The sequence below is a fragment of the Dictyobacter aurantiacus genome, assembly GCF_003967515.1.
GTDB lineage: Bacteria > Chloroflexota > Ktedonobacteria > Ktedonobacterales > Ktedonobacteraceae > Dictyobacter > Dictyobacter aurantiacus.
Genome location: NZ_BIFQ01000002.1, coordinates 403,700 through 461,370, shown reverse-complemented (window position 1 = coordinate 461,370; position 57,671 = coordinate 403,700). Strand labels below are relative to the sequence as shown.

The following is a 57,671-nucleotide window of genomic DNA, read 5'->3' as shown; positions in this document are numbered from 1 at the left end:
TACCTTTTTTGCTCGTGGGGTCAGAAAAATTTCACCGATAACGATGCGCTCGCCTCGCCCAATGATCGCTTCAACGGCCTGCCGGACCTGTTCGGCCTCGATGCCCAGGTTTCTGAGCACCTCAGCGGCGATACCACCTTCTTCCCCTATCAGTCCCAGCAGCAGGTGCTCTGTGCCGATATAGTTGTGTCTAAAATGCTGCGCCTCCTTTTGCGCCAGCGTTAAAACGTGGCGTGCCCGTTTGGTGAAGCGCTCAAAGCGACCGGACAGCTCTGAGGGCGTGACGTGTTTTCCCTGAATAATTTTTCGCAGTACCTGAGTAAACTGATTGAGTGGATTGCTCGAACCGGTCCCGGTCTCCTTTTGCGCATGGGCAGTAATACGCTGCCGCTGCAGGTAATGCTGCAGATCGGACGGCGCGAACCGATAATCGGCGCCAATGCGATAGGCTGACAGCTCACCCTTGTTGACCAGACGACGGATCGTTACCGGATCGACGTGCAGAAGCTCCGCTATCTCCTCGGATGTCATAAACTGTTCCATCTGAACCCTTCCTTTTGTTCAATGTGATACCATCAATAACTGTGAAGAACTATGTATTACTATAAAGACTATATATTACTTTCAGCCAAAATGCAAGAGGAGCACTTCATCAGAGCATAACTCATTTTTGGCACAAGGCAAGGCAACAAGAAATACAAAACGCCCATACAGGGGCGTATCACGTTGGGGAGAGGTTTCGTATGATTTTCCCTTTTGCGAGGTTATCCACAGGGAGACCGCGTTTATACACACCTGCCTGCCATTTTTACACAATGCTTCCACATCTCTGCGCTAAAAGTTGTGGATAAACCTCTAGCGATCATACAGGCGATTCGGTTATACTTCTGTTGTAGAAGTTGTTCAAGTATACATCTCCACGTTTTCCAGTTATTTCATTGCTTACATCTATCACTTATATATCAGGAGGGAGAATCGCTATGCAGACCAGCATGAAGACGTCGGAGATCGCGCCGCAGAGCGCTCTGCGCCACCGCCGGATCGCGCCTATGACCGAAGAGGTACGCTTTGTACAGCCACGTGCATCGTTGACGCGCGCCGGGCAGGAGCCGCACACCACGGGTGGTCTTCCCGCCGGCACTGTCAACAAGTTGACTAAAACCAGGCAGCTTCCCCAGCCTCAGCCACGCGGGCTGATGAGCGACATGCACTGGTCGCTGCCCGCCGGGCTGGCTATGCTGGTGATGGTGCTCGTCTTCTGGCTGGGCCAGATGGCGATCAATTGGGGGATGACCACGTATGACGATATACGCTATGGTCGTCCGCGTACCGTGCAGGCCGACGCCTTCGTGGGACACGAGAGCGGCCAGGCGCCCAGCCATTTTATCGCCCTCAACGACCACGGACGCATCGAGATCATCGAATTTCCAGGTGGCGATCCCGCCCACTCGCGCATCTTCATGGGTCCCCAGATCTGGGGCAACAACGCCGACCTGGTCCCGATCAACATCAGCTTCGTACCATCGACCACCGATCCCAAACTGAAGGACATGCAGATCTCTTTCCAGAATACCCACATCCTTTTCCGCAACGAAAAGGGCACCTTCGTCATGCAGAACAATTAAAGAATGAGGCGAGCGCGGTGAACGCGGCTTTGGGTTCCCAGGGCATGTCGGGATAGGTGTCGCCGGGACGGCCCTCCAGGATCTTGACGATGCCCCAGCTGGCCATGTCGAGGTCCAGGCGGGGATCGCTGCGGTGCGGCCAGCCGTAACAGACGAAGGTGCACACGAAGGCGGCATCAACACCCTCGTCAGTGAAGATGCCCAGCAGCTCGCGCAGGTAGGTGGCCTGCACCTGCTCGTCGCGGATGTAGTCGCCGTTGAGCCGCACGGGTATGCCTCCCTCAAACACCATCATCTCGCCGCCGCCGCGAGCGCCGTTGTCGGCCGCGTCCCGATGAGTGGCGCAGCCGACTTCGGTGATGGCGATCGGCTTGCCCTGTGCGACCAGCGCACGGACGCTCTGCTGGAAGATGGCGGCGATCTCCTTCGAGCGGTGCAGGTCGACCGAGACGATGTCGAACAGCGTCCAGTCGACGCCCTCGAACGGGATGGAGGCGTAGGTAATCTTGCCGCCGAAGCGCTCGCGCACCACGCTGACGGCCTTGCTGAGAAAGTCGTTGATGCGTGTGGGCACCCCGGCCAGCAGCTCAGCTATCCCCGGCTCACGCCGCAGCAGAGGACCGGTTCGCTCCTCGAAGCTCTTGCCCGGCAGGAATCCGATGTTGAACAGGCTCAGCTCGGCTCCGGTGACGAACACAACCTCGGCTCCCTGGCAACGAATGCGCTCGGCGCGCTCCGCCCCATCGGCGAACAGTTTGAGCAGCTCCCCGGCGTCGAGCTGATAGAGGAATGGCGAGAACCAGACCTCCAGTCCCAGTTCAGCAGCGTAGCGCGCGGCGTATTCGAGCCGGTCCAGATCGTCTCCGAACAGGCGCACCGCGTTACAGTGCAGGTCATCACGGATAATCCGCAGCTCGCGCCGCACAAGTTCATGATCGAATGGCCGGCGCGTGACGCCGTCGGTACTGAATCCAGTATCGTAACCGATGCCCCTGACTCTCAGAGACCGTTTTTGTGACACGACTGATCCATCATTATTGTGCTTCATGCACGTTCCCTTTCATATATCTCTACCATAAAGGACAAAAGGACGTCAGGACATAAGGATCTATAAAGTAATACTCCTTTATGCCTTCAGATAAGCTGTTCTATAGCTATTTGGAGACTTTGTTCTCACCTGTTACGGGTAGAAGCAAGCGCAGAATGATCCGGGCGTCAGGAACATAGGCGCGGAACTGCTCTGGATCTCGCAAGGCCCAGCGGGTGAGCCCATCAAGACAGGCGCCCATTACCGCGACCAGTTGATCCGGGTCGCCCGGCGCAACCTCGCCGCTGGCCTGGCCCTCGACAATCAACTGCCTCATTGCCATCAACAGTGCTTGATAGCGCTTGCCGAGCAACTGGCGTACCTCCCTGGGCATCGCTCCCGTCTCAAGGGCGTGCTGAAGCAGTTGATGGGCCTCAAGCGGTTCGCGCTGCCCGCGTGCTCCCACGATACCTGAAATCAGCGCCGCAAGCCGCTCTCCTGGCGTCCCCGGCATCTCCACCAGTTTCTGGAACTCGGTGGGATCGTCTGGTATCGTTTGCTTGATCAGCTCAGAGAAGATAGCCTCCTTATCGGCGAAATAGCGATAGGCCAGTCCCAGGCTGATCTGAGCTTCCGCGGCGATATCCGTGATCGTCGCATCCATCCCCTTGCGAGCAAAGACGTTCCTGGCACTTTCCAGGATCTTTGCGCGCTGCGCTTCGCGGATACGACGATTGGCTTCTGGTGTTCGAGGCATGTCACCGTCCTTTTGGATGAATAAAACTTTCTTTCATTAAAAAATATAACTGTTCATCCCCCCTTTGTCAAGTAGGTTCGGCCCTTGCGGCCGATTTTCACGCGACGACACCCATAGGTTCGGCCCTTGCGGCCGATTGTTCCTTTCCAGATGAAAATGCACATCGCATATGCGATATGCATTTTCGTGGCCCTCGCATTTGGTGAACGTTGATATGCGTGGAGGAGAAATCGGCCGCGAGGGCCGAACCTGCGGACGTTACCGCGAGAGGGGACCTCGCCTCAGAGGGCGATCATTGCTCTTGCTGCGACCGAAGGCATCTACACGGCCCCAGCGTCCGGGAATGTTGAAGATCATCAGTTCCTGCAGATCCTCGGGCAGGTATGGGTTGACGAGCAGATGATCGTCAATCGGCTCAAGACCAAGGATGGTGCGCAGCAGCAGCAGCGGTGCCGCCGTGGCCCAGGCCTGTGGGCTACATGCCGTCGGATACTCGACCGGGTAGTCGGTCATGGAGCGTTCATAGCCGGCGAAGGCCTCGGGCAATCTATAGTTGAAGTAGGTGGCCGCTTGCAGGATGCCCATGGCGATCTGATTGGCCTCCTTCTTGTAGCCATTGCGTGCCAGCCCATAGGCGATGAGCGAGTTGTCGTGGGGCCAGATGGTGCCGTTGTGGTAGCCGATGGGATTGTAGCCGCCGTCGCCCTCAGCCATGGTGCGTACGCCCCAGCCGGAGAAGAGACGGTGCCCCATCAAGTGACGGACACAGGACTCGATTTTGTCGTCTTCGACGATGCCGCTCCACAGCAGGTGGCCGATGTTTGAGGTCAGGGAGTCCACCTTGCGTCCCTGGCCGTCGATGGCCAGCGCGAAGTAGCCTTTGTCTTCGAGCCAGAAGTCGCGGTTGAAGCGCTCCTTCAGCTCGTTCGCCTCGCGTTCCAGCTTCGCGGCGAAGGTGGGATCGCCCCAGAAGTCGCGTGCCAGGCGGGCGCAGCGCTTCTTGGCGTCATAGACGTAGCCCTGGATCTCGCACAGTGTGCGCGGGAGACGTGAGTTGGTGCCGTCGGCGAAAAGGATAGAGTTCCACGAGTCCTTCCAGCACTGATTGACCATGCCTGTTTTTTTGTTGCGGCGGTTGTACTCGACGTAGCCATCGCCATTGAGGTCTCCATAGGTATCGATCCAATCCAGGGCAGCGCGGGCATTGTGCTCCAGCTGCATGACCAGTTCTGTATTGCCGGTCCAGCGCTCGACTTCGTCCAACAGGATCAGGAAGAGGGGAGTGGCATCGGCAGAGCCATAGTAGGGTGAGTGGGGCCGCTCCTCAAAGGCGGTCATCTCTCCGAAGCGGGACTCGTGGATGATCTTGCCCGGCTCCTCGTCGCGGAAGTCATCGACGTAGCAGCCCTGGCGATAGGCCAGGTTGCGCAGCGTCGTTATGGCCAACTCGGGAGCGAATGGCAGCGCCTGAAAACTGGTGATCAGGCTATCGCGGCCGAAGACGGCCATGAACCAGGGCAGACCGGCCGCTGGCAGGGCCTGCCCCGGCAGCGATTTGAGGTAGAAGCGCAGCGAGGCCAGGTCGACCATGCTCTGCCGGTAGATGCGATCCAGCTCGGGCCATTCGCAGCGCAGATCGGGGGCCACCGCCAGCCAGTCGTCGAGATCGCGTCTCATTTCCGCCCGTGCGTCACCCTCCATCGGGACCGTATGTTCCTCGATGCCCGCCTTCGCCACCACAACATCTATCTCCGCCGTCCAGCTCTCATGCGGCTCGATATGCACCTCGAAGCTAATGGCATCGGAGGTGATCCTGCAGGGTTGGTTGCAGGTAATCCAGGCCTCGCGCACAAACGACTCGCGCTGATAGCGCAGGATCAGGCGGTGCTCCTCAATCTGATGGGAATAGCTCCCTTTTTTCTGCAGCGCATCTTTGATCTCAAAGATATCAGCGAAGTCGGCGCCCACCTCGATACGCACATTCAGGTCCACCGGCCTGTTGGAGTGGCTGAGGATGCGCAACTGCTCGTGGAAGCCATGGCCGATCGTACGCGTGCGAATGACCGAGAGCGCCGCGTCGACATAGACGGTCCCCGTCGTTGGCGCCAGGAAGAAGCTCATCGAGTGATACTGCATATCATCGGTCGCCAGTCCGCGCGGAAAGACACCGTTGATCGTCAGACGCCAGCGCGATAGGAAGCGTGTATCGGTACTAAACAGGCCCTGCGTATTGGTTGGCGATGCGTCGATGTCGCCGCGTGCATCGCTAACAACGAACGTAGAACCGCTGATCATGCTGACCGTTTGCGTGGTCGTAGGGGGAGATTTTTCATCATACGCGGGAATGGGTGGCGTAACGGGATCCGACTCCTCCTCGAACTGTTCCTCGTCCGGGTTCAGGTCCTGCTCGATTGAAGCCGGGGGAGGAAAGAGCCGCTGCACCGCAAATAACAGCGCCACGCTGCCTTTGCAGGTGAAAAGCTGGCGCATATATGCGGTCAGAAGGTTATATTTGCCTGTCGCCACCAGGTCGAAGTTCGTCACGTCTCCCATGATCACGGCGTCCACCTTATCCGTGCTCTCGCTGAGCGTCAGTTGTCCATCATCTATCGTCAGGTAGCGGCTACCGAAGCCATCAATATCGAAGTGGCATGTGCCTTTGATACCACGTAGCCATTCATTACTACCCATGTTCGCTATCTGCTCGAAGAAATCGGCTGTATTCGAAGCCATCTCTATCATCTGTCTCGTATCTCTTCTTTCTAAGGATCTTCTGGTATGTAATTGCAGGCAGCGGTAGTCTGCTTTGAATACTACACGTTATAACCCGCTGTTTCGTTCTTCCCCTTACCCTTTTTTCTCTCAGAAGCCAGTTGTATGTAGGTGCATGGGAGGCGCGAATGTGCCTCCCATGCACCTACATACAAAACCAGTACGGCCGCGCAGGCGGACGCCCGTGCGGGGGTGCTCACGTACCCCAGTATGACCCATTGGGATATGCCAGTCTGCCAGATGGGGATAGCCGATGTATGTTGCGGGCAGCTATTTTAAACACCTGTAAGATTATCGGTTGCTCATGCGGTGTGGTAGATAAGAAATAATTATGCTGAGGTAATTATGTATCTCTACGATAAGGATGCGAGTGCTGGAATGGATGCGCTGTATGAGCAACACGCAGGCGCCATCTTTGACTATCTGCGTCAGCGTACGCCAACGCGGCAGGATGCCGAGGATATCCTGCTGGACGTGTTTACGGCGGCCAAAAACACGAACCGCCCACCCCATAAGGAACGTAAACGAACCGCCCAACCCCCATAAGAAACGTAATCGTAGGGACCTTCAACGGTTGTCCGGGCCGCGAGCGACAGCGACCGCGGCCCCCCGTACTCCCACGATATCGCTTCCCATGGCATTCACGCCCGCCCACGTGGCTCCTGTACGTGAATGCACCACATAAAGAACCCAAAATTGCGCGTTCCTTATCAGATGAGCGCCCATTTATTGGTTGATCTGGCGCAGGAATTTCTTGCGCCCCACCCCCATGCGACCTTTGATGCTCTCCGGCATGCGTCCACCAAGGAACGAGATCGCCTTCCCCTCATCATCAATCACAAAATAGCCTTCGCCGTTTGTTATCCAGCCCCGTTTGATCATCCGTGTAGTAAGCGTGACGGGGATCATCCTTATCAGTGTACGTAGAAGTAGCGGAAACGTCACAGTGGTGCGCGGCTCAACCAGCAGGTTGAACAGACGCGGCCCTCGTGATATTACCAACGTATAGAATATATGCGCTCGACTTATCCCAAAGCCGATATTGTCGCCGCCCTCCTGCGTGCGCGGCCAATAAGCGGTGATCAAGAGCGGTCGCGGCACTGCGCTGGATCTGAGTTCCTCGTCCATCAGAAAACCTTCCTTCTGTCACTATCTTCTTCTCAATCTCTTTCTCTGCATGTGTTACACCGGTTAGCTGGCCTCTGCCAGAAATTGCTTTCGGTTGACGCCCAGGCGCCACTTGAGAAAAGGAGGGAACCACTTTCGCAGAAATACCCTGGCTTTCCCCTGCTCATCCAGAATGTAGAAGCCGGTACGCCTGCCCGCTGGAATGAAGAGTAGAGTGATGATAAGTGGAAGCGACAGCACAAACCTCATCCCCTGGTAGAAGGTGGGTTGCGTCTGTGAGAAAATGAGCGGTTGCAGCCGTGGACGAATAAACCATTCCATCAGAATTGATTGCGGGATCATCAATAGTTCATAGAACAGATAGTTGCGTGAAATGCCGAAGCCGATATGCTCCTCGCCCGCCCCTCGGCGCGGCCAGTAGCTCAGGATAAGGATCTCCGCGGCATTCACCGCCTTTTGCTTGCGCATGATATTACCCCTTCCATTCGCTTATTAATATATTGCATTACTTAATAAGGACGCCGAAAACCGCTCTATCCCCAATTATTACGACATTCGTATCCCTTTCCGCTTTCCTTTACTTGTGACAGAATAAATGTCTATGAGCGCCCAATACCTCTACCTGCGGAATCGAATGAGGTTCAGCCAAGCAGGAGGTGATGGTGTAGAAACAATAGCGCTCGATACGAGAGAGGCTAATAGGCCATGTTTATTTTCTATTCCATTCATTATCCCTTACCCGAAAAGGAGGCTCTGCTGGTTCAGAGCATGCACGAGTTCGGAGAGTTTATGAAGCAACAGCCGGGGATTATTTTTCAGGCCCCTTATCCCTTCAAGGACCCTGAAAAGGGAACGCTCATGGGCGTTTCCATCTGGGAATCGCGGGAGGCTTTCCTGGCTGCTCTTCCCGCTTTGCAGAGCGCTCGGAGCGATAGTCCCTCGAAGGAGTGGGAAGCTAAACCAACCGAGACCTATATGCTTGATTCCGCCGCTTCATATGAAGGGATGACGCGGCATGGATGAAGCATTGATTGCGCGTCTGCGCACGATCTGCCTGGCTCTGCCGGAGGCGACAGAGGGAGGTGGCGTGGGGAACCCGACCTTTCGGGTGCGCGACAAGATTTTCGCCATGCAGCATCCTGTGGATGGTCGCATGACGGTCTGGTGCAAGGCGCCGGCGGGGGCGCAGCAGGCGCTGGTCGGCTCCGATCCCGAACACTTCTTTGTGCCGCCCTATGTCGGCCACCATGGCTGGATCGGCCTCTGGTTCGACGTTGAACTCGACTGGGAGCTGATCAGCGGCCTTGTCACCGATAGCTACCGCATGACCGCTCCCAAGCGCCTGCTGGCCCGGCTCACCCCACCGTAGGTGCCGGGCTTGCCCCGGCTTCGTCGCAAAGCGACTGCAGCTCAAAGAAGTATTTGGGATCATTGGTTTTGTAGAGCCCGTACCAGGCTTCCAGCACCTGGTCGCTATAGATCTCTAGCTTTCTGGCGATCTGGTAGGCAAAGTCCAGTGGCGCGGTCCCGCTGGCGGTAATCAGGTTGCCATCGGTGACGGCCGGTTGATGTTGAAAGTGGGCGGCACCTTTATAGCCGATGGCCTCCAGTTCGCCGGGCCAGTTGCCGGTGTGTGGTCTGTCGTCCAGCATGCCAGCCAGAGCCAGCCCGGCGGTCGCCCCGCAGATGGCCGCGACCGGTACACCATGGGCCAGGAGCTCTCTGGCCTTATCGCTCGCCTGCTTATGGCGACCCTCGCCCCAGCCCGAACCGCCAGGCAGGATCAGCATGGCGCTGTACGCTGCATCAAGCTCAGCCATGGTCATATCTGGCAGGATCGTCAGACCACCGGTCGTCTTTACCGGTTCCTGATCGAGGCCAACGGTCTTCACCTCGTAGCGTCCCGGCTGTTGTTGAAAGGCGGGATTGTTGATGGCGGCAACGGCGTACATCGGTTCCCAATCCGAGAGCGTATCAAACACAAAAAGATGAACGGTCTGCTTGTCCATGCTGCCTGCTCCTTTTATGCGTTATTTTCTGCTGTTTTCAAATTCTAAGAGCAGTGTAGCACGTAAAGCGGTCGTTATCATTCCGGATAACGGCCGCTTTGTTCGTGTGGCCGATTAATGGTTTTATGGCTTGTTCGGAGCCGGACGGAGCTGGTTCGTGAAGAGGAGCCAGCCGATAAAGATGAGCCAGGGGATGAGCCCGACGACGCCCAGCGGAGCTCCTATGTAGGGGTTGCCCGCCGTCATGGCGTAGCCGGCGATGGCGCCCGCGAAGGCGTTGATGGCGGCGTGCGCCAATACGCAGGGCCAGATGCTGCCGGTGCGTACGCGCAGCCAGGTGAGCAGAAAGCTGTAGGGGATGGTCGAGAGCAGGAAGAAGAAGACGCCCAGCGCGGGATAGAGCCCCCCGAACTCGTAGCCGTCCAGCACGATCAGTGGCGCGTGCCAGAAGCCCCAGATGACTCCGATCAGCAGGGCCGCCCGTATGTTGCCCAGTGGCATCAAGCGGGGCAGCAGGTAGCCGCGCCAGCCGAACTCCTCACCAAATGTCGCCACCATGGTAATGGGCAGTTTGACCGTCAGGGACGACAGGATGATTAACCAGCCCAGTGTAGCGGGCGCTATCGGTGCCCGGCTGTTCTTTGGCGCCAGCTTCAGCAACTGACCCGCCTTCTCGGCTAGCGCCCATTGTTGCAGGTGCAGCAGGTAGGCCAGGGCGAAGCCGATCGCCAGCAGAACCATCGGCAGCAGGTAGGCGGCGACATAGAACAGCCATGTGCGCCGATCCCCTTTATACTCGCGACCACGCAGACGCAGCCCCGCATTGCCGAAGCCCTCGTGGCGCAGCAGACGCACCAGCAGGGCCGCCAGCGCCGGACCAAACATGCCCAGGTCGGCGCGCGCAATAAACGGTACGCCCACCAGCCTCAACAGGATAAACATGCTCCATGAAATCAAAAACGCCAGCAGCAGGTACCAGCCGGTCCCCCTCCAATCAACGGTTGCCTTCTTCCCCGGCGCGGCAGCCGGTAGCGCATCTATATGGCTACCCGTTTCCATAATACATACCTCTAGAGGGTGAATAGAGATGACCCGCCCTTGATTGATCCAATGCATCAAGGCGGAACTCTCACTATGATAGGCACAGGTATTGTTATACACTTACTATAACAATACCTGTGCCTATCATAATGGTTAACCTTTATTTATGTCAAGATGTTAATGGATTGGGATCGTGTCTTTAGTGGGGGAGTTGAGATGGGAAGCCGAAGGAAGCAGCCAGATCCGGATCAAGGAACGCTGTCACAGAGGCGATCTGCCATCCATCGCCAGGCGTTCCAGCCAGGGCGATGACTTGCAGCGCGAACGCTTGATAGGACCCTGTCGCTTCGTTAGCTCGATATACGACAAAGGCAGGCTGCCCATTGGCGTGTGTTGGCGATAAACGCCAGCGGTTCCGTACCCCGGCGGGGAATAAGACGGCAAGGAGCACGCGGCGAATCGCGTCTCGTCCCTGATACCACGAAGGGACCGGGGGCATGGAGAGGGTCGCATCTTCTTTGAGCAAAGCCACCAGACCATCCACATCATCGCTCTCCCACATCTTGAGGTAGCGCGCAAGCAAAGTGTTGATGGCGGCATTCGTGCCGTCAAACTGCATCCTCTCAGGTTGCTCAAGCTGATAGTTTTTCTCAAGCGCTACCCTGGCGCGGTGCAGGGCGCTATTGACCGCTCCTACCGAGATCTCTAGCAGGTGTGCGATCTCGGCGGCACGCCAGTCCAGCACATCCGAGAGCAGCAAGATAGCCCGCTGACGAGGTGGGAGTATCTGAAGAGCAGTGAGAAAAGCCAGGGAAATGCTCTCGTGCCTGCTATAGCGCGCCTCCGGGTCTTCGCTCGCCTCAACGAGCCAGCTGTCAGGGAAAGGCTCAAGCCAGAGTACTTCAGAGTTTTTTGGCGCCACCGGTTTCATTGCATCCGACGCGGGAGCGGTCACGGTTGGAAGCGTACGCGGTGAGCGTTTCTTGAGCATATCCAGGCTGGTATTGGTGGCAATCGTATACAGCCAGCGACGCAGCGACCCTGGATCGCTCTCTGTGAAGGTGTCAAAATGCCGCCACGCTCGCAACATAGCATCTTGCACCGCATCCTCGGCATCATACAATGAACCCAGGAGACGATAACAGTGCAGCAGCAATTCGCGGCGATACGGCTCGATCACGAGGCTGCTCGCGGATCGATCAGCGCTGGGAGTGTTGTTGATGCGATCTGTTTTGCCCTGTTTCGCTTTTTCCCTGGACTCCATGCCTCTTGCTGCCGCCCCTTTCTTCTCACAAGTCGCGCCCACGTCATTGGTGCTGCTCGATTAGCTCAACCGTATTCTACCATGCGAGCAGGCTCTTGGCCACTGCCAACAACTGCTGGGACCAGCTATCAGGTGGTCCTCAAAAATTGTTCCACGAGATGCGAACAGTTTTGCTCTTTGCGACAGTTTAGTAAGTGTCTATGTACCGAAAGGTGATTCGACACGATGGATGAAAGGTCTCCTCAACAGGAGGATACACATCAGGAGGATTGTGATGCTACTTGAAAAGAAGAATGCCATTATCTATGGAGCAGGTGGAGCTGTCGGCGGCGCCATTGCCCGCGCCTTCGCCCGTGAAGGGGCCAGAGTCTTTCTTACCGGTCGGACGCGGGCGTCTCTCGACGCAGTCGCCGAGGAGATTGCCGCCGAGGGCGGCGAGGTCGAGACTGCTCAGGTGGATGCGCTCGATGAGCAAGCGATCGAAACGCATGCCGACGCAGTGGTCCGAGCAGCGGGGGGCATTGATATCTCCGTCAACGCCATCAGGGTGGCCGAGCCAGGCATTTACGGCATCCCGGTCGTCGAACTGTCACCCGAGCGTTTCACCCTCCCGGTGACAGCCTATCTGAGCTCTCACTTCTTGACCACGCGGGCAGCGGCACGGCGCATGATCGAAACAAGGTCAGGCGTGATCGTCACCATCACCGGTATGCCTGCCCGAGCCGCTACTCCCGGCGCGGGAGGCGTGGCAGTCGCCTGGGCAGGTATCGAAGCGCTTACCCGAGGGCTGGCGGCCGAATTGGGACCTCTGGGTATCCGAGCCGTCTGCTTACGCTCGAATTCTATCCCTGAGACGACCGTGATTCGCGAGGGGTACAACGCTCGCGCCAGGGCCACAGGTCAGACCCCTGAGCAAATACAGGCCGTCGCGGAAGCAACGGTCCCGCTTAAACGCCTGCCGACCCTGGCGGATCTGGCGAACGTGGCGACCTTCATGGCTTCCGATCAGGCCAGGGCAATGACGGCAACCGTCGCCAACCTGTCCGGTGGCCTGCTCGCCGACTCGTAGGTTCGGCCCATGCGGCCGATTTTCCCTCGCCAGGCGAGCCCGTTACCCGGAGATTCGGCCCTTGCGGCCGATCTCCCCTCGCCAGGCGAGCCCGTTACCCGGAGATTCGGCCCTTGCGGCCGATCTCCCCTCGCGCGCCGCTCATTAAGGTCATGGTTCAAGCCATGCGAACCACCGAACGCGGACCACGGATAAAACGGGTTCCATTCCAGGTAAATGTATCGGTCACTTGCTGATCTCCACAAGCAAAACACTCTCCAGGCAGCCAGCCCTTCGATACAACAGTGACGAGCTTTCCAGACACCTTGATCGATTGCACCCGAAGCCCAAATCCATGGGAGCCGTCGGTGCCATCCTGATCATTGAGCAGGGTGGTGATACGCCGGGGATGAGCAGGATCTGAGGCTCCATCAAACACTTCAAGATGGTCAGGCCAACTCTCAGTGGACCCAACACAAGCGACGGCCACAAATGCCTCTGGTTTCCCATCACCAGTTACATCGGCCAACTGTTTTGCGTCAACCTGTATCCCATGTGGATCGCCTGAAGAAACTGGAGCCGGGCAGCCAAGCTCTTTTCCAGGAATAATGTTTGCCCAGTCTGTCTTTTGGAGTGATGGAACCGATAAAGGAGGGGTTGTCTTGACAGACGTACTGCCAGGCTGCGTAGCCGCAGTTGCATTCCCGCACGCGACCAGCATAGTCATCAGCGCAAGCGCAACGAACGAGCTCATAAGTGATAATTGGCGATATTGTTTCATAGCGCTTTCCTACCTTTTAATTTATTATTTATATATATTTACTTATATGTGTGCAATTATATTGATCAAAGTAACTTATGAATATGAGCTATTTCACAATTTAAAATATAAAATGTATCTTTACATGCGACAAAAGTGGCACAATGATCTGATGGGGGGCTCACTACCCCCACTTTCTCTGTGGTGGCGTGGAATTATATTTTGGTGCGTAGCCATGTGACGGCCTGCTCGAATTTGTCGCAGCCGCTGAAGCGTTGGATGTCGCCCTCGTGGTTGTTGATTAGCAGGGTATCGTTCGTATGTTCATCCGAGGCGGTGATCAGCTTTATCTTATAGCCGAGTTCGGACGCCAGCATATTCATCAGGAGTACGGCCAGACCTCTTCGCATTGTGCCCTCTTTTCCGCGTTGTCTCATTGCTTATGGTTAAGATTATACATAGTTTTGCTTGTAGTATTTCAATTTGTGGATGGGCAGGGTGAAAAGAGGACTTTTGGTTAGTCCGCGCCAGGCGGCGCGGCCGCTGTCCGCTGGTATAGCTAGATAGCGGCTTCAGCGCCTGCTTCTGAGGCGTGTGCCCGGTCGATGGGGAGTGTAAAGCAGAAAGTCGCGCCCTGGCCCATTTCACTTTCCACCCAGATGTGTCCTTCCTGGCGCTGAATAATTTCGGAGGAAATATACAGGCCGAGTCCCAGTCCGGAAATCGATGTTTTCCGGGACTCTTCCAGGCGATAGAAAGGATCAAAGATCTTCTGTTGCAGATGCCTGGGGATGCCGGGGCCGAAGTCCTGTACGCGCAAGGTGACCGATTCATTATCGGAGGATGTCTTCACCACGATGCGGTTGCTGTTGGGCGCGTACTTGATGGCATTGGTGAGCAGATTGGTAATCACTTGCCCGATGCGCCCACGATCGCCCCAGACGGTTTTATTGGATTCGCCTTCGCGCAGGATCGTGTGCTTCTCGGTGACTGGCTGGATCTCCTCGATCAGATCAGATACCAGCTCGTCGAAGTTGAAGTAGCTCTCGCGAAATTGCAGCTTGCCACCTTCGATGCGCGTGACATCCTGGAAGTCGCTGATCAGTTCGGCGAGCTTATCGATCTGGGTATTCATGCGCGTGGTGGTGCGCAGCACCTGTTCGTCGCCACTGAGCAGGAAGCGCTTGCGCAGGATCTGCGCGTGCGCCTTCAGGCTGGTGAGTGGCGTGCGCAGCTCATGCACGACCATGCTGATGAACTCGTTGCGCTTCTTTTCCAGTTCCCGGCTGGCCAGCTGTTCGCTGATCAGCTTTTCGCGCTCATGCTCGGCCTTTTTACGTTCGATGGCATAGCGAATGATGCGCCGCAGGATGTCCTCCTGCAGACCCTCCTTGGAGATATAGTCGTCCGCGCCAGCCTGCAGGGCCAGGATATCGATTTCGGATTCGTTGGCGCCAGTAAGAAGCACGATCGGCTTCCCATAGCCCTGACCACGCGCTTTGCGGATCAACTCAATGCCGTTGATCGCGCCCAGCCGATAATCGAGCAGGCAGAGGTCATGCTGGTCCTCCATCATGTGCTGCAGGCCCAACAGAGGATCGCTCTTCCAGACCAGATTATAGCGAGCGTTGCGCATCCTGGTCAGTAGTTTTCTGAGGAGGAAATAATCCTCCTCGTCGTCCTCAATGAGTAGAATCGTTGTTGGCTGTAGTTCCATACATATCCTTCTTTGATTTGGCGGGCAATGTTACCACTTCAAACCAGTATTTTCCCAGCGCCTGCATGACCTCGATCAGCTTCTCAAACGTGACGGGCTTGGTAATAAACGAGTTGACGCCCAGTTTGTAGGAGCGATAGATGTCCTCTTCCGCTTTCGAGGTGGTGAAGACCACGATCGGGATGTCGCGCAGCTCGGGATGATTCTTGATCTCTCTGAGGGCTTCGCGTCCGTCTTTCTTGGGCATGTTCAGGTCGAGCAAGATTAGCCCGGGCAGCGGCGCGCTTGCGGCGTCGGCATCGGCATACTTGTTGCGATGCAGCAGATAATCGAGCAGTTCCTCTCCATTGCTGACGCTATAGAGGGTATTGAGCAGCTTGCCCTTTTTCAAGGCTTTCTGGGTCAGAAGGATATCGTCTTCGTCATCGTCGGCCATCAAAATGACGATAGAGTTCATATTATTCATAAAGGTTTTCCGTCTCTTTCGTTTGATGATTGACTGGTAAAGTCACAATGAAGGTTGAACCCTCGCCAATCGTGCTGGTGGCGGTAATGGTACCGCCGTGACGTTCGACGATCTTGCGCACAACGGCCAGACCGATCCCGGTGCCTTCATACTCGGTCCTGCCGTGCAGGCGCTGGAAGACGGTAAAGATGCGATCCAGATACTTTTCATCGAAGCCGATGCCGTTATCCTGTACAGTTAGCACACAGGTAGGTCCAGTGTTGAACTCGTTATCGGTGTCGGCCTCCTGGATGGTAGCCGCGACCTTGATGACCGGCGGCACATCGGGGCGATGGAATTTCAGGGCGTTGCCCAGCAGATTCTGCAGAACCTGGTAGATCTGCCGCGAGTCGGCATCGATCGTGGGCAGTTCTTCTACCTCGATGGTGCCGTGCGTCTCCTGGATGCGCGCCTCTAGATCGTCGATGACGTCGCGTGCGATCATGTTCAGGTCGGTGGGGGTAAATGGCATGGTTTTGGTGGCGACCCGCGAGAAGGTGAGCAGGTCGTCGATCAGGACACGCATGCGGCCGGCGGCGTTGCGCATGCGATCGAGGTATTCCTTGCCATCGTCGAGCTGCTCGCCGTATTCATCTTCAAGCAGGTTGCCGAAGGCCTGGATCTTGCGCAGTGGCTCCTGCAGGTCGTGCGAGGCCACATAGGCGAACTCCTGCAGCTCCTGGTTGCTGCGCTCCAGGTCGGCGTTGAGCTGGCGTAGCTCCTCGGTGCGCTGGGCGACGCGTGCCTCCAGATTGGCGTTGAGCTCCTGCATATTCTGATAGATGCGCGCGCGCTCGACCGCCATCGAGACGCGGCTGGCCAGCTCTTCGGCGATGTTGAGGTCGGCTCTGCTGTAGGGGCCGCGCTCGGCTGAGGCGACCAGGATAACCGTGCCCTCGATGGCGTCCTCTATCATCAGCGGAACCACCATGGCTGAGACGGCACGCAGGCTGCGCAGCATCTTTTGCTCGCTCGCGTCGGAGGTCAGGGTCGCATAGCTATCGCGGCCGAGCCGGGGGATGAGATCAGACTTTTTCTGCTGCCGCACGGTGTTCAGTATCGATGGGGTGGCATCGGCATCGACGACGCGGCTGAGCTCTTCAAAGCTGAGCTCGCTCGTCCCCCGTACGGGGTCCGGATAGGAGATGCTCTGCGGCTGCATGTCTGCCCTGTCGTTGTGCAGATCGATACGACACCAATCGGCGATGGCGGGGATGGCGTTTTTGATTACGTGGGCCAGTACATCGCGGTAATCGATCGAGGCGACCAGCAGCTTACTGGTGGCGGCGATAAAGCCGACCTGCTCCAGCGTGCGGGCCAGTTGCAGTTCCGTCTCTTTGCGCTCGGTGATATCGATGTTGACGCCGACGACGCGCAGCGCCTGTCCATGCTCATCATACTGGGTTTCGCCCTTGCCCAGCATCCAGCGGATGCTGCCATCGGGACGGATAATGCGGAATTCGGCATTGTAGGATGGACCGCCCTCGATGGAGCGCTGCAGATTGCTTGTGGCCCGTTCGATATCGTCTGGATGGACACGCTGGACCCAGTTTTCGTATTTTCCTTCAAAGCCGCCGGCCGGTAGACCGTATAGCGCCTCTAGCTCGGGAGTCCAGATGATATCGTTGGTCGGGACCAGCCACTCGAAGGTGCCGATCTGGGCGGCCTGTTGCGCCATCTCCAGTCTCCACTGGCTTGACCTGGTGAACTTGCGATTGCGAATCATCTCGGTGACCTCAACGGCATGCACCATGATGCCGTCGATGTCACCATCAACGTTGCGTGTAGGCTGGTAGATAAAGTTGAAGTAGGCCTCTTCCTTGTGCCCATTGAGGTTCCGGTCAATTAGCACTGGAATCTCATTGCCGATGAACGGCTCGCCGGTCTGATAGACGTTGTCGAGCAACTCGTAGAAGCCCTGGTCTGCCAGATCTGGTAGCGCCTCTCGGACCGTCTTGCCGATCAGGTCGCGGTTTCCAATGATCTGCATGTAGAGTCCGTTGGCGAACTCGTAGCGGTGCTCGGGTCCGTTCAGAAGACAGACCATGGCGGGCACCTGCATTAAGAAGTTGTGGAGGCGCACGCGTTCGGCTTCGGCTTCGGCCCTGGCTCGCTGCTCCTGCTTCAGCAGGCGTGCGCGCTCTTCCTCTATACGCTTCTGTTCCGTGATGTCGCGGGCAATGCTCAGCACCGATACCGTGTTGCCGGCGGCGTCAAACTCGGGTGAGAGACTGGCCTGGTAGTAGAGCGGGCCTGTGTCACTATCGTATTTAATCTCGATCTCTGCCGGTTGCCGCGTCTCAAAGACCTTGCGCAGCCCGTTCTGCCAGATTTCAGCATACCGGGGGGAAAGGCCGATCTCCGCGTGGGTTTTGCCGATAAAATCAGCTCGTGGAATACCCGTGATCCGGGTGGCCACTGGATTGACGTAAATATAGCGGAAGTCGCGATCGAAGCGTCCAATGACGTCGCGGGCGTTCTCGGCCAGGGTCTGGAAGGCCTGCTGCTGGCGATAGAGCGCCTCTTCTATCTTTTTGCGCTCGTCGATCTGCTGGATGACCACGATCAGGTAGAGTGGCTCGCCGTCCTCGTCGCGTGCCAGGGAAGCTGTGATATGCATCCAGGTGAGCTGGCCGTCCTTACGGATGTAGCGTTTCTCGCCGCGATAGGTGTCCATCTCGCCTGTCAGCAACTGCTGGAACGCCTGCGTGCTATCCGCCAGGTCTTCCCGGTAGGTGACTTGCTGAATGGTAAAGTTCTGTAATTCCTCGCGGCTATAACCCAGAGCATCGCACAACTGCTGGTTGACCTGTAGCCAGCGACCATCCAGGCTCACATGCGCCATACCGACCGCCGCCTGCTCAAATGTTGCCTGGAAACGTCGCGCGTTTTTTCTGACTTCCGAACGCAGTTGCGAGATCGTATTGACCTCTTCCTGCGGCGCGGGATCAGGTCGTTTCACCATGCACTGTCTCTTTCTGATACTTCCAGCCATCCCGAGACGTAATCTCCCGCTTAAGGCAGGCATACAGTAACTTTGGCCGAAATAAACATAGATTTGTTTTTCTGATATGGTAATAGTTACATATTATACATTACAGCTGCAGTGTCTGGCTTGCTTACTCTGGGACCGTGATGAGTCAGGTAGAGGAATACATTGTACAGATCATATCCGGCATATTGGCTGATGCATAGATACGTATTAGTATAGCGTTTTTGCCGCACCGCACATTCACTGCAGATCAGATGGGGCGGCCCCTTGTTTCCTCTACGGCCTATCTCCATCCAGTCATATACTTTTGACGCCAGGCCAGCATCACAGTATGATGCGTTGTTCATATTAACATAAATTGTTTTATCCCTGCAAGGCAAAGCCAGCAGGCCTCCGTGTGTACTACTGATGAGTACGTTTGTGTTGCGCCCTGAGACGGGTGTTAGTACTTTTTGCTTACGTTTCTGTGCTTCTATCTGTTTTGATGATCGAGCGGATCATTCCTTTTAACTCTCACGTATCTAGCGCATAATATAGAACAGACGGCCGGTGTTGATTCCCCTGATCGTGCGGATTGGTCGCATCGCCTCACACGATCATGTCCCCGTAGGTGCCGGGCTTGCCCCCAATACGTTCAACTTTAGAGCAAGCGACAAGAAACGAAGAGGTCCAGCGGAGCATCGAAATGTTCCTCGACACGAACATGTTTCCCCGTAGGCGGCATAGGATTGCGGCCTCTTCGATGCGGTATTTTTTCTGAAAAGCAGCAATCCGGCCTTGTGCATGCCGCTCTGTTGGCGTACGATATGGTGGCTTCTGCATGGTGATATGGCTGCTTTTCTCGCTTTTTAGGAGCAATATCGTACGTGAACGGGCGCGGCATGCACAAGGCCGGATTGCTGCCTGACCGGCACATTCGCATCTCTAGAAGGCCGCAATCCTATGCCGCCTACAGGGGACATCATCGTGCTATGGGAACCGTTTGCACGCGTTCCTCTGACGTTTCCGGTTCCCAAGGGCTTCCCTTAGATCGAAACCGATCTGCAACCATCCTTTGGTTCTTTGTCTTCTTCTCTTTATAGTAGTAAACAGATCGACATGCAGCATAGCCAAACTATTGAGCATTTGTTTGCAGAGACGACGACTGACTACGAACATGCAAGAATCAGGACTGCCATCATCAACTGGGCAGAAGAATCAAATGGTCTCTATGAGGCGCGAACCTTTGAGATGGACCAATCTACTTTACAGGGAGGTGCGCAGATTCCTCAGGCAATTGTTTCGCTCCCGCTGCTTTGTTTTAAGCACGAGGAGGTTAAGGTGAACATGTATGAAGTGTCTCTCTCCTGGGCCTTTCGCAGCCTGTTTCAAACTGCTTCTCATGGCGGAGCATATAATAATGGACATAAGGCCGCGCTGGGCCGCCTGGAGGCATGGATCTCTCTCGCCGGCCTCGCTAACGCCGAAGATGGTGCGTCGATACAACAGGTTTTGCAAGCGGCTCAGAAATGTCAATGGTTCCAATTTACTACCGATACCTGGTTTTACAACTTCGTCTGGGATTTAGGGATGATTGCCATCAGGCCTGATCAGACATCGCTGGCCGTTTTGACTGCTACTGATACTGACTGATCTGTTCCACGATCACAGCTAAAATAGGTTGATAACCAGGGTAAGATTTATCTTTGCCATCCTGTTTAGGATTACGATATGAAAGGTTATTCAAATGGCAACAGATGCGCATCAGTTTGGTCGCTGGCAGCCATGGGGACCACATGAGGTGGCGCGCTTTTTTGAGACGGTGACGGTTCCCTGGTGGATCGCCGGGGGCTGGGCGTTGGATCTTTTCCTGGGGGAGCAGACGCGTGAACATGAGGATATCGATGTGCAGTTTTTGCGCCGTGATCAACAGGCTATACGCTCTGTGTTTGGCGATTGGGACGTGCAGGCGGTGCATGAGGGTTCTTCACCTACCTGGCCGTTTCGGACCTGGGAGCAGGGAGTGCCCTTGTCTGAAGGGGTACACGACATCTGGTGCCGTCCCACTCCCGCTTCCCCCTGGGCTCTACAGTTGATGGTGGCCGATAGCAGCGATGGAGACTGGCTCTTCCGGCGCGATGCGCGCATCCAGCGTCCTCTCACCTCCATCGGTGGCCGTAGCGCCGACGGCATCCCGTATATCGCGCCCGAAATCCAGTTATTATATAAGGCTAAAGGGCGCCGCCCAAAAGATGAGATGGACTTCGAACGGGTAGCACCATCCCTGGATAGAGCTCGTCGGCTCTGGTTGCGGCAGGCCCTGGAGATGACGCTGCCCGGCCATCCCTGGCTGGCCCGTTTAGCATTTGATAGCTAATGAAGGTCTGGCCGTCCTTTCTAAGGAGAAGAAAAAAGGACTGTTGCATATAGCCTATGCTATACCAGTAGGTAAACGCGTCGCGGTGCGCGACTTTGTCACAGATGGTGGTATCGCGACGACGGAAGAAGCGTGTAGCAGCGATATGGCCGCGTTCCCAGATCAGTGAGAACGGTTCGTGTGGCCCCAGTCTTTTCGTATAGCGCAGATAATCATCCTGCCCTTGCTGGCGGGCAGCGGCGTAGATGGTCTGGAGCGGGGCCTCCAGGTCTCGCTCTGGCTTGAATAGTTTCTGGACTGTCTGTCGCCACTGGTCATTCTCAAGTTGAAGATGCGATAAAGAGCAATGCAAGATATAGGTATAGATTTCTAACAGAGCGGTATAGCGTTTCTTGCGATTTCTGCGGTGACGCTGTTCGATCACCTGGGAAAAGTGTTGCGCACAAATTGTCGAGCTCCAGTGCTCGGGATAGGAGATGTCGGGATGGATGTAGGGCCAGCACCAGGCGCATTGCTCCTGGGGAGCCGCTACAGGGCTATACATATAGAAGCTAGTTTGAAGATATTGTGGATTACATTCCGACATGTATTCCTCCTTTCCATGGATGCGCAATTCGTTTTCTATCGTAGAAAGCGAACTACCACGTGGTAGTTATCCTTTTATAGTGTCAATCTAATTGATTATTGCTTTGTTCTGGTCGTGGAGCATAAGATAAATATATTACATTAAAATGTAAGAGTGTGTCGTAAAGTGAGCCATGAGAGCTAGAAAGGAGCCAAACGCGTCAAAAAGAGACGGATCGAAGCAATCTGGATGAAGGCCTCACTGCTAGAAGGCAACCCTTCATAGTCGCGAGCCAAGCGACGGTATCGCGTCAACCACGCGAAGGTACGTTCAACGACCCAGCGTTTGCGTTGCACCTGAAAGCCTCCTTTTGGTTTGACGACTTTGACGGGAACGTCTTTTTCAAGCACCCAGGTGATATGCGAGGTGTTGTGCTCATGAGGCACAATTTCGGTGCTCCACCCCAGGTGTTCTTTGACCCAGTCCTTCAATGGTCCCGTGTAGCCATGGTCGGCAAACAGGTGACGGACTCGTGGAAGCCGGCCAGTCACCCGTTGCAGCAACAACGGTGCAGCTGTGCGATCAACCAGGCCAGCAGAATGAACGATGACGGCGATCAGAAAACCTTGGGTATCAACGAGCAGATGACGTTTGCGACCCCATATTTTTTTTTCCGCCATCGTAGCCACGCTCGATGCCTCGGACTGCACTGGTTTTGATGGATTGGCTGTCAATGATGACGGCACTGGGTTCCGGGTCACGGTCAATGGACGTTCGTACCTGCCGGCGTAAAGTCGTCATGGCTTGTTCCCAGACCCCATTGAGCTTCCATTGACGGAAATAATGGTACAGGGTTTTTCCGTTGGGCAAATCGTGGGGCACCAATCGCCAGGAACATCCGGTGCGCACGACGTAGAGAATCCCATTGACGATTTCGCGCCGGGGAATGACCTCGAACGTCGCCTTTGGCGACACTGCTGGGATCAAGGGGGCTAACAATTCCCATTGATCATCTGTCAGATCGGTTGCATAGCGTTTACGGTGCAATGAGCGAGACATCGGCTTCGATCCTTTCTTGCTGCGTGTTGAGCTCCTTTCTTTTATTCTATCGACGAACCAATCAGTTTAAGACACACTCTAATAAAGCTTGAAACTACGAGCGTACAAAGCAATATATCCAGCGTAAGGTGCGCTATAACCCACCCATTTATGTATCGCAAAGCTGTGTATTTTGCGCACAGAATCCCTTTAGTTATGGTACGAAATGGGAGGCAGAAAGAGATGCACCGCTTCGTGAACATATCGGTTGATTGAGTAATAGTATAGTTAACCTCGTGACCAAAAGTCAACCTTTTGCATGGAAGAATAGTTGATATTTGATAAATAAGCTCTGCAATATGCTAGCAAGCTACCACGATACAATGGATGGCATTGCCGGGCAGGGGCCAGACAGCAGTATCTATAAGATGTAGCGCGACGCTTTGGTTTTGGGATTGTCGCCTGGCTATACCCAGGGGAGCGTAGTCTTGCCGGACATTAGCCCTGGAGGGGGACGCTATCGAGGACGATGGGCCATGCTTCATACACGCTGGTGCGCTGATACTGCACCAGTTCAAGCCTGTCGATAGTGGCGGTACCAAAGTCGCTCTGGCGCTGGCTTTCGACGAAGGAGACGCAGCCTGTTGGATCGAGCAGGGGACCTGCGAACACGATCAGGCTGGCATGAGCCAGGTCGCGAATGCCGGGTCCCGGCAGATGCTTCTCCGCGCGAACGCGGGTATGAAAGGTCTCGCGCAACTGCCGCAGGGTCTCATCGACCGGCCAGCCCTGCGCCATCACGCTCATCTGGTTGGCGGTCAGCCCCTGGTAGCGAATCTGAAGTGGGGGAAACTGCGCGGCCACCTGTCGCAGCACCCGCCGATACTGCTGGATGTATTCATCCTCAGCGTCGATTGATGGGCGATAGAGCTCGATTGTCTGCAGGGTAGTGTGCAGATTTGATGCCTGGTAGCGCAGGTGCCGCCTCCCCGTCCAGCGCGAAAGCTCGTCGATCACGCCCACCAGGCGTTCGGCCACCTCACCCCGCAGGCGCATGATCACACTGACGCCCCAGCGCAGGCTCTCCATACCCGGAATGGGATCGGGCTGCACCTCGCCCCGCGCCAGAGGCGCACGCGCCTCGCGCCAGAAACGATCATAGATCTGCTGTATGTGAACCTGCTGCGCCTCGAATGAAGTCATGAACAAATCTCTCCCTTAATATGGGTGGATGGGGACGCGTCCGCGCCCCCATCCACCCATATTAAAAACCAGCGTGGCGGACACGCGTGTGGGAGCATCCACGTGCCACCATGGTGAGGGTAGCCAACACACGCTTACTGCTTAGAGTGGAGAGCATCGTTATAGCCCCAGGCATCGAGGGCAGGCAGCTCGATGCCCTGCTGAGCCAGCAACGTGGCGATCTGCGAACGATGATCGACCCCGTGACTAATAGCCTGGAGCGCCACGATGTAGGCCTGGCACTCGTAGACGCCCCCATCCAGCCAGAAGGTCTCGCCCAGATCACGTTCCTTAGCGATGTCGATCAATGCCTTCCCTGACAGCTGCGCTCGCCTGCGCAGCTCCTCGAAGCCCACAAAACTGTCCTCTTCCTTCAAGGGAGATGAGGGCCTGGTCTTGGTGAACGAATACGCGTAGCCTTCTTCAGATGCGAACAGGTGCATGAGGACCTCGCGTATGCTGCCAAAGACCCCAGTCATAGTCGCGTCCAACTGCTCATCGCTCAGCTGCTCACAGAAATCGAGCAGGCGCAGGTTTGCCCAGAGGTTATATTCAAAAAAATTGGGAAGTCCAGTGGTCATTACCTAAACTCCTTCGTATCTTATCTTCTAATAACGCGCAAGGAAACGCTGGATGCGAAATGTTTCCACACCCCCATTGTTTGTTTACTTTTGATATCTGTTTCCCGTTTCAACGGGAGACAGTATGGAGTTAGCGACACACTGGCGTAGCCATCAAAACCTCCCAAAAAATCTCAACCTTGTCTTTCAGGAGTATACAGAACGCCATCAGGCCCTGTCAAGGAGCGCCTTGAGCATAATTCGCCCACGCCCATGGCCGGTCTCGCTGAGGGCGTGGGCCTCGCTCGCCTCAGATAAAGGGAAGGTCCGGGCGATCGTGGTCCTGATCTGCCCCGTTGCCATCAAACGGGCGATGTTTTGCAGCAGGCTGGTGGAGGGGAAGGGGAAGGTTGGCGCGTTCCGCATGGCGCGAATGCCCAGACGATTGGTCTCCTGCTGTGACGGCTCCTGTCCGAGGAGCGTAATAAGGATGCCGCCGCGTTTGACGACTCGCATAGAACGCTCTAGCACCTCGCCGCCCATCGTGTCCAGCACTACGTCTACGTTCCGTGCCAGTCCCTCAAATGGAGTTCTGGTATAATCGATGACGATATCAGCGCCCAGGGAACTCACGAACCGCGCATTGGCCGCTGATGCCGTTCCGATGACCTGCGCGCCCCGCCAATGGGCGAACTGGACCGCGAACAGGCCGACCCCTCCGGCGGCCGCATGAACGAGGACGCGCTGGCCCGGCTGCAGGTCCGCGTTTTCAAACAGCGCCGACCAGGCTACGGTGGCCCCGCCCGAGATCGTCGCCGCCTCCTCAAAGCTGATCTGCTCAGGCTTGAGGGCCAGCGTCTCTACCTCGGCGATTGTATACTCAGCGTAGGCGCCGTTATTGGAGCGGCCAAAGACCTCCTGCCCAATGTTGAACGCGGTCACGCCCGGACCAACCTCGGCAATGATACCGGAAAACGCGCTGCCCGGAATATAGGGGAACGTGGACGGGCGCACACTCTTGAACAAGCCCTGGCGCACCTTCCACTCTATCGGCAGCACGCCGGCGGCATGTACGCGCACCAGCACCTCACCCTCCCCTGGTTGTGGACGAGGGATCGACTCCAGCACCAGCTCCTCTGGACCACCGTAGCGCCGCACCTGTATGGCTTGCATCATCTTTTCTGACATGATATGCATCCTTCCCAATATAATTGCGCACAACTTAATTGGGCACAATTGTATTGCTGCAAAAAAATTGTTTCGTATCACGGAACAGTATAGGCGGGAGCATATCGGTTGGTCGCTGTCCAAAAGGAGGGATGCGACCTGAACAATAGGGCAGCTTTCGGGCCGCCCTATTGTATCGAAGTATGGTCGTTGCTCAGGCGTTGCGCCAGGAGTATTCTGGCTGATAGCCGAGCAGCTTGCGAGCTTTGGTAATGGAGAGGAGCGTCTCGAACTCTTCGATCTCGCCCTTCAGGGGGACACCGGGGAAGACCTCGGCCAGCAGGTCGCGGCTAGGACGGTTCATGACGGTATCGGCGGCGGCGATGATAAAGGCTTCGGCCCCCTGGATGTCGGCTTCGAGTCCCAGGCGGCAACTCTGGGCGACATCGCGCGCATCGACATAGCCCCACAGATTCCACTTGCGCGACCTGGCGTCCTCCGCGAACGAAGGGAAGCGCGCGTAATCATGGGGCTCCATGATATTGGAGAAGCGCAGCCCCACAAAGGGGATGCCGCTCCAGCGGCTGAACTGGCGCGCCATCTCCTCCGAAATAACCTTGGAGAGCGCGTAGCTGGACTCTGGATACAGCGGATGCTCCTCGTCAATCGGCGCGTAGACAGGCTTCTCGCGCTCAAACGGCAGTCCCAGCGTGGTCTCGCTCGATGCCCACACCACCCGCTGCAGCTTCAAGGTCGTGGCCGCGCTGAAGATATTATAGGTGCTGAGCGTATTATTGCGAAACGTCGCCTCCTCCGGCTGCAGGCCCGACGACGGGATCGCGCCCAGATGAACGACCGCGTCGCTGCCACTTAACACCTCGAAGACCTGTCCCAGATCGGTCAGGTCCGTCTTAAGAAATGGACACAGCCGCTCCTGCGGCGGCAGCAGATCCACGCTCAGCACCTCGTAGTCGTGCGCCAGCAGATCCTTGATGACCGCCCGGCCCGCCTTGCCACTGCCCCCGGTAACAACAACTTTTTTCATGACACCCTCCAGAAATACGAACTATTAATACTACTATTCTATCATTTTTTATACGTAATAGTTCGCATTTATCGTTTCCTGATAAGGTGAGCGCCCGGGAACAAGCATTAATAGCAAGCTCGCTATTCCCAACCAGAGTTATTAATATAAGGAATGGAGAAGGGATGCGGCACACCACATCCCTTCTCCACTCCTCATATTAATAACCTTGAGCGCCCACTAGGGGCGCACTTATTAGCTATTTTGCTTCTCTTCCGCTTTGACCTGTTCTTCGTGGTAATTGTTGATCTGGTCGAAGATGTCGGGCGGGAAGTTCAATTCCTGGTAGACGTTGCAGGCATCGGGATTCTCGGGATCGGGGCAGATCGGGAAATCCTGCTGCGCCTGCCATTCCAGGATGCGCTCGCGCTTGGGTGGATTATAGTTGCGCTGCTTGACCTGCTGCAGCAGGGCGCGTGAATCGGTGGCATTGTGGTCGGGCTGATGGCTCAGCAGATCGACGATCTCGTCATCGGAGAGGAAGTGGCGCGCGATCATCGCGAAGGTCAGGCGGCCATAGTGACCGATATCCTCTTGCTTCTCCAGCGCATCCAGCAGGTGCGCCATCATCGGCGACTTGCGCAGCTCGGCGGTATTGTCAGACTGTGAACGATTGGCCTGTTTATTGGTAGCATGGTCGGCTTGACTCATGGAATCTATCCTTTCCCATCTCTTCTGAACACAACACAACTTCAACAACTGTCTTTATAGAGTAGAACAAGAGTTCTAAAAATGCAAGCTGAACCATACCTTTGGATTTATATGGTATGGTTCAGCGTCAGAAAAGTATATATATCCATCCCCGCAAACACCCCCTCCTGCATAGGATACGGATCTGTTGATCCAAACGATGCATGGATGCCATTCATTTTTTGCAAAAAGAAAGGTACCGAAAAAAAAGGAAATGCCCTCGTAGGTGTCGGGCTTGCCCCGACTTTGCCGTGAAGCGGCCGCAAGGGTCAATACATTCAATTTTAGCGCAGGCAACAGGAAACGCGAGAGGTCCAGCGTAGCATCGAAATGTTCCTCGACACGAACATGTTTCCCCGTAGGCGGCATAGGATTGCGGCCTGATTGACACGCAGAATGCACAAAAAGCAGCAATCCGGCCTTGTGCATGCCGCCTCCGTTCACGTACGATATCGTTCCTAAAAAGCGAGAAAAGCGGTCCTATGGCCATGCAGAAGCCAGCATATCGTACGTCAACAGAGCGGCATGCACAAGGCCGGATTGCTGCTTTTCGGAAGAAATGCCGTATTGAAAAGGCCGCAATCCTATGCCGCCTACGGGGACATGATCGTGTGAGGGGATGCGTCCATCCTTCGCGGGAAGCTTCTCGTGTTTCCTGTTGCCTGCGCTAAAGTTGAACGTATTGGCCGCAAGGGTCGAACTTACGTGTACGTTTCTTTGTTTTGTCACGGTTTCTTTTTGCAAGAAATGAAAGACATTTCGATGCATCTCCGACCTTGTAATATCCACTTCCTCATGATAGAGTAGCAATAGGATGAAGAGCCTGTGTGCAATGAAGAAAGAGATATTTCGACCATGCAATGAGTCCTGATCTTGTTTTCCATTCAAGGTAGCCCCTCTCAGAAACGCTAGCTGTGCGTGAAACACTTGGGCTACCTGGCTACATGCGCGCTGATAAAGCGGTCGCGGCCGAACGCTTCTCTGGCGTCCTGGCTGCTATGTAGTGAATGGAGAACCTCGTTCATGTCTTCACATAAACATCCACACCAATCCTCTTCGACTGAAGCGGATCTATCCGATTCTGTCTCTGAGGTAGATGCCAGCGAGTATGCTGGCGTACGGAACACCTCTTTTGCATGGCCATCGCGCCATCGCCTCCATTTTTTCTTGCTCTGGATCGTCTCGGGCGCCAATTATCTGGCGTATGCGGCGACGGGACTGGCGCTGACCCTGTTTGCCACCCATTTGACGCGTGTGCCCCTGCTGGTTTCAGGGATCGCTTTCGTCCAGATCCTGCCTGCGTTTGTGCTGGGTCTGCCGCTGGGTGTGCTGGTCGATCGCTATGATCGGCGCCTGATCCTGATTGTGACCACCGCCCTGCGCGTGTCGGCGTTTGCCCTGGATGCCTGCCTGGCCTCCGTGGATTTCGTTCCCTTGCCATTGCTGTATGCGCTGGCGCTGCTGCTGGGCGTGACCGAGACCATAGAGGAGCCCGCGCTGGCGGCGGCGCTGGTGATGGTCGTCCCTCGGGAGAAGCTAGAGCGCGCCAATGCACTGCTGGTGGGTGCGCAGAACATTTTCGGCCTGCTGGCCGATCCCCTTGGCGCCTTTCTGGTCAGCATCAGCATCGTGCTCTCGCTGGGCGCCAGCAGCCTCTGCGCGGGCCTGGCATTGCTGGCCCTGCTCTGCCTGCGCCAGACGCTACGCCTTCCCTCGCGGAACGGGCGTGAGCGTGCTACCAGGAGAGGAACGCTTCTCCGTCATATCGGGATGGATATCCGAGAAGGTTTGCGCTATCTCTGGCACGAGCGTCTGCTGCTGGCGATCGCTGTGATGGCGGGCATCATCAATGCCTGCTGGAGCGGCTATCTCGTCGTCATGGCGCTCTACGCCGTCGCGCCCGGTCCCCTGGGACTGAGCGCGGCCACCTATGGCGTTCTGTTGATGGTTATCAGCATCGGGAGTATCCTGGGGACCCTGCTGACCGCGCCTGTGCAACGCTGGCTGGGGCGGCGCTGGGCCATCGGCTTCAACGTCTTTGGCAACGGTCTGATGTTTGTGACGCCCGCCCTGACGCATAACCTCTGGCTGATCGGCGCGGCGCTATTGCTGGGCAGCATGGGGGGACCGATGTGGACCATCGCGGTGGCGGCCCTGCAGGGTCGTCTTATCCCCGCAGGGCTACAGGGACGCGTCAACGCCACCTGCCGCCTCCTCTCCATCGGCATGGCGGCCCTCGGTCCGCTGGCCGCTGGACTGCTCGCCCAGTTCTGCGGGCTGCGCACCGTGCTTATCCTGTTCGCCCTCGTGACCGGGCTGCAATTCATCCCCTTTTTCAGGTTCGTCACAGAGGATGCAATGATGCGTGGACAATAAGCAAAAAGCGCTGTATGTCCACACCAAAAGAATGGGACCATCCTGATGACAGGATGGTCCCCGATGCTCTGTGGCAAGGATCTATTTGTAGGCGATTGAGAAAATGTGAAGCTGAGGGAGGTTCGGCAACACGATTTTCGTCACGGGGCCAGCCGGATTTGTATTATTCAGCGTATAGCTGGTGTAGTAGAGATAGTTTGCTAGTGACTGCTGACCACCAGGGGTATTGCGATACTTCATGGTAGCAACAACATACCCCCTATACTGAGCGGCCGTTGCACCATTACACCAGTCTGCTGCCCCTAACGGGATGTCCTGGCTGGTGCCATCAGCATAGTAGATCGTGGCAGTACCCGAAACTCCCCCGCCTGTGGAAGAGAGGATGAAACCGATGCTGGTACGTCCAGCAGTAGGAACCGTATCGATGTTTTGACCAACGGCCACGTAGTTGTCAGGCGAACCAGCCAGAGTAGTCCCTCCATCATTGGTGCCGAACTTGAAATTGAAGCCGTCATGCGCAAAGGTCGTGCCTGCAGTGATCCCGGCGGACTGCAAAGCCTGCGCGGAATAGCTATATCCGGCGCCATCCAGGTTGGCCTGTTTGGTGGCATGATCATCGCTAATGCCGATATTGTTATAATTGCCAAGGCCTTCAGCCACAGCGAAGATATGCATTACACCACCGGTCGTTGTGGGCAACTGGACACTGTCAAGGATCTTGTTCATCTGGAGCGGAACCTCAGCATAGTACAGGTTGTTTTTGATCGCTTGCTGCCCATAAGCGCCATTGCGGTACCCCATGCTGGCAATCACACTATTGTGATACTGAGGCGTCGTGGCACACCAGTCGCTAAAGCCCAGCGTATATTGCTGTGTCGTGCCATCGGTATAGGTGATCAGTCCTGTACCGGTCGAGCCACCATTCACCGCTGACCCGATGAAGCCCAGCGTGGTTGCTGAAGTCACAATGTTGACCCTGGCCATCTGTCCATTGGCAACCCAGTTATCAGGAACGACATCATTGGAAGCGCGCATATAGAAATTGATGCCATTGACGCGATATGGATGCATATCACTGGGGGCGGGGGTACTGAAGATGACGCCAGCGTTTTGCATGGCCTGGGCGGAATAGCTGTGGTAACCGCCATCAAAATTGCCAAATAAGGAGCTCTGATCCCCTGAGACGCCCACGTTATCAAAGAAGCCTGCCACACCAGTCGAGATCGAGTACACGTGGATCTGGCCTTGATTTGTTGAAGCTGGCAGCGTGACGCTGGTCACGTTTTTGCCCGATGGTAAGTCGACCTCCGCGTAAAAGAGGAACGTGTTGATCTTCTGCTGACCACCGCGAGTATTGCGATACTGCATGCCCTCAAAGTAGCGATTCCCGTAGGACGGAGCCCGCGTATAGCCATTGAGGGTCCAGTCGCTAAAGCCTAGCGAGAACTGCTGTTGCGAACCATCATCAAAATGGAGGGTCGCGGTACCATAGGACGGACCACCGGTGGCCGCACCCACAAAGCCTAATTTCGCGGCCAGGGGAACCGGTGTGATCGCGATCGTCTGGCCATTGGCCTGATAGTTATCAGGTGTTCCCGGCAATACGTCTGGCCATTGAAATTGCATGCTATATTCGCCAGAAAAACCCTGGTTGTACGAAATGGTATAACCAGCACCCCAGCTAAGCGCTTTACTGGAATAGCTGTTCCCGGCACCATCCAGATTCCCTGCGGTGGTGTAGGCATCTCCGCTCATACCGGTGTTGTTATAGTCATGCGCAGGAGCAACATCATTGGTATAGGTGAACACGTGAAGCTGGGCTTTACTGGTCAGCGTTGGCAACTTCACACTGACCGGCGTTTTATTCGCATCGAGATTGATCGATGCGTAGAACAGATAGGTTTTGACGCTCTGTTCGCCGCTTCTGCTATCGCGCCGGGCCTGGCCCACGACAATTTTATTGCCAAAGGCGGGCGACTGTGTGCTACCACCCAGCGTCCAATCGCTGAAACCCAGGGAGAAGGTCTGGGTTGAATTATCGCTATACGTAACAAGCGCATTGCCAGAAACCGCACCATTAGATGCGGAGCCAATAAAACCTACTTTGTGCGCTCCCGATGCTGACAGAGGCAGGACCTGTCCACTGGCCTGCCAGTTATCAGTCAGGGTGGGTGAGCTTACATGGTTAATATTTGGCCATTGGAATTGCAAACCGTCATAGGCGAAGGGAAGGTTCGGCTCAATGTCTGTTTCGAGCAGCGCGTTAAAAGAGTAGCTATAACCGGCGCTATCAAAGTTAGCGGCAGTCGTATTGGTAGCTGTGCTGATACCAATATTGTTAAAGGCGGGCGCGCTGGTCGTAGCTGCCTGCGCATTTGTCTTCAGGCGGCTCGTGCTCGGCACAGTAAGCCGCAGAGATTGGTTGCCCGCGCTCTGCATGGTTGCAATATCGCCATTCAGTTGCGGAGCCGAGGCGGCCCTGGAAGGCGTGTGTTGTGCGAGCAGCAGGCTGGCAGAAAAGGCGGCACCAGCCAGCACTACAAGAATAAGAAAGGAAGAGAACAAGATCTTATCACGTCGATGAGGAGTCTTATCGCGTGGCTTTGCGGGAACGTGTGCTTGCTCATGATGCGAATTCATATTCATTTTTCACCTGGTTGAATGACCATGATCTCCAACAAGAGAGATCATAAGAAAAAACAAAAAAATAAAAATATGTATAAATTTATAGAGGCGCATTCATCAAGAAAAATACCTCTATAAAAGATAATATGTAATATGATATATGCTGGCATATATTGGATCTGGCTTAGTTAAAAAAGTACATAAAGATAGGGAGATCTTCGGCATATCAGGCTTAGCTAAATATAAGTCTAGACATAAGACATGTCAATAAATATGTGCAAATCAATGACTTTTGGTTTTTTACCAGACTTGCTTGTCAGGAAGCTCGTTCCTCTTGATCTCCTCCTTGAGCTGTTGAATGATGTCATCCAGGAAAAGAACTCATTATTGCAGAGCAATGTTGTACTCTTCTATTGGATGTATCTTTCTATCTGTACAAGAAAGGCTACACATATGTTTTTGCAAGGAAGAAAAAGGTTTCACCCTATCTGGAAAGCTGGCTATTATGTGGAGATCCACATCAATCACAGGATTAGCGGGGAAGCTTCCACATGATATACTATATCATGCTATTGGTGCGCGCAGTTTAATTAATGTATAAGGGCTTTCTAGTTGGTGTAAATATTTTAATGATTTGAAATTGATTAGTGAAAGCATGGTGGATAAAAGAAATATGAAGAGGCGTCAGCGGATCATCTCACAAATACGTACTTCTTGGATTAAAGGAGTGCTCGAAACTTCATTAGCAGATGTGCCATATATTAGGCTGAATTTACGTCAAATAAAGGATTTTGAGCTAGATCAGTCCAACCAGGAAGGCGCAATGACTTTTTCATCTAATGAGCATATCATTGATATGTATAATGATAGTAGTGGTAAATTGTTGATTTTAGGAGAATCTGGTTCGGGTAAAACGACATTACTGCTTGAATTGTTACGTGATTTACTTGTGTATGCCGAACAAGATGTGTATTTCCCTATTCCACTTCCCTTGAATCTTTCATCATGGTCCAGGAAAAGGTTACCGCTTGAGCAATGGTTAGCTGAAGAGTTAGCCAGTCAGTATAAAGCGAAGTCATGTGAGTTAAGCCAATTTCTGTTTCTGCTTGATGGATTAGATGAAGTGGAAGAAGATGCACGTGAAGCTTGCGTTCAAGCCCTTAACTCCTACCAGGATACACATAACCAGGTACAGATGATTGTTTGTTGCCGTACTATAGAATATAGGCGCTTGAAAGTATCTTTGCCATTTCTCTCTATTTTAGAAATTCAACCATTGACAGAAGAGCAGATCAATACGTATTTATCCGCTCTTCCTGTTCGACAAGATGAGATAAAGGCTACACTTTCTACAGATGCGGTTTTACACGATTTAGCGAGATGGCCACTCTGGCTATATATATTGGCGCATATATATCAGGACTCATCGCCTGTAGATGTTTCAACGAATAACCTGGCTGAGAAAAAACATAATCTCCTGGGTGTTTATATATGGACGAGATTACAGCCGCTTGAAAGAAATACTCAGTATACTCTTTCAGATCAGTTGCACTGGTTGGCGGTTTTAGCTCGTCAATTATATGAGCACCAACAAACAGCGTTTCAGTTCAAGCAGATTCAGCAATCCTGGTTACCAGCAGGCAGATGGGTCCATATATATCGTATTTTTATGGGATTTTTTGTGCTATGCGCTGCAGGACTTACGTATAGCCTGGCTATTTTTGACTGGAGTGATATCTATGCCATCATTGGTTTGCTAGGATGGTTAGTCCTTGCCTTTATTTTGTTGGTTGTACGACGTCTAACAATTGCTGAGGATAACAGGCAAAATATTAGCTCTTTTTGGTTTCTTGTTGGATTAGGGTGGGGTGGGCAATTTCAGAAGTTATTGAGCGATCTCTTCATTGGATGGATCCCCTGGGTCTTTATTGCGATAAGTCTTCCATCCATTTTTGAAGTAGTGATTAGCCTTCCAAATAGTCGCCTCTCTTATCGTTCTGGCGATGAGTTCCGTCAGGCCATTCAGCAATCAATGGTATTCTGTTTGTGCAGTGTTTTATTTTTATGTCTATGGGGATGGCTATTACATGGGTCCGTAGGTCTATGGAGTGGGCTGCGTTTAGGATGGCTTTATGGAATATCTGTTGGATTGGCATGGGGTGGAGATAGTTATATTGAGCACTTCATTCTTCGATTCTGTCTCTGGCATGCAAAGTGTATTCCCTGGCGTTATATGGCCTTCCTTGATGATACAGTGAAGCAAAAACTTTTGTACAGAGTTGGTAATAGCTACATTTTTTGTAATACGGCGGTTTTTAAGTACTTTTTATCATCAGAGGTTGCCCAGAATAAGATCAGCTCAATGTGACAATTTTGAACAATCTGCACTGTGACAACAAATTCCAGAGCAGCTTCAGAATTTATTTTGGGCTGCTTCCCATTGTTTACAACTGCCACATCCGTTTGAAATTTGCCCTGGGATGAAACAATAATTTAGATTGTGTGTCTATGATGTGATTGGCTTGCCTGATTGATGGCTCAATAGGTGTAGAAATCAATGATGCCATATTCGCACATGAATGAAATAGTTGATATCATTCCAACATAGGGCTGGTAATGCTTGCGCCACACCACGATAGTATTACCAGCCTGAAAATCATCTACAAAAACACTTGTAGCCAGGGCCCAACGGTTCTATGTCAGATCAGCTACACCCACGTAAGACAACTCACTGGCATGGTTTTTTGTGGGATGGCTCTTATGAGCAATGTGCTAACATCAACGTTTTTGGTGAGTCTGCCCTACGACGACATCCAGCGCCCAGTGACCAGTACGGCTTCTCGTTCTGGTACCACCTTCTGGAGCCAGACGCGCACGTATGACAACGTCGGCAATGTCATCAATCTGAATACGACGGTTCCGACTACGATCAATGGCACTAAAACCGATAGCCAGTCGTTCTGTTACGATGACCTCAACCGCCTGGTGTGGTCTGGCAATACGGGCACACCGACGGGTGGCAATCATTGTGGCCTGGCCCCCAATGGCACAACGGTAGGTGCTTATCAACAATCCTACAGCTACGATGCCCTGGATCGCGTAACCAACGGACCGTCTGGCAGCGAAACCTATGGCACCTTCTCGTATCTCATGCCAGATTTTCTGGGCAGCACCAGCATTGCCCTGCGATCGGCTGGCTCGGTGCAAGCCGTGCAACTCTTCTCGCCTTTTGTCTCAACGCGCTATAGTGATGGCACCATGGTCACGCCGTTCAACTTCACCGGTCAGCGCCTGGATACCCAGACCGGCTTGTTCTACTATAACGCGCGGTATTATGATGCCACGAGCGGACGTTTTATCAGTGCCGATACCGTCGAAACGAATGGCTCTGGTCTAGATCCTTTCGCGTATGTCAAACTTTCTTCGATGGAGGAGAATTGTGGGATATAAACATAACAAGTCTATACCAATTATCCAAGTGTTACTATCGCCAATGCCGTTAAAAGAAACGCCCTCGAATGATACACTTCTTGATACATCTCAGGTTATGGAAAGATCTCAAATAGAAGAAGTGAACGATGCTTCCGCTACTTCGCCAATATTGGTGTTTGAGATAACTTTGATGATGGTTTCTTTGGGGTTAACGTTAATAAGTAATATATTTGATCGTATTGGATGGCGAATAGCCAATGTGCTGCTGGCTTTACTTGTGCTGTTAATGACACTCTTGTATTGTTATTTATTTATTGTTGCTAGATTGTTTAAGTATAAAGGAATCCATTATACGCTCCTGCTTTTGCAGCTATTGTTATTGGGTATGACTTTGCTGTTTTCATTATACCGATTATTATTTTGATTGTGTTCGATGTTTTAGTCAGGAATATAGCTACTGCTTTAATAAACAAGTGTTATTGTGAGCTGAGGCTTGCCTGCGTATGCCCTAACTGTTCGAGTGCTGACATTTTCTTCTGGCTATTGTTCGCAATCCCTGAAGTTGGTATGTGAATTGGTTGACATTGAGCTTCATGCCTGGAAAACAAGCACCAGCAACCAGAAATATAACAAGTGCGTCACAGGATACAAAGGCTGTTTCTGTTCAGGAAGCAGCCCTCACTTTATCAAAGCGTGAAAGGTACTACTGGTTCTTGTTATGTTTATTTATAAACGTGCTATTGTCAAAGATCAACCTATGCCTCTTGTTCTCCCGTGGAAGGTGGCCTCAGGAGAAAAGATGGGCGGAAGAATGGAGATACAGAAAGAAGATGAAGCTATTTTAGTCCAATTTGTAGCCTCCTGGTTCGTCAATGAACTCTCTAAACGTATTATTGCATGGATGACCACGTATTTGAATACGAACGAAATCTACACGATCTCGACCACTGTAGCTGTAGATTTTACTGCAGTTGTGGATATGATGCTTGCTTTCGTAGATGATGAAGGGGGACTGATTGATGTCAAGATTGCTACTGAGCGTGAGAACTCCCTTCATTCCCTTTTTCCCAGGAATGGTACTCCTGAGATTTTAGTGCAGACTGATGAAATAAGGAGACTGGTAGCGCAATCGAACGCCTGTGAAATAAAAGTACTCATTTTTACTGGATTAATGAATGTAAATCCAGTTCTCGCGACCATTCAGCTACGGAGATATTCAGAGGACCAAACATCTATAGAGATTACAGGATTTTCAAAAGAAGGCTGGATGATACGACGGCATGCAGGGAAAAAAGTTGTGCGTTCGCTTGCCCAAAAGATAGAGGTGCAGTTGAGGGTGTAGAAGTTGGTGAGCACTTGTTTTGCGGGATGATGTGTTATTTCAAGAGTGGATGAGATGCAGCGTTTTGTCTATCTCCTCTTTTCTTTGACGCGCGACATATGAGATAGAGAGAGAAGATCATGGTTACTGATGAAGATTTCGAACAGACAAATGCCAACAAACGTCAGTATAGGATGTATAAAAGTTCACGCGTAAAGGCGTTCATCCCCATTTATGGGGGGTATATGGGTTCTGGTTTCTGCGCTATTCTTGCCGTATTTGATTTTGGCGGTCCAGATTCTGGGCCTTACATATTAACAGCATTAATGATGTATTGGGTCATTTTTTTGTTTTCGCTCCTATTAAAAACTGAAGAAACGTTTCTTCTTATACGTCTCCATAATCGTGGAAATGCCAAATCACCTGGAACGGCGTGGCGCAAATGGTTCATCTTCTTTCGGAGAGGGTTGATCATCGGTGTGCTTTATACGTTCCTCATGTTCATTGTATGGGAATTGAAACTATAGCCTGAGCATGTGCTCCAGGCAATGCAGTTACGAGCTAAGTTCCATGGTTCATTTCATGGATGAGGCCCATAGAGGATGATGTTATATATAGTAAAAATAGAAAGAGAAGCAGTACGTGCGGGGCTTGCCCCAGCCTGACCGCAAAGCGGCCCCGGCGCGCACGTTCCACTCGTGACAATATGTCTGGTTTTTCAAGGATGTGGTGGAATTGAACACGTGCCTGGAAGATATGCGATCGCGTGAGCCGCAATAATTCTGGAGCAAGTACTTCCCGACAGCACTTGAACCTGCACTCAAGCGCTGTCGGGGGAGAAGTTCGGGTTCGTTTGAACCATGGCAATCATACGAGCATATTTTTAGAGAGCATCTTCGCGTGTGATGGTCACAAAGTTGCCGTAGACTTCTCCGGACTGCACGCGATATTTTTGCGCCTCGATATATTCCGCATCCAGGCGCAGGTCGGTAAAGACAGCGAAGCTGGGCCAGCGCACGAAGACCACCAGGTCCCAGGCGATAGCGCCAAGCAGATTGTGCTGTACGCTGGCGCGGAAGTAAGGCCGGGCGCCATGGCCGCGTACAATCTTGAGCGCGTTGCGGTTATAGGCCGAGTGCGCCTGTTCTCCATGGGGTTGGTCATCGCTTGTACTGGCGGAATTGAATTTATAGAGGTTGATATAGTGGACGGGAGTTGTAGCGAAGCCCTCATAGTGGGCCATCGTTTCGAGTTGCCCGCGTGTGGGATCGGCTCCCCCATCGGGATAGATGGAGAGTAGCTCTTCTACGAGCTGCTCTGGTGTCTTGCCGCTGACGTTGGGCGTGGCGAAGTCGCTGGCGGGTCTCTCGCGGGTGAGCATGGGTGGTAGCGGCGGCAGCGTATCTTTGACGATCAGTAGAATAACTTCATCGAGGGCTGAGATACGCAGCGCCCGGGCCTCTAGAGCGGCTGGCGTCAGCAGCGCCCGCAGGTAGGCCTCGCGTGAAGGATACTGAACCAGGAACGTTGCGCCACCGCTGTAGTCGTAGCTTGCCAGATCGCCGGTCCCGGTCATCAGGATATCGCCCAGCTGAATGATCTTCCCGCCCGCCTCCTTGATGGCTGGCAGCATCGTGTGCAGGGCCTGATCATACTGAGCCTTCGCTTGCGCCCCTTTTTGGAGCCGGGCGATCTCGATCACAATAATCTTGCCGTGCGCGAAATCCTTGTCATTGAGCACCTCTTGCCAGGCGTTCTTGCTGGGATCGAGCGTGGGGTGGTTATAGAACTCAATAATTCGGGTATAATCCTCTTTATTTGTATGAAAGAGATGTTTCAATTGCATATAGCCTTTCTCTGTTTCGGTCTCTGTTCCGGTTGCTTATCTCTGATGAAGGATCATGGGCAAGCCATGCCTGGGACGAAGTGTGATCAGCGGCTCCATCTCGACTTTGTGTCCGGGAGCCAGGCGCAGGCTCCATTTTTGGGCCAGGGTGGCAAGCACCAGTTCGCCCTCCATCCAGGCAAACGGCTCACCGATGCAGAGGCGCGGCCCTCCTCCGAAAGGGAAGTAAGCGAATTTCGGTCGCTGCGCTCGCGCCTCGGTTGTCCAGCGCTCAGGATCGAAACGTTGCGGATCCGGGTACCAGCGGGCATCGTGATGGACGACATACTGGCTGGTGATAAGCAGGGAGTTCGCTGGCAGGGTAAAGGTGCCAACCTGGTAGGCGTCGAGTGCGCGGCGAGCTATCACCCAGGCCGGTGGATAGAGACGCATGGCCTCGGTGAATACTTTTTCGAGGTAGGGGAGATTGGGGATATCGTCAGACGTTGGTATGCGCCCCGCCAGAACGGTATCCAGTTCGCGCTGCAACTTCTCCTCAACCTCAGGGTGCTGTGATAGGAGATACCAGGTCCAGGCCAGCGCGTTGGCGGTTGTCTCATGGCCGGCCAGGAAGAGCGTCATGACCTCATCGCGCAACTGTTGATCGGTCATGCCATCACCGCCGCCCTCCTCATCACGAGCGAGCAGGAGCATCGAGAGCAGATCGCCGTTGTCTTTCCCGCTGGTTCGTCGCTCGTTGATCATGCGGTAGACAATAGCGTCCAGCCGGGCGCGGGCTTCGGCCTGCTGCTTTTTGCGTGGCAGAGGGAGACTATTGAAGACATGATCGAATGGGCTGAAGCGATGGGTGGAGTTCAGACGCATCCAGGTCGTGAAACTATGGTAGACGGTCTGCGTGTCCTGCTCGACCTCTGCGCCAAACATGGTTTTGCTAATGATCGAGAGCGTCAGCCCCATCATCTCCTGCGCGATATCTATCCGCTGCTTATCGTGCCAGCGCCCACTCATTTGTTGGGTATACCCGGTCATGACCTCGGCGTAAGCCGTGATACGCTTGCGATGAAAGGCCGGCTGCATCATCCGGCGCTGACGTTTGTGGAACTCTCCCTCGCTACGCAAGAGGCCGTTACCGCCAAGAGGCTGTTGTTGCAAGTTGGGCTTATGCATCTGTTGATGGTGCACGACCAGCACGTCACGAATGACATCGGGATGGCTCAGGAGGTAGGTGTGTTGCCCTCCAAGCTTCATGTGAACGATGTCGCCATAGGTCTGTGCTAACTCCTGGAGCGCGCCGATGGGATCACGCCTGAAACGGAGAAGGAAGCGCATGTTCTCTATTGACTTTGGCCCTGGCACCATTGCTTGTACCATATGACTCATTGTGACACCTCGCTCATCGCTGGCGCCTTCTTTGCGAAAAGACGTGTTAATGGCCGTGGTGAAGAGAGGAGCAAGAGGAACCAGGCTTTATCTGCAACGAATACTCCAACGCGTTTTCTGGAAGAGGATAACTGTCTCATGGAGACCTCATTTCTGCAATGAATTGTGCTTCTCTGGAGGCCGGCGTGTCATGATACCCTCCTGAAAGAGTCCAACTATGCACAATACTGGTGAATGTAGCACTATATTTAGGGTAATAACCCTAATATGAAATTAATTATAGGGTCATTCCCCTAAATTGTCAAGCCTATTGAAGCGAGAGGACGAATTCAAATATATCGTCAATAACGAGGTAGGTGCGTCCCTTGCGGGCAATACATTCAATTTTAGCGCAGACAACAGGAAACGCGAGAGGTCCAGCGGAGCATCGAAATGTTCCTCGACACGATTATGCCCCCGTAGGCGGCATAGGATTGCGGCCTTTTCAATACGGCATTTCTTCCGAAAAGCAGCAATCCGGCCTTGTGCATGCCGCTCTGTTGACGTACGACATGCTGGCTTCTGCATGGTCATATAACCGCAACCATCGTTTTTTAGGGACGAAATCGTACGTGAATGGGCGCGGCATGCACAAGGCCGGATTGCTGCTTTTCCTGTATTTTGCGTGTCAATCAGGCCGCAAAGCCGGGGCAAGCCCGGCACCTACGGCCGCCTACGGGGACATGATCGTGTGAGGGGACGCGCCCATCCTTCGTGGGAAGCTTCTCGTGTTTCCTGTTGCTTGCGCTAAAGTTGAACGTATTGCCCCTTGCGGGTGTTTTGCCTGATATAAAAGTGATATAAAGTAAACGGATCGTAACAAGCACAAATTAACAGAATAAGTGCAAAGTGTACCAGGTTTTGTGATTGCAGAGCAATGTTGTACTCTTCTATTGGATGTATATTTATATCTGCACAAGAAAGGCTATACATATGTTTTTGCAAGGAAGAAAAAGGCTTCATCCTATCTGGAAAGCTGGCTATTTATTTGGATTCTCCCTTAGGTGAGCCATAAATTGAGATATGATGTTTGTGGTTTCTACTGCATTTGTGGTGGGAACCACAAACATCACAGATACAGCGTTTCATTAGAGGAGCAGGTCTATTGAGTATCTTAGAAGAGATTGTCAGTGCCTTATCCGACACCGACCGAAATCGTAAAATGAGAAAACTAGGCGATCTAGAACTATTTATGGATTACGGGTTTGGTCATCGTCAAGACGTTTCAAATAAGGAGTTTGTTCAAGGCATCTCCTTGCTCGTCAAAGCTGCCTTAGAAGAAAAAGATGAAGACATCAGAGATGAAATCCTCCCAGTGATAAGCCAGGCACTTACCTTCCATTCTATTGGAGGAGCGATAGATTTTGATCCTCTTATAAGAGTGTGTCGTAAAGTGAGCCATGAGAGCTAGAAAGGAGCCAAACGCGTCAAAAAGAGACGGATCGAAGCAATCTGGATGAAGGCCTCACTGCTAGAAGGCAACCCTTCATAGTCGCGAGCCAAGCGACGGTATCGCGTCAACCACGCGAAGGTACGTTCAACGACCCAGCGTTTGCGTTGCACCTGAAAGCCTCCTTTTGGTTTGACGACTTTGACGGGAACGTCTTTTTCAAGCACCCAGGTGATATGCGAGGTGTTGTGCTCATGAGGCACAATTTCGGTGCTCCACCCCAGGTGTTCTTTGACCCAGTCCTTCAATGGTCCCGTGTAGCCATGGTCGGCAAACAGGTGACGGACTCGTGGAAGCCGGCCAGTCACCCGTTGCAGCAACAACGGTGCAGCTGTGCGATCAACCAGGCCAGCAGAATGAACGATGACGGCGATCAGAAAACCTTGGGTATCAACGAGCAGATGACGTTTGCGACCCCATATTTTTTTTTCCGCCATCGTAGCCACGCTCGATGCCTCGGACTGCACTGGTTTTGATGGATTGGCTGTCAATGATGACGGCACTGGGTTCCGGGTCACGGTCAATGGACGTTCGTACCTGCCGGCGTAAAGTCGTCATGGCTTGTTCCCAGACCCCATTGAGCTTCCATTGACGGAAATAATGGTACAGGGTTTTTCCGTTGGGCAAATCGTGGGGCACCAATCGCCAGGAACATCCGGTGCGCACGACGTAGAGAATCCCATTGACGATTTCGCGCCGGGGAATGACCTCGAACGTCGCCTTTGGCGACACTGCTGGGATCAAGGGGGCTAACAATTCCCATTGATCATCTGTCAGATCGGTTGCATAGCGTTTACGGTGCAATGAGCGAGACATCGGCTTCGATCCTTTCTTGCTGCGTGTTGAGCTCCTTTCTTTTATTCTATCGACGAACCAATCAGTTTAAGACACACTCTAACAAATGTTTCTTTTTTCACGGAAAATGAGCTTGAATATATTCTGTATTTTTTAGGTTACTCAGAAAATAAAAAATATATTTCTTTTCTTGAGCAGTATAAAGACTCATCAGATCATTCTATTAGGACATCCGCAAGGGAGTCTCTTCAAAACTTAGCGCAGCTGCCTTGATGACAGCAGTTCCCTCCGCCATTGTGAGTGATGGCTGTGCTGAAGTTGGAGCCGCATGGTGGTCTTCTCGCGCACCGCGGTGACCAAAGCAGTCTGCTCCAGCAGACGGACCGCATGGTCATCAGCTATGATGTGCTCAATCGCCCGCTCTGTAAGGGCACCACATCGGTCTCGGTCACGCCTTCATGTAGTAGTAACGCCTATGCGACGTCCTTCTATGATAGCTATGACAATAGCTGCAACCCTAACCAACTGATCAAGCGAAGCGAAGACGCGATTATGAAAGTATTTTTCGCGCAATTCGTCCCAGACGTGTTCCACCGGATTCAATTCAGGATTGTAAGCAGATTGAGGAATGAGGCGAATATTCTCCGGGATGATCAAATTTTTGGCGTGGTGCCAGCCCGCTTGATCGACTTGCATCACGATAAAGTACTTCGAGAAGGTCTGGCTGACCTGCTCCAGGAAGAGATTCATCATCGATGTAGAAACCTCCGGCAAAATCAACGAGACCATCTGGCCAAGGACCGGAGCCACAGCGACGTATGCATAGGTATACTCTCGCACCACCTGAGCGGGAACATGCGGACGTACTCCTGGAGGGGCCCAACAGCGCTTTGCACGGCTAATGCGGCCAAAGCAGCCTTCATCTTGTGCCATGATCAAAACGGGACGCTCATCTTTTGGGGAAGATGTGGCAACTGCCGCTTGAACTTGCTCGGCAAAGTTTTTTTAAAGCGATCCTGCGCTTCCTTGCTCGCTTGAGGATGTTTGGAGCGTGGCATCAATTTGCGCCAACCATGACGGTCGAGGAGCCGATAGACAGTACTATCATCTACTCCATGTCCGACCCGCTGTTCAAAAGCTCTCCAGATATCACCTACCGTCGCGATCGAACCTGCCTGAGCCTGCGTAAAGAACGGTGCGAGGAATTCCTTTTCTTCTTCCAGCGTGAGATACTGATGCCGACGACCTCCCTTACCTGCCGTTTCCACAGCGGCGACGCCCAGGCGGTTGTAGGTCGAGATCACCTGATGGACCGTGGCTTTGGAAACTCCGCAGTGCCGAGCAATTTCTTCCGCCTTGCGTGGCTCTACCAGCGCATTATAGATGATCAGCCAGCGTTGTCGACACCAGGGTCGTGGATCTGTTTTCAACCGGCTCTTCACTTCCTCAATCGACAGATGTGCTGCTGCACGCGTTTTTCTTGCCATCGTCTCCTTCCTTGACGGACTGCAAAGAGAGAAACAAGAGGAGGTTTCTCTCGCAAGGACTTATTTCCAAAATAAGATCATTCCCGGTCCATAGTCTGGAGTTGGGCGTTCCAGAAAGCCATACTTCAGGTAAAAACCAGCAGCTCCCTTGGCCGCCATGAGACCGACAAAACCACCTTGATGAGCGTTTACTCGTACATAGTGCATGATCTTCTCCATAATGCGTCGACCAAGTCCTTGCCCCTGATACCTGGGTAAAACAATGATATCTTGCACATAAAAACAAAGACCCCCATCTCCAATGACTCGACCACATCCAATCACGCTCTGCTGCTTGAGGACGCAGACCCAATACAAGCTGTTCTGCACACTTTTCTGGGTTGCATCTGCATCCGCCTCTCCCCAACCCACAGCAGTGCGCAATGCCTGATACTCCTCTACTGTGGGCATGCGTTCGATAAGATAATAATCGTCCACGAAACTGTTTTCTCCTGCTCAAACGTTATTACTTCCCACCATCCCACATACAGCTTTTTCTATTCTATCACAGAACGCGAATTGGTATCATGTATACGGTAGTACCACTGGTGTAGACAGAAATGGGCCAATTTCATAAAGTTGTCCAGGTCCACAGAAAAGTTGAGTGGGGTCTATTCCTTCTCCAGGAGAGATTGCCTGTATCCTGACTCCATACCGTCTCTGGCGGCTTGATTTTTTCGCTGGAAACTGGTGAGCGCTATGGCTGCTATCAGCAGGCAGGGGAAGAAAGCAAGCAACGCTAAGCCCGTCCACATAGTGGTGACAAGAGCAAGAGCTACTGCCCATCCGTTGCCCGGGTAAGGGATGATGAGAATCACGGCAGAGATCACAGCAGTCGCCGACAGCGCAAGCACTGTTGCCTTCAACACCACTACGAGTGCGTGAGTGACCGTCGCACGCTGGTTCATCTGGTTGCTCCAGCACCACATCATGCTGGCAGTCAGAGCACAGGGAGGAAAGAAGTATACAAAGAGATCAAAGAGCTTCAATCCTGACAGAATTGACAGCCATAAAGAAGCTGAGGGGGCCGAATGCCAGAAAGGATATGAATAGAAGAATTGCCAGAAAAAGCCTGAGACGCGCCAGGGCCCCCACAGATGAGGCAAGAAGAGCGCAACCACCAGGGTTATTGCTCCCATGATCCATTGCCAACGTTTCTGCATGTACTGTTGTTTCCTCATGAAGATAATCATCCTCTATTTCTCTCTTAAAAACAGTCCGAAGCCTGGCCGGGCAACACGCGGGGACCGATGTGGACCATCGCGGCGACGGCCCTGCTAGCAATATCGAGAATGAAGATCGTAGGTGCGCCCCTTGCGGGCAATACATTCAATTTTAGCGAAAAAAGGGAAGCATTTGTGAACCCGAAACGTCATAGGAACGCATGTGAGCGGTCCCCAATCACGATCATGTCCCCGTAGGCGGCATAGGATTGCGGCTTTCTCAAGACGTTGGTGTGCAGTTCAGGCAGCAATCCGGCCTTGTGCATGCCGCACCCGTTCACGTACGATATCGTTCCTAAAAAGCGAGAAAGCGGCCCTGCTCCGTGCAGAAGCCGACATATCGTACGTCAACAGAGCGGCATGCACAAGGCCGGATTGCTGCTTTTCCTGTATTCTGCGTGTCAATCAGGCCGCAATCCTATGCCGCCTACGGGGACATGATCGTGTGAGGGGACGCGTCCATCCTTCGCGCGAAGCATGCTGGCGGCCAATGGTCCTATACGTTGTAATGATCGTTTAAGGAAGCGCTGATGCCCATGTATAAATGGGAGTTTGCTTTGGAATTTATGCATCTGCTTGCCAATCATCGGGAGGCGGTGTGAAGTCATCGGCGATCGTAAAACGTGATGAGATGCCTCCATCGGGAATAAGGTCTACATCTATTTTAACACCTCTGTAGCTGGTCAGCCGGAGGACCTGGACGCTTATCCCTTTGCTTTGCAGCTCGTTTTGCCGCTCAATGGCTTTTTGCTTACCCTGGCCGGAGAGCGTGATGGTATAGCATTCATTGGGCTTGCCAATATTCCTGCGCAGAATTTTGAAATCCTGCTTGAGGACCAGGCCCGCTTCTTGCAAAGTGATGCGAGTGGTTTCAGATGTTCCTTTGATATATGGCATGCTTCATTCTTTCTTCGATAATGGATCCAGGTTCAGAGTCTTTGTGTAATGATGATGTGCCGGGTTCCACACCGTTTCTCTGTATTGCGCGGATCTGAAGATTATTGTCAGCCAGGGGCAAGTTCAAAATCTTCCTACTGTGTTTGTTTGAGGCTGCTCCGGTCGCGCCTCTGCAGATAGAGGGCGATGCGTTCCATGATCTCCTGGGGAATGGCCTCGACTTCCTGGGGGAGCAGGTTGCCTTTGGCGATCTGGCACTGCAGGCAGGCGGGGACGACGTTGCCGACCCAGGTGGCGCCACCCTTGCTCACGGGGACAAAATGGTCCAGGCTCTCAAAGGGACCCTTGCAGAAGGCGCAGCGCCATTTGTAGTGGCGCAGGGTTTCGGCCCACTCGCCGAGTTGCAGGCGGCAGGGGCGGTTCCTGATATAGGACGCCTCTTTATGGCGCTCGATGCGATAGCTTTCGGCATAGAGCCGGTCGCGACACTGCAGCTTGCAGGCGGTGTCGCTCTGTCCCCAGGTGATGACCTTGTTGCAGACCCAGCAGCGCTTCTCGATGTAGACCATGGTGCCCTTCTCCCTCACGCCATGAGCAACATGCAAGCAACGAGATCACGTTCGTCTCGTTGCCTGGGAGTGACCTGTGCCCGCGTATCAATACCCACACAGCGAGCGGTAGATCTCCAGTGCATGCTTCCTATCTCCTGGTGCCTGATTCTTAGCCTGCTTCCATAGGGGGTAGCGTTCTTTCATACACCTGGCACAGGGCTGATAGCCTGCCAGGATAGCTGTGAGCTCATCAGCAAAAAAGACGCGATTCTTGACATACTGTCCCCTGGCAATGTAATAATTGGCGCTCGGACAATCGAAGCCGCCGTATATTTTGCCTTGTTTATTCCCTCCAAACGTCCCCTTCTGCTCGCTCTGATATGGCTTCCCATCAGTGCCGATCAATGTATACATCTTCATATGTCTTTAGAAACTCTCATTTTTCAAGCGTGATTATATATAGCGATTGAGCAAGGACATATGCCAACATCCCCTGCTATGCCAGCTCCTCAATGGTCCCCTCTGCCGTGCGCGCAGGATGAGCCACAGATGGATCAGCCGGTCCCGGCACCAGCAGCGTCTCGTATGGCTCGCCGCTCTCCATTGCTCGTTGCATCCTGTCATAGATATCCAGAATCACACGCTTCGTTCTGTATTCACCATATTCTTTCTCTTCCTTTTGTTTCCATACCCGGAACGAATCCATAATGTAGCTTACATCCTCGCGTTGAATGCCATAGAGATGGAAGTAAGCAGCATCAATTTCACAGCGCAACAAAAAGCGTCGATCTTCGTCCCAGCGAAAGGGAGGACCATCGCAACCACAATCTCTAGCGAAGGTTTTGAGGTCCCAGGCTGTGTAGGTGAGTTCTAGTGCACGAGGAGATATCCACGCGCCTAGTGTGTCTGAGGTGTTCCATTGGCATGTTGCTGTATATTGCTCTGGTGGAAGAATTGGAAGCTGTTTTACTATAAAAAGGTTTAAATTATTCCCCCCCATTTTTTGCCTGGTAACATAATCTTCAACGAATGATGCAAGATTTGCTTGTATACACAAAAGTTCGATGCTTGAGATAGTTGAAGATAGTATAAATTGCAAAGAGTCACCAGCGGCAACACAAGGTATAATAGCCCCAACTAAGGTTCTAAACACTCCAGAATTTGTAATTTTACGGAAACATAACAACCCTTTTGAATTATAGAGATTAATGCTTCTTAGTTCGGTATAGGATACCCAATTATTCGGTAATGGGTATATGTTTGATAATTCAAGCTTATCAACACTCAACTCAGGAAGTTTACCGCGTGCTAAATCTTCTTTAGTAGCTCCTTCATACGTTCCAAATCGATGATTAAATATATTTATCATTTTAGCTTCGTACAATGGTAAATACTTTTCATCATCTTTAAAAAAAATGTTACCTTCTAATTGAAAGCCATCTTTTTCTAGCTTTTCACGTGTACAAAATAGATGAGAATCGCTTGTCATATTAAATATTCCCTGGCGAAAGGTAATATTCCAAGGATTCTCTTCAGATGTACTTTCTTTAATAAGAACTGGAATATGCTCATAGATGGTTTTTGTTATAAGCATATCCTTTTTTGAGCTGAAAATAGGGCAGGTAAGTGTGTTTGGGTTAAAAAGATAAACTTCATGTGAGGAAAGAGAGAAATGTCGATTTGTATCGTTCAAGTCATCAGTATGATAAACGCCAAATGCGAAATCTGCTTCGGCATTATAAGCGGTAGCCCCTCCCATTGTTAATAAAGCAAACTTCACTCTATGGTCGATACCTGGGAATAGCTTTGCTTCATTAACAAAAGCAAAGAAACTCACTAAAGACTTTGATTCCATAAGGTTTTTGAAGAAAAATTTATTAGTATCGTCCGTAGCGATACCCGGTGGTACAATACAGCCTACTCTGCCTCGTTTACTAAGGATCACACGCATGTTTTCTGCAAAAATAGCGTAAGTGTTTATGCGCCCGCGTCCACATAGTGGATAATACCCAGAATTGCGAATGAGATGACTCCATCCATCTTGTTGTCTTTTCGCATCTAGAAAAGCTGTATGGAGTGCTGGATCAGACTTTGCTAATGCTTCTATTTTACGCTTGCGTTCAGCTCCTGGGGCATTAGCTATCTCTGTGTTTCGGGTTGCGAACCATTCCTGTTCCTTCAGCTCAGCGTGTTCCCATGGTGGATTGCCCATCACTACATCGAAGCCTCCGGACCAGCCGGTGTGCTCATTTTCAGGGCTTTCATCCTGGCTGACGCGGAAGACGTTGGGGAAGGCCAGATGCCAGTGGAAGAACTGATATTGTTCGGCGAGGCGCTGGATCTCGTCGCGCATCCAACCGGCCAGATCGTAGGGGTTGTGCTCAATTTTGCGGAAGATTTCCTCGGTGATGGGATAGGCGAATGCTTTGGATTTTTTCCAGACAAACGCGGCACACCAGGCGTCGGCCCATAGTTTGCCGTAGAGATAGCCATCGGTGGTACGTAGCTTGTTATAGGCAGCTTCTTTCTGGTGCACAGCGGCGACGCTCGTATCCACCATATCTTCGAACTGACGCATACCAGTGTCTAAGTCGCCCAGTCGCTCCCAGGGCTGGAAAACTTTTGAGCTGAATCGCTTGACCATTTTCCGCTGTTCTTTGTTTTTCTTCTTATATTCGCTAGCGAACTTCTTATCGTCGCCTTCAATAGTCTCAAACGCTTCGTCGGGAATGCCGTTTTTAAGCAGGGCGGGGGTGGTGCCGAGCAGGCTGTTGCCGCACTGGATGTGGGCGTCGAGGAAGGAGAGCGGCTTGCCCGGCTCGATGGCCTCCATCCACAGGCTGACTTTGCAGAGTTCGACCGACATGGGGTTGATGTCGACGCCGTAGATGCATTTGCTGACCACGTCGCGCAGGGCCTTGCGGCGCGCTTCGGGTGCCGGTTCCTCTTCTTCGCTGCGGATGGCGGCCAGACGCTTGGCGATGCGATGAGCGGCGGCCACCAGGAAGTGTCCGCTGCCACAGGCGGGATCACAGACCTTGAGGTTGAGGATGGCCGCTACGGCCTCCTCTTTCGTGGCTTTGTTGGCGGCCTCGTCCAGCACCGGATCGAGGGCGGAGTCGAGCAGGCAGGTGATCAGGCTGGTCGGCGTGTAGTAGCTGCCGGTGGTCTTGCGCTCGTTGCCACTGGCGCTGGCCAGCTCAAACTTCGCGCTCTCGATGTGCAGGATGGGGTGCAGTTCGAGCAGGGATTCGTAGACGCTGCCCAGCTCTTCGGAGCCGAGATTCTTATAGTCTACCACGCGGCGCGTGCGGCCGCTGGAGGTATAGGCCAGCGAGCGGATGGCCGCCAGCAGGGCGTAGTTGGCCAGCTCGCAGTCGTTGAGGTCGCCGATGGCATCGCGTGAGAAGAGGAAGCCGTTCAGCGCGGGCAGGCCGAGGTCGGGACAGCCGTCGGGATTACCCAGCTTGTCCATCACCAGGCGCAGCCCGTGGAAGAGGTCGGTGTGGCGCGTGCCGATGTGCTGCTCGGCCAGGTAGCGCAGGCGCGTGGTCGAGTAGTAGCGCGTATAGAGCTCGCGCCTCGGCGTGGGGGCCTCGGGATGGAAGAGGATCTCGCGGTCCTCGGCTACGAAGAGCACGATCAGGCGGTAGACGAGGCGCAGGATCTGGCGATAGTAGTCCTGGGCTTCGAGCTGGCCGCTGCGCAGCTTGTCCAGCAGCTGGCGGTTGGCTCCATGCGCCAGGAAGCCGCTGCCCAGGTCGCGGATGGCGCTCTCGACGCCGACGCGCAGCTGCTCCAGGGCGCGCGTCCCCTGCTCCTGCGCCGTGCGCGACCACTTCTCCAGCCAGCACTCCTCGGGCCGCTCGGCCTCGACCCGCGACTCGTGGCAGAGCAGCCACAGCAGCACAAAATCGGAGTAGATCTCGCCATTCATCATCGATTCCAGGTCAAACTCCACGTAGGCCTGGCGCGTCAGGCTGACGTTGTCGCGCAGGATGCGCAGCTTCAAGCCATTGGAGACGATGCCCCACAGGTGCTCATCGGAACGATTGAGGAACTCCTGCAGCAGGCTATGGGGGCTGCTGCGCTGTGTGCCCGAACTGGTCCGGGTCATATGGTCGAGATCGACTTTGTAGCTGACCAGGTGAATCGGTGTATGCTGCCAGCTATGGGAGATGGCGTAGCTCTTGTCGTTGATCTCCACAGCTTTCGCCGTGAGCAGGCGACCGTAGCCTAGCTCATGGAAGAGATGATACAGCCAGCGTTCGCGTGTCACTGTCGTACCAGCATCGTTTGCTGATAATGTGGCGAGCTTGTTTTGAAATGTATGCCACGCATTCAGAACGTTGATCCATGAGCGGTTGATGGCCTCGTTGAGTTTGATCGCGTTCAGATGATAGGCTTCCGGTGTCAGGCCTCCGACCTGGGTATCATTCTGCGCGATGCGCTGCAGCAGGTCCATGGGCAGGTTTGCCCCTTCGGTATGCACGGTGGCGAAGACGGCGTGTTGGCGTGTGCGGGTGGCGACCATCCCTGGTGTTCCTCTCTTTATATACAGATCAGCTATGATCACAGTTTGGGTAGATAGACATAGATGCCCAGGATATCGGGGGCGAACTCAGACTTCACCTCGTAGCGTATCCCACGCATCTGCGCGGCGCTGCGCACGCGCCGGTGCGCCTCGCGCAGCTCATTGCCTCGCTGCGCGGCGGCCTCCTGCAGGTGCGGCTGCAGCGTCGGGATGGCGTCGATCACCTGGCGCAGCAGGTTGCGGGCCTGTTCCGGTAGCGTATTGGCTTCCGGCCGCGCCTCGACCAGCGCGTTGATCGTGGCTGGATCATCGATCCAGCTGGCGTTGTGTGGCGCGCCGCTAAAGGCCAGGATCTGGCAGTCCTCGGCCAGCAGGATGCGCTCCTCGCCGGCCTGCCGCGTCACGATGTGGAAGCGCATGCGCGTCAGCAGCAGCGTCGTGCGCTTCGCCACGCGGCTGGTGCGGATCACCCCGCAGCGGCGCGCCACGCCCTCCCCTTCGGGATCGAGGGCGGCATCCATCACATAGGTGGCCAGGCCCTCGATCACGGGATGCGTACGATTGAGGTAGACCTCGTCATCGCTCACCGGCAGCTCGAAGCGCGCCTTCAGGCTGGTGGTGTGGAGCGAGAGCGTATCGCGCAGCGCCCGTGGCGTCTCCCTGAGATCGAGCAGCGTGACCCCCTGGCTGTTCTGGCTGACGGCCGCGCCATATGCCTGCAGGGTATCGCGCGTAAAGGTCTCCACATCGACCGTCGAGCCGATCGCCGAGCGCATCGCCTCCAGCTCGCGCGCCACCTCGTCCACCTTGATCGTCTCCTGCGAGAACATGCTGCGCGAGCGCTTCTCGCGCTCCGAGGCATCGGTCCACTGCTGCGACAGCTCCTTCTCGCGCGGATCCTCCATCCCCGGCAGCGCCATCTGATCGCCCTCCAGCACGTTCTCGCGCCCGCGCAGGATGCGATCCTCAAAGATCGACTCGATCACCTGCTCGCTATTGGCCGGGACCGGCACGGAGATGCCGAGCGAGGTGCGGATCAATTGATGCTTGCGAATCAGCACGTTGAGCACGATGCGATCCAGCGAGTCGGTCGAGCCATCGTAGTAGGTCACCACGCGCACCTGTTTGGAGGGCTGCCCAAAGCGATCCACGCGGCCCTCGCGCTGCTCATGGCGCGTCGGGTTCCACGACAGATCGTAGTGGATGACCGCGTTAAAGTGCTCCTGCAGGTTGACGCCCTCGCTCAGGCAGTCCGTACATACCAGCACGCGCTGGGCATGCTGGGAGAGATCGGCGATGCGGTTCTCGCGCTCCACCGGCGGCAGCAGCCCGGTCACGGCCTCCACCTGTACGCCTTTGGGCAGGCGCTCGCGCAGCGCCTGGGCCACATACTCGGCGGTCGGGATAAAGCGGCAGAAGACGATCGGCTGAAAGCCATCCTTGAGCATGCCGCCGACCATCTTGATGGCCTGCTGCAGCTTCTCGTCCTTCGCCCCCTTGAGCGCCTCGGCCTCGCGGGCCATTTCCTGCAGGCGGCGGCGCACGCGCGTCTCACCACCCTGCTCCTGCTCAAAATCGCTGCCCGGCACCAGGTCCACGCCCTCCGTGGCCTCATTCTCCATCAGGTCCAGCAGGGTATGGCGGCCGATGCTGTTGGCCTCCTCTTCCGTCTCGGTGTCGGCGGTGGCGGCCCGGCTGCGCAGTGTGGCGGCGGCGGCGGCGGGACTGGAGGCGATGGAGCGCAGCAGCGCCAGCACCGACCACCAGCGCACGCGCTGGCGATGCTTGCTGCTGTCGTTGGGATCGATCACCGTCTCGCGCGCGAAGCGCATCACCCGCTCCACCAGGTGCCGGTACTCCGGCGTGAGCTTGTAGCTCTGCTCCTGTTCCATCCTGATAGGGAACGGCGTATCGGCGTGCAGGTAGGCGCGGATATCGGCGCGGCGCCGCTGCACGAAATAGGCCGCCAGCTGACGGCGCGCCTGCTCGTGCTCGCGTCCGCTCAGATCCTCCGGCAACTGCGCGAAGTCCTTGTTGAGCAGGACCAGCAGCGAGCGGAAGGCGCTCTCGTTGCCGCTGTGCGGCGTGGCCGTGACCAGGATCAGGTGGCGCTGCGGATCGGCGGCGACGCTGGCGACCAGCTGGTGGCGCTGGTGGCGTCCGCCGCGACCCTCGCCCGCCTCGGTACAGGTATGCGCCTCATCCACGATCACGAACTCGGGGCAGGTGCGCAGAAACTCATCGCGCCGCCGGTCGGATTTAATAAAATCGATGGAGACGATCACAAAGGGGTAGCGCTCAAACAGCGATTGGCCCAGGCGGCAGTCACGTTCCAGCTGCGAGACCGTACTGGAAAGCACCAGTTTGGCGTCGATGTGGAACTTCTCGCTCAGTTCGGCCTGCCACTGCTCCGCCAGGTGCGGCGGACAGAGCACCGCCAGCCGCGAGATCTCCCCACGGTCCAGCAGCTCGCGCGCGATCAGGCACGACTCCACGGTCTTGCCGATACCGACGTCATCGGCGATCAGCAGGCGCACCGGCTCCTGGCGCAGCGCCATCAGCAGCGGCACCAGCTGGTAGGGGCGTGGCTCGACCGCCAGGTGGGCGAAGGAGCGGAAGGGACCGGCGCTCGACCGGAAGCCCAGGCGTACCGCGTCGCGTAGCAGGCGGCAGGAGCGATAATCCCCCAGCAGATCGGGATCGGGCGGCAGGAACGAGGCTTCCTCGACCGTCTCCAGCTGCCGGGCGATGCCCGTGACCTCATCCTCGGTGCCGCCCAGTGGACGCAGCAGCAGCACCTCCTCACTCGATTCCGGCAGCACGATCCACTCGCGTCCGCGTGCCTTGACCAATGATCCAACCGCGAAGTTCATTCCGGCCTCCCAAAGATATGTGGATACTGGGCGAGCAGCGCCGCCCAATCTTGCTGATGCGCGAAGCGCAGGACGAAATAGCCCAGGTCCTCCAGGCACTCGGCCTGCTGCGCGTCGCGCGCCTGGCGCTCGGGATAGAGATGGTGCGGCCCATCGATATAGATCGCCACCCCCTCGCTATCGTAGAGGAAGTCCGGCCGCGTGCCGCAGGACTCCACCAGCTGCTGCGCGTGCGAGGGCAGGCGACAGTTGCGCTCATCCAGGAAGCGCAGCCATTCCCGCTCCAGCCCGGAACCGGCCTGGCGCGACAGCTGCTCCAGGTGCTCCGATCTGGCATTGCCCGTCGGCGAGATCGCCACCTGTCCCTGCGCCAGCTGGAAGAGGAAGGGCCGGATCGCAAAGCGATCGAGCAGCAGATGATCGCGCTGGTTATAGTAGGAGAGCAGGCAGTCATAGCAGGCGGCCTCGCAGTTCTCCTGGGCGCGCGGCGCGTGGTGCAGATCCTCGCCCGTATCGGGATCGAAGTGGCAGAGGCGCAGCGCCTCCCGCGCCACCTCGCGCATGGCGTTCGGCTCCTCCAGCAGGCGCTGCAGCACGCCCGCGCCGCCCTCGGCCGACTCATAGAAGAGGATCGAGCGCCGCACCTGCTCGTCTGGCAGCGGTTCGGCGGCCAGCTCATTATCTTCCAGCTGATAGCGGATCTGGATGGCGCTCTTGAGCGCCGACTGCAGCGAGGCCATTACTTTGAGGCTCTGCTGCAGCGCCGGCTCGAAGATCAGGCAGTTGCGGCTATCCTCCACATAGGGGATGACCCGTGCGGTGCGCGGCGACATCGGATCGTCCGGCTCATCGACGGCCTGCTCGTTCTTGGCCCAATAGCCGCGCTCCAGGTCCAGCACAAAGCCATGTTGCTGCTTGTTCTTGCGCCGCACCCAGCCCAGATTGATGCGCCACAGGCGGGCCGAATGGTTATAGGTCAGCTTCGCTACCGGCTCGCTTGCTTCACCAGTGCCGTTCTCGCCAGCCGGCGGCATAGCCAGGCCGACGCGCACCGAGGTCTGTCCCTCGTACTCGGAGAAGCGCACGGCGGTGCGGATCTCGTAGCCCAGGCGCACGCGCTCCTCTTCATCGGAGTTGATCTTCTCACGGCGCTGGGTGGCCACGTTCTGCAGCCGGAACAGGTTGCGCAGCGGGATGGGGAGCTGCGCGCCGCACTGCTCGCAGATATCCACGCCCACGCCATCCTGCAGGGGATGCAGGTAGCCGCAGTGCTCGCACTGCTTCACGCCGCTCGTCGTCAGCTTCTCGCTGTCCTCCAGTGACAGGATGACGCGGTTGATCAGGTAGCGCGATCCTTCGTGGTAGACGATGGCGCGCGGACCAAACTCGGAGATGGCCAGGAAGCGCGGGCGCGAGAGATACTCATCGCGGGCCTGCTGGCGCACGCGCCGACCGGGGATATAGGCCGACAGCGGCAGGCGCGGGAAGTTATAGCCCGGCAAGAAGCCCTCGGTGGCGAAGTAGCGATAGCTGTAGAAGTCCGACTGCTCCAGGCTCGCCACGTCGGTCAGCAGCGACAGCTGCGACTCGGCCTCGGCGCGCAGGCGTTTGGCCTGGTCCTTATCGGCCTGGCTGCGCGAGGCGTCCAGCATGATCGCGCTCTGCTGCCGGGCCTGGTCGAGCGCCGCCCGGTAGAGCAGGCGCCAGCGTTTGCAGGTGGCGTTAAACTGCCAGGCCACCTGGTCGAGCACGCGCTCCAGCCACTCATCCTCCGTGTACCAGCCCACGCCGCTCAGCTCCTGGCGCAGCATCAGCAGCACGTGCGCCGCCCGCTGCCGCGCCCGCTTCTTCGCTGCCGGGTCCTCGATACTATCCTGCACCCAGTCCAGCAGCTCCAGCGACGGATCCTCCCCCGAGACATCCAGCAGATCCTTGAGCGAGCGGCCCAGGCTCAGCCCCGTCTCGGTCAGCCAGATGGCGTGGATGTGGGCGCGCACCAGGTCCTCATTGGCCAGATCGAGGCGCGGCGGCGTCACCGCGCCCGCCACCATATTCTCGGGCCGCTTAAAGAAATACTGATCGTGTGGGCTGCCGGTCGAGCAATAGGTAAAGACCAGCGCGGGCTGGCCACTGCGGCCGGCGCGTCCACTGCGCTGCGCGTAGTTGGCGGGCGTCGGCGGGATGTTGCGCATATTGACCACGTTCAGCTCCGCGATATCGACGCCCAGCTCCATCGTCGGCGAGCAATAGAGGATGGGGATCTTGTTGGCGCGGAAATCCTCTTCGCGCTGGACGCGCAGATCGTAGGGCACCTGCGCCGTATGCTCATAGGCGCGCAGGCTCTCCAGGTTCTTCGCCGTCGCGCGATAGAACTCCACGAAGAACGGATTGGTCCCGTGGCCCGAGCTCGACTCACGGGGAATGCGGATCGGATCATAGAACGCCTGCGTCCCATCGCCGGCCAGCCAGATCATCGCCGAGGCCGGCAGTTGGTAGCCCGGCACCTCTTTATCGGAGCGTGGCTCCATTACGCGCTCGACCAGCCCGGCCACGCGCAATCCCTCCAGCAGGTGGCGGATAATCAGGTCCGTATCCTCCAGGCGCAGCTTCTCCTGAAACTCCTCGAAGGTCGAGCGGCGGCGTAGATACTGCCCAAAGCCGCCGCGCGCCGACAGATAGACGTTGCCACCGTAATCCCGGCTCTCGCTGGGACGCGGGAAGAGGATCGAGGCGTGGACCTTCGTTTCGTTCTCGTCCAGCGCCCAGGGTGAGATCAGGAACTGGTTGCTCTTCTGCTGCACGCGCTCCTGAAACTCCTGGTCCAGGTAGTCGACCTTGATCGCCAGTTCGCGGCGCATGTAATCGAGCAGGACCTTGCCCACTCTGGCGCGCGTCTGCGGCGAGGCCGTGCTCAGGGCGCCGTGGCACTGGCTCCATACCTCCTCATCCTCGCACACCTCCTCCAGCGAGCGATATTGGATCTTGAGCAGGCCGCACTGTTCGAGGTTGGGTGAGGTGATGCGCCAGCCGCGCTTGAGGTCGCGGTAGAGATGGTAGCCGAGCACCTGGCGCAAGGCCTGTTTGGTATCGTTGAGGGCCTGATATTTGACGGCCGGGTCGCTGGCATAGCGGTCCAGCGGCAGCGCCAGCGAGGCAAAGACCTGCTGGGTCAGCTCGTCGTGCTGCAGACCGTCGCTGCCGCGTTGCTGCACCGCGTGGTAGAGCGCCGAGCGCAGCACGCCCACCTCGATAAAATCGTTGAAGTGGCCCGCCTGCAGCGAGGCATCCTGCCGATTGTCGGTGAAGCTGAGCATCTTGGCCGGTATCGCTCCCCGTGGGTCCTCGCGCAGGCGCCGGATGGCCGACAGGCTCAGGATCGTCGTCGCCGTACTGCGTCCCTCCGAGCTGAGCGAGGCCAGCTTGGCGAAATCATCCGACTGGCGCGAGCCGTAGGTG

Annotated in this window: 47 protein-coding genes and 3 pseudogenes (2 of these 50 running past the window's edge); 14 read left to right on the top strand and 36 right to left on the bottom strand. The window is 54.8% G+C overall.

Going from position 1 to position 57,671, the window contains the following annotated elements; translation table 11 throughout:
* Positions 1-270: pseudogene (locus tag KTT_RS37945) on the bottom strand (Clp protease N-terminal domain-containing protein) (its annotated part extends 108 nt beyond the left edge of the window); the annotation flags it as partial.
* 123 nt (positions 271-393) lie between these two features.
* A pseudogene (locus KTT_RS37940) lies at positions 394-531 on the bottom strand (helix-turn-helix domain-containing protein); the annotation flags it as partial.
* Between the two features lie 449 nt (positions 532-980).
* Here KTT_RS37940 and KTT_RS26735 point away from each other — a divergent pair.
* On the top strand, positions 981-1,625 hold the full coding sequence (locus KTT_RS26735; RefSeq protein WP_126600571.1) for a hypothetical protein: 645 nt from the start codon (positions 981-983) through the stop codon (positions 1,623-1,625).
* Here the strand turns inward: KTT_RS26735 and KTT_RS26730 are convergent.
* From KTT_RS26730 to KTT_RS26720, 3 genes are all read right to left on the bottom strand, one after another.
* Positions 1,609-2,628: a glycoside hydrolase family 113 protein gene (locus KTT_RS26730; RefSeq protein WP_162511830.1), complete on the bottom strand. Its 1,020-nt coding sequence runs from the start codon at positions 2,626-2,628 to the stop codon at positions 1,609-1,611. The two genes, KTT_RS26735 and KTT_RS26730, sit on opposite strands and share 17 nt — an antisense overlap.
* Before the next feature lie 151 nt (positions 2,629-2,779).
* Positions 2,780-3,409, bottom strand: a complete 630-nt coding sequence (locus KTT_RS26725) for a TetR/AcrR family transcriptional regulator (RefSeq protein ID WP_126600567.1) — start codon at positions 3,407-3,409, stop codon at positions 2,780-2,782.
* 258 nt (positions 3,410-3,667) lie between these two features.
* Positions 3,668-6,151 (bottom strand): glycogen debranching N-terminal domain-containing protein, encoded by a 2,484-nt coding sequence (locus tag KTT_RS26720; RefSeq protein WP_126600565.1) that lies wholly within the window; start codon positions 6,149-6,151, stop codon positions 3,668-3,670.
* 408 nt (positions 6,152-6,559) lie between these two features.
* On the opposite strand from KTT_RS26720, the gene KTT_RS36295 reads away from it, so the two are divergent.
* Positions 6,560-6,727, top strand: coding sequence for an RNA polymerase sigma factor (locus KTT_RS36295; RefSeq protein ID WP_160146155.1), 168 nt, complete (start codon positions 6,560-6,562; stop codon positions 6,725-6,727).
* A 180-nt stretch (positions 6,728-6,907) separates the two neighbouring features.
* Here the strand turns inward: KTT_RS36295 and KTT_RS26715 are convergent, their stop codons facing one another.
* Positions 6,908-7,309, bottom strand: coding sequence for a hypothetical protein (locus KTT_RS26715; protein WP_126600563.1), 402 nt, complete (start codon positions 7,307-7,309; stop codon positions 6,908-6,910).
* Positions 7,310-7,372: 63 nt separating this feature from the next.
* Positions 7,373-7,777: a hypothetical protein gene (locus KTT_RS26710; RefSeq protein ID WP_126600561.1), complete on the bottom strand. Its 405-nt coding sequence runs from the start codon at positions 7,775-7,777 to the stop codon at positions 7,373-7,375.
* A 237-nt stretch (positions 7,778-8,014) separates the two neighbouring features.
* On the opposite strand from KTT_RS26710, the gene KTT_RS26705 reads away from it, so the two are divergent.
* Both KTT_RS26705 and KTT_RS26700 read left to right on the top strand, forming a co-directional pair.
* Positions 8,015-8,332: a hypothetical protein gene (locus tag KTT_RS26705; protein ID WP_126600559.1), complete on the top strand. Its 318-nt coding sequence runs from the start codon at positions 8,015-8,017 to the stop codon at positions 8,330-8,332.
* On the top strand, positions 8,325-8,678 hold the full coding sequence (locus KTT_RS26700) for an MmcQ/YjbR family DNA-binding protein (RefSeq protein WP_126600557.1): 354 nt from the start codon (positions 8,325-8,327) through the stop codon (positions 8,676-8,678). Before KTT_RS26705 ends, KTT_RS26700 begins: the two co-directional genes overlap by 8 nt.
* Here KTT_RS26700 and KTT_RS26695 read toward each other — a convergent pair.
* From KTT_RS26695 to KTT_RS26685, 3 genes are all read right to left on the bottom strand, one after another.
* The gene (locus tag KTT_RS26695; RefSeq protein ID WP_126600555.1) at positions 8,665-9,318 is read right to left on the bottom strand and encodes a type 1 glutamine amidotransferase family protein; all 654 of its coding nucleotides are present in this window, start codon (positions 9,316-9,318) and stop codon (positions 8,665-8,667) included. The two genes, KTT_RS26700 and KTT_RS26695, sit on opposite strands and share 14 nt — an antisense overlap.
* Before the next feature lie 123 nt (positions 9,319-9,441).
* The gene (locus tag KTT_RS26690; RefSeq protein ID WP_160146154.1) at positions 9,442-10,377 is read right to left on the bottom strand and encodes a CPBP family intramembrane glutamic endopeptidase; all 936 of its coding nucleotides are present in this window, start codon (positions 10,375-10,377) and stop codon (positions 9,442-9,444) included.
* A gap of 181 nt (positions 10,378-10,558) precedes the next feature.
* Positions 10,559-11,623 (bottom strand): RNA polymerase subunit sigma-70, encoded by a 1,065-nt coding sequence (locus KTT_RS26685; RefSeq protein WP_126600551.1) that lies wholly within the window; start codon positions 11,621-11,623, stop codon positions 10,559-10,561.
* Positions 11,624-11,897: 274 nt separating this feature from the next.
* On the opposite strand from KTT_RS26685, the gene KTT_RS26680 reads away from it, so the two are divergent.
* Positions 11,898-12,692, top strand: coding sequence for an SDR family NAD(P)-dependent oxidoreductase (locus KTT_RS26680; protein ID WP_126600549.1), 795 nt, complete (start codon positions 11,898-11,900; stop codon positions 12,690-12,692).
* A gap of 157 nt (positions 12,693-12,849) precedes the next feature.
* Here the strand turns inward: KTT_RS26680 and KTT_RS26675 are convergent, their stop codons facing one another.
* From KTT_RS26675 to KTT_RS26655, 5 genes are all read right to left on the bottom strand, one after another.
* The gene (locus tag KTT_RS26675) at positions 12,850-13,452 is read right to left on the bottom strand and encodes a hypothetical protein (protein WP_126600548.1); all 603 of its coding nucleotides are present in this window, start codon (positions 13,450-13,452) and stop codon (positions 12,850-12,852) included.
* Between the two features lie 194 nt (positions 13,453-13,646).
* Positions 13,647-13,841 (bottom strand): hypothetical protein, encoded by a 195-nt coding sequence (locus KTT_RS26670; protein WP_126600546.1) that lies wholly within the window; start codon positions 13,839-13,841, stop codon positions 13,647-13,649.
* 149 nt (positions 13,842-13,990) lie between these two features.
* Positions 13,991-15,148: a sensor histidine kinase gene (locus tag KTT_RS26665; protein ID WP_126600544.1), complete on the bottom strand. Its 1,158-nt coding sequence runs from the start codon at positions 15,146-15,148 to the stop codon at positions 13,991-13,993.
* A complete protein-coding gene (locus tag KTT_RS26660; RefSeq protein WP_218031021.1) occupies positions 15,114-15,614 on the bottom strand; it encodes a response regulator in 501 nt (166 codons plus the stop codon). Before KTT_RS26660 ends, KTT_RS26665 begins: the two co-directional genes overlap by 35 nt.
* On the bottom strand, positions 15,607-18,618 hold the full coding sequence (locus KTT_RS26655) for a PAS domain S-box protein (protein ID WP_160146153.1): 3,012 nt from the start codon (positions 18,616-18,618) through the stop codon (positions 15,607-15,609). Before KTT_RS26655 ends, KTT_RS26660 begins: the two co-directional genes overlap by 8 nt.
* A 1,125-nt stretch (positions 18,619-19,743) precedes the next feature.
* Between KTT_RS26655 and KTT_RS26650 the strand changes: the two genes are divergently transcribed.
* Positions 19,744-20,277, top strand: a complete 534-nt coding sequence (locus KTT_RS26650) for a DUF6183 family protein (protein ID WP_126600539.1) — start codon at positions 19,744-19,746, stop codon at positions 20,275-20,277.
* Between the two features lie 94 nt (positions 20,278-20,371).
* A complete protein-coding gene (locus KTT_RS26645) occupies positions 20,372-21,001 on the top strand; it encodes a nucleotidyltransferase domain-containing protein (protein ID WP_126600537.1) in 630 nt (209 codons plus the stop codon).
* Positions 21,002-21,766: 765 nt separating this feature from the next.
* On the opposite strand, the gene KTT_RS37800 is transcribed toward KTT_RS26645, so the two are convergent.
* The 7 genes from KTT_RS37800 to KTT_RS26610 form a co-directional block, all read right to left on the bottom strand.
* Positions 21,767-22,625, bottom strand: a protein-coding gene (locus KTT_RS37800; protein WP_371864851.1) for an IS5 family transposase whose coding sequence is annotated in 2 segments (ribosomal slippage) — positions 21,767-22,237 and positions 22,239-22,625 — 858 coding nt in all. Because the reading frame shifts where the segments join, the coding sequence is not laid out codon by codon here.
* Between the two features lie 477 nt (positions 22,626-23,102).
* Positions 23,103-23,807, bottom strand: a complete 705-nt coding sequence (locus tag KTT_RS26635; protein WP_126600535.1) for a hypothetical protein — start codon at positions 23,805-23,807, stop codon at positions 23,103-23,105.
* 134 nt (positions 23,808-23,941) lie between these two features.
* The gene (locus tag KTT_RS26630) at positions 23,942-24,427 is read right to left on the bottom strand and encodes a DinB family protein (protein WP_126600533.1); all 486 of its coding nucleotides are present in this window, start codon (positions 24,425-24,427) and stop codon (positions 23,942-23,944) included.
* Positions 24,428-24,634: 207 nt separating this feature from the next.
* Positions 24,635-25,594 carry an NADP-dependent oxidoreductase gene (locus tag KTT_RS26625; RefSeq protein WP_126600531.1) on the bottom strand — a complete coding sequence of 320 codons (960 nt, stop codon included), beginning with the start codon at positions 25,592-25,594 and terminating at the stop codon, positions 24,635-24,637.
* A 193-nt stretch (positions 25,595-25,787) separates the two neighbouring features.
* Positions 25,788-26,618 carry an NAD-dependent epimerase/dehydratase family protein gene (locus tag KTT_RS26620; RefSeq protein WP_126600529.1) on the bottom strand — a complete coding sequence of 277 codons (831 nt, stop codon included), beginning with the start codon at positions 26,616-26,618 and terminating at the stop codon, positions 25,788-25,790.
* 234 nt (positions 26,619-26,852) lie between these two features.
* Positions 26,853-27,308, bottom strand: a complete 456-nt coding sequence (locus tag KTT_RS26615; RefSeq protein WP_218031020.1) for a hypothetical protein — start codon at positions 27,306-27,308, stop codon at positions 26,853-26,855.
* Between the two features lie 519 nt (positions 27,309-27,827).
* Complete coding sequence (locus KTT_RS26610; RefSeq protein ID WP_126600527.1) at positions 27,828-28,076, bottom strand: hypothetical protein; 249 nt, start codon at positions 28,074-28,076, stop codon at positions 27,828-27,830.
* A 294-nt stretch (positions 28,077-28,370) separates the two neighbouring features.
* Between KTT_RS26610 and KTT_RS26605 the strand changes: the two genes are divergently transcribed.
* Positions 28,371-29,723: an MFS transporter gene (locus KTT_RS26605; protein WP_126600524.1), complete on the top strand. Its 1,353-nt coding sequence runs from the start codon at positions 28,371-28,373 to the stop codon at positions 29,721-29,723.
* Between the two features lie 81 nt (positions 29,724-29,804).
* Here the strand turns inward: KTT_RS26605 and KTT_RS26600 are convergent, their stop codons facing one another.
* On the bottom strand, positions 29,805-32,363 hold the full coding sequence (locus tag KTT_RS26600; protein WP_126600522.1) for a hypothetical protein: 2,559 nt from the start codon (positions 32,361-32,363) through the stop codon (positions 29,805-29,807).
* A 625-nt stretch (positions 32,364-32,988) separates the two neighbouring features.
* On the opposite strand from KTT_RS26600, the gene KTT_RS26595 reads away from it, so the two are divergent.
* The 5 genes from KTT_RS26595 (at position 32,989) to KTT_RS26575 (ending at position 37,628) form a co-directional block, all read left to right on the top strand.
* Positions 32,989-34,716, top strand: coding sequence for an NACHT domain-containing protein (locus KTT_RS26595; RefSeq protein WP_126600520.1), 1,728 nt, complete (start codon positions 32,989-32,991; stop codon positions 34,714-34,716).
* A 392-nt stretch (positions 34,717-35,108) separates the two neighbouring features.
* On the top strand, positions 35,109-35,798 hold the full coding sequence (locus KTT_RS26590) for an RHS repeat-associated core domain-containing protein (RefSeq protein ID WP_218031019.1): 690 nt from the start codon (positions 35,109-35,111) through the stop codon (positions 35,796-35,798).
* Positions 35,788-36,204: a hypothetical protein gene (locus KTT_RS26585; RefSeq protein ID WP_126600516.1), complete on the top strand. Its 417-nt coding sequence runs from the start codon at positions 35,788-35,790 to the stop codon at positions 36,202-36,204. The genes KTT_RS26590 and KTT_RS26585 overlap by 11 nt, the downstream gene beginning before the upstream one ends.
* Positions 36,205-36,498: 294 nt before the next feature.
* Positions 36,499-37,122 (top strand): hypothetical protein, encoded by a 624-nt coding sequence (locus KTT_RS26580; protein WP_126600514.1) that lies wholly within the window; start codon positions 36,499-36,501, stop codon positions 37,120-37,122.
* A 119-nt stretch (positions 37,123-37,241) separates the two neighbouring features.
* Complete coding sequence (locus KTT_RS26575) at positions 37,242-37,628, top strand: hypothetical protein (protein ID WP_126600512.1); 387 nt, start codon at positions 37,242-37,244, stop codon at positions 37,626-37,628.
* A 356-nt stretch (positions 37,629-37,984) separates the two neighbouring features.
* Here KTT_RS26575 and KTT_RS26570 read toward each other — a convergent pair whose 3' ends face one another.
* Both KTT_RS26570 and KTT_RS26565 read right to left on the bottom strand, forming a co-directional pair.
* Positions 37,985-38,947, bottom strand: coding sequence for a DUF1330 domain-containing protein (locus tag KTT_RS26570; protein ID WP_126600510.1), 963 nt, complete (start codon positions 38,945-38,947; stop codon positions 37,985-37,987).
* Positions 38,948-38,983: 36 nt separating this feature from the next.
* Positions 38,984-40,327 carry a cytochrome P450 gene (locus KTT_RS26565; RefSeq protein ID WP_218031018.1) on the bottom strand — a complete coding sequence of 448 codons (1,344 nt, stop codon included), beginning with the start codon at positions 40,325-40,327 and terminating at the stop codon, positions 38,984-38,986.
* 1,144 nt (positions 40,328-41,471) lie between these two features.
* Here KTT_RS26565 and KTT_RS26560 point away from each other — a divergent pair.
* Positions 41,472-41,777, top strand: coding sequence for a hypothetical protein (locus tag KTT_RS26560; RefSeq protein WP_126600506.1), 306 nt, complete (start codon positions 41,472-41,474; stop codon positions 41,775-41,777).
* Here KTT_RS26560 and KTT_RS37795 read toward each other — a convergent pair.
* The 11 genes and pseudogenes from KTT_RS37795 to KTT_RS26505 all read right to left on the bottom strand — a co-directional run.
* Positions 41,774-42,632 (bottom strand): IS5 family transposase gene (locus tag KTT_RS37795; RefSeq protein WP_371864851.1). Its coding sequence is split into 2 segments (ribosomal slippage): positions 41,774-42,244 and positions 42,246-42,632, totalling 858 coding nucleotides; the frame shifts between segments, so codons are not numbered across the junction. The genes KTT_RS26560 and KTT_RS37795 overlap by 4 nt on opposite strands.
* Positions 42,633-43,067: 435 nt before the next feature.
* Positions 43,068-43,553: pseudogene (locus KTT_RS26550) on the bottom strand (transposase); the annotation flags it as partial.
* The gene (locus KTT_RS26545; RefSeq protein ID WP_126600502.1) at positions 43,547-44,098 is read right to left on the bottom strand and encodes a winged helix-turn-helix domain-containing protein; all 552 of its coding nucleotides are present in this window, start codon (positions 44,096-44,098) and stop codon (positions 43,547-43,549) included. The pseudogene KTT_RS26550 and the gene KTT_RS26545, both read right to left, overlap by 7 nt.
* A gap of 60 nt (positions 44,099-44,158) precedes the next feature.
* The gene (locus KTT_RS26540; protein ID WP_235845883.1) at positions 44,159-44,575 is read right to left on the bottom strand and encodes a GNAT family N-acetyltransferase; all 417 of its coding nucleotides are present in this window, start codon (positions 44,573-44,575) and stop codon (positions 44,159-44,161) included.
* Positions 44,576-44,748: 173 nt separating this feature from the next.
* The gene (locus tag KTT_RS26535) at positions 44,749-45,300 is read right to left on the bottom strand and encodes a hypothetical protein (protein WP_126600500.1); all 552 of its coding nucleotides are present in this window, start codon (positions 45,298-45,300) and stop codon (positions 44,749-44,751) included.
* A gap of 624 nt (positions 45,301-45,924) precedes the next feature.
* Positions 45,925-46,257: a hypothetical protein gene (locus tag KTT_RS26530; protein ID WP_126600498.1), complete on the bottom strand. Its 333-nt coding sequence runs from the start codon at positions 46,255-46,257 to the stop codon at positions 45,925-45,927.
* Between the two features lie 134 nt (positions 46,258-46,391).
* A complete protein-coding gene (locus KTT_RS26525) occupies positions 46,392-46,826 on the bottom strand; it encodes an HNH endonuclease (RefSeq protein ID WP_126600496.1) in 435 nt (144 codons plus the stop codon).
* An 87-nt stretch (positions 46,827-46,913) separates the two neighbouring features.
* Positions 46,914-47,222: an Ada metal-binding domain-containing protein gene (locus KTT_RS26520; RefSeq protein ID WP_126600494.1), complete on the bottom strand. Its 309-nt coding sequence runs from the start codon at positions 47,220-47,222 to the stop codon at positions 46,914-46,916.
* An 82-nt stretch (positions 47,223-47,304) separates the two neighbouring features.
* Positions 47,305-51,342 (bottom strand): Eco57I restriction-modification methylase domain-containing protein, encoded by a 4,038-nt coding sequence (locus tag KTT_RS26515; RefSeq protein WP_126600492.1) that lies wholly within the window; start codon positions 51,340-51,342, stop codon positions 47,305-47,307.
* Between the two features lie 38 nt (positions 51,343-51,380).
* Complete coding sequence (locus KTT_RS26510; RefSeq protein ID WP_126600490.1) at positions 51,381-54,215, bottom strand: DUF8741 domain-containing protein; 2,835 nt, start codon at positions 54,213-54,215, stop codon at positions 51,381-51,383.
* Positions 54,212-57,671, bottom strand: the 3' portion of a protein-coding gene (locus KTT_RS26505) for a DEAD/DEAH box helicase (RefSeq protein WP_126600488.1). 1,751 nt of this gene lie beyond the right edge of the window; 3,460 of the gene's 5,211 nt are visible here — the last part of the coding sequence; its start codon lies beyond the right edge, outside the window — the gene reads right to left on this strand; the stop codon is at positions 54,212-54,214. The genes KTT_RS26510 and KTT_RS26505 overlap by 4 nt, the downstream gene beginning before the upstream one ends.

Bases quoted from the DNA above. Each gene is read 5' to 3' on its own strand.
- KTT_RS26735 (WP_126600571.1), top strand. From the start codon at position 981: ATGCAGACCAGCATGAAGACGTCGGAGATCGCGCCGCAGAGCGCTCTG.
- KTT_RS26725 (WP_126600567.1), bottom strand. From the start codon at position 3,409: ATGCCTCGAACACCAGAAGCCAATCGTCGTATCCGCGAAGCGCAGCGC.
- KTT_RS26720 (WP_126600565.1), bottom strand. From the start codon at position 6,151: ATGATAGAGATGGCTTCGAATACAGCCGATTTCTTCGAGCAGATAGCG.
- KTT_RS36295 (WP_160146155.1), top strand. From the start codon at position 6,560: ATGGATGCGCTGTATGAGCAACACGCAGGCGCCATCTTTGACTATCTG.
- KTT_RS26715 (WP_126600563.1), bottom strand. From the start codon at position 7,309: ATGGACGAGGAACTCAGATCCAGCGCAGTGCCGCGACCGCTCTTGATC.
- KTT_RS26710 (WP_126600561.1), bottom strand. From the start codon at position 7,777: ATGCGCAAGCAAAAGGCGGTGAATGCCGCGGAGATCCTTATCCTGAGC.
- KTT_RS26705 (WP_126600559.1), top strand. From the start codon at position 8,015: ATGTTTATTTTCTATTCCATTCATTATCCCTTACCCGAAAAGGAGGCT.
- KTT_RS26700 (WP_126600557.1), top strand. From the start codon at position 8,325: ATGGATGAAGCATTGATTGCGCGTCTGCGCACGATCTGCCTGGCTCTG.
- KTT_RS26695 (WP_126600555.1), bottom strand. From the start codon at position 9,318: ATGGACAAGCAGACCGTTCATCTTTTTGTGTTTGATACGCTCTCGGAT.
- KTT_RS26690 (WP_160146154.1), bottom strand. From the start codon at position 10,377: ATGGAAACGGGTAGCCATATAGATGCGCTACCGGCTGCCGCGCCGGGG.
- KTT_RS26685 (WP_126600551.1), bottom strand. From the start codon at position 11,623: ATGGAGTCCAGGGAAAAAGCGAAACAGGGCAAAACAGATCGCATCAAC.
- KTT_RS26680 (WP_126600549.1), top strand. From the start codon at position 11,898: ATGCTACTTGAAAAGAAGAATGCCATTATCTATGGAGCAGGTGGAGCT.
- KTT_RS26675 (WP_126600548.1), bottom strand. From the start codon at position 13,452: ATGAAACAATATCGCCAATTATCACTTATGAGCTCGTTCGTTGCGCTT.
- KTT_RS26670 (WP_126600546.1), bottom strand. From the start codon at position 13,841: ATGCGAAGAGGTCTGGCCGTACTCCTGATGAATATGCTGGCGTCCGAA.
- KTT_RS26665 (WP_126600544.1), bottom strand. From the start codon at position 15,148: ATGGAACTACAGCCAACAACGATTCTACTCATTGAGGACGACGAGGAG.
- KTT_RS26660 (WP_218031021.1), bottom strand. From the start codon at position 15,614: ATGAATAATATGAACTCTATCGTCATTTTGATGGCCGACGATGACGAA.
- KTT_RS26655 (WP_160146153.1), bottom strand. From the start codon at position 18,618: ATGGTGAAACGACCTGATCCCGCGCCGCAGGAAGAGGTCAATACGATC.
- KTT_RS26650 (WP_126600539.1), top strand. From the start codon at position 19,744: ATGCAGCATAGCCAAACTATTGAGCATTTGTTTGCAGAGACGACGACT.
- KTT_RS26645 (WP_126600537.1), top strand. From the start codon at position 20,372: ATGGCAACAGATGCGCATCAGTTTGGTCGCTGGCAGCCATGGGGACCA.
- KTT_RS26635 (WP_126600535.1), bottom strand. From the start codon at position 23,807: ATGACTTCATTCGAGGCGCAGCAGGTTCACATACAGCAGATCTATGAT.
- KTT_RS26630 (WP_126600533.1), bottom strand. From the start codon at position 24,427: ATGACCACTGGACTTCCCAATTTTTTTGAATATAACCTCTGGGCAAAC.
- KTT_RS26625 (WP_126600531.1), bottom strand. From the start codon at position 25,594: ATGTCAGAAAAGATGATGCAAGCCATACAGGTGCGGCGCTACGGTGGT.
- KTT_RS26620 (WP_126600529.1), bottom strand. From the start codon at position 26,618: ATGAAAAAAGTTGTTGTTACCGGGGGCAGTGGCAAGGCGGGCCGGGCG.
- KTT_RS26615 (WP_218031020.1), bottom strand. From the start codon at position 27,308: ATGAGTCAAGCCGACCATGCTACCAATAAACAGGCCAATCGTTCACAG.
- KTT_RS26605 (WP_126600524.1), top strand. From the start codon at position 28,371: ATGTCTTCACATAAACATCCACACCAATCCTCTTCGACTGAAGCGGAT.
- KTT_RS26600 (WP_126600522.1), bottom strand. From the start codon at position 32,363: ATGAATTCGCATCATGAGCAAGCACACGTTCCCGCAAAGCCACGCGAT.
- KTT_RS26590 (WP_218031019.1), top strand. From the start codon at position 35,109: ATGAGCAATGTGCTAACATCAACGTTTTTGGTGAGTCTGCCCTACGAC.
- KTT_RS26580 (WP_126600514.1), top strand. From the start codon at position 36,499: ATGTTTATTTATAAACGTGCTATTGTCAAAGATCAACCTATGCCTCTT.
- KTT_RS26575 (WP_126600512.1), top strand. From the start codon at position 37,242: ATGGTTACTGATGAAGATTTCGAACAGACAAATGCCAACAAACGTCAG.
- KTT_RS26570 (WP_126600510.1), bottom strand. From the start codon at position 38,947: ATGCAATTGAAACATCTCTTTCATACAAATAAAGAGGATTATACCCGA.
- KTT_RS26565 (WP_218031018.1), bottom strand. From the start codon at position 40,327: ATGAGTCATATGGTACAAGCAATGGTGCCAGGGCCAAAGTCAATAGAG.
- KTT_RS26545 (WP_126600502.1), bottom strand. From the start codon at position 44,098: ATGGCAAGAAAAACGCGTGCAGCAGCACATCTGTCGATTGAGGAAGTG.
- KTT_RS26535 (WP_126600500.1), bottom strand. From the start codon at position 45,300: ATGCAGAAACGTTGGCAATGGATCATGGGAGCAATAACCCTGGTGGTT.
- KTT_RS26530 (WP_126600498.1), bottom strand. From the start codon at position 46,257: ATGCCATATATCAAAGGAACATCTGAAACCACTCGCATCACTTTGCAA.
- KTT_RS26525 (WP_126600496.1), bottom strand. From the start codon at position 46,826: ATGGTCTACATCGAGAAGCGCTGCTGGGTCTGCAACAAGGTCATCACC.
- KTT_RS26520 (WP_126600494.1), bottom strand. From the start codon at position 47,222: ATGTATACATTGATCGGCACTGATGGGAAGCCATATCAGAGCGAGCAG.
- KTT_RS26515 (WP_126600492.1), bottom strand. From the start codon at position 51,342: ATGGTCGCCACCCGCACACGCCAACACGCCGTCTTCGCCACCGTGCAT.
- KTT_RS26510 (WP_126600490.1), bottom strand. From the start codon at position 54,215: ATGAACTTCGCGGTTGGATCATTGGTCAAGGCACGCGGACGCGAGTGG.